General features: G+C 63.7%; 58 protein-coding genes, 1 tRNA gene and 4 pseudogenes (1 of these 63 running past the window's edge). 34 read left to right on the top strand and 29 right to left on the bottom strand.

What is annotated here, in order from left to right; translation table 11 throughout:
• A protein-coding gene (locus tag GJ630_RS03230) for a GNAT family N-acetyltransferase (protein ID WP_050037995.1) crosses the window boundary here: on the top strand, window positions 1-150 show its 3' portion. Its footprint begins 291 nt before the window's first position; 150 of the gene's 441 nt are visible here — the last part of the coding sequence; its start codon lies beyond the left edge, outside the window; the stop codon is at window positions 148-150.
• A 136-nt stretch (window positions 151-286) separates the two neighbouring features.
• Window positions 287-1,078 (top strand): YihY/virulence factor BrkB family protein, encoded by a 792-nt coding sequence (locus GJ630_RS03225; RefSeq protein ID WP_014040245.1) that lies wholly within the window; start codon window positions 287-289, stop codon window positions 1,076-1,078.
• A 313-nt stretch (window positions 1,079-1,391) separates the two neighbouring features.
• Here the strand turns inward: GJ630_RS03225 and GJ630_RS03220 are convergent.
• Window positions 1,392-1,465: transfer RNA gene (locus GJ630_RS03220), tRNA-Lys, on the bottom strand.
• Between the two features lie 255 nt (window positions 1,466-1,720).
• Between GJ630_RS03220 and GJ630_RS03215 the strand changes: the two genes are divergently transcribed.
• Window positions 1,721-3,184, top strand: a complete 1,464-nt coding sequence (locus tag GJ630_RS03215) for a DHH family phosphoesterase (protein ID WP_023843248.1) — start codon at window positions 1,721-1,723, stop codon at window positions 3,182-3,184.
• On the opposite strand, the gene GJ630_RS03210 is transcribed toward GJ630_RS03215, so the two are convergent.
• Window positions 3,181-3,480, bottom strand: a complete 300-nt coding sequence (locus tag GJ630_RS03210; protein ID WP_008309371.1) for a PRC-barrel domain-containing protein — start codon at window positions 3,478-3,480, stop codon at window positions 3,181-3,183. The two genes, GJ630_RS03215 and GJ630_RS03210, sit on opposite strands and share 4 nt — an antisense overlap.
• 285 nt (window positions 3,481-3,765) lie before the next feature.
• Here GJ630_RS03210 and GJ630_RS03205 point away from each other — a divergent pair, with 285 nt between their 5' ends.
• Window positions 3,766-4,221, top strand: coding sequence for a redoxin domain-containing protein (locus GJ630_RS03205; RefSeq protein WP_151103335.1), 456 nt, complete (start codon window positions 3,766-3,768; stop codon window positions 4,219-4,221).
• Here the strand turns inward: GJ630_RS03205 and GJ630_RS03200 are convergent, their stop codons facing one another.
• Together GJ630_RS03200 and GJ630_RS03195 are read right to left on the bottom strand one after the other, a co-directional pair.
• Complete coding sequence (locus GJ630_RS03200; protein ID WP_044951815.1) at window positions 4,222-4,761, bottom strand: GNAT family N-acetyltransferase; 540 nt, start codon at window positions 4,759-4,761, stop codon at window positions 4,222-4,224.
• 55 nt (window positions 4,762-4,816) lie between these two features.
• Entirely contained in the window at window positions 4,817-5,335 is a 519-nt protein-coding gene (locus GJ630_RS03195; protein WP_151103334.1) for a GNAT family N-acetyltransferase, read from the bottom strand.
• Between the two features lie 117 nt (window positions 5,336-5,452).
• On the opposite strand from GJ630_RS03195, the gene nth reads away from it, so the two are divergent.
• A complete protein-coding gene (nth, locus tag GJ630_RS03190) occupies window positions 5,453-6,136 on the top strand; it encodes an endonuclease III (protein WP_151103333.1) in 684 nt (227 codons plus the stop codon).
• Window positions 6,137-6,151: 15 nt separating this feature from the next.
• Here the strand turns inward: nth and GJ630_RS03185 are convergent, their stop codons facing one another.
• Together GJ630_RS03185 and GJ630_RS03180 are read right to left on the bottom strand one after the other, a co-directional pair.
• Window positions 6,152-6,658 (bottom strand): universal stress protein, encoded by a 507-nt coding sequence (locus tag GJ630_RS03185; RefSeq protein ID WP_014040238.1) that lies wholly within the window; start codon window positions 6,656-6,658, stop codon window positions 6,152-6,154.
• 90 nt (window positions 6,659-6,748) lie between these two features.
• Complete coding sequence (locus GJ630_RS03180) at window positions 6,749-7,231, bottom strand: hypothetical protein (RefSeq protein WP_064287997.1); 483 nt, start codon at window positions 7,229-7,231, stop codon at window positions 6,749-6,751.
• Between the two features lie 87 nt (window positions 7,232-7,318).
• On the opposite strand from GJ630_RS03180, the gene GJ630_RS03175 reads away from it, so the two are divergent.
• The 8 genes from GJ630_RS03175 (at window position 7,319) to GJ630_RS03140 (ending at window position 12,498) form a co-directional block, all read left to right on the top strand.
• Complete coding sequence (locus GJ630_RS03175; RefSeq protein ID WP_191449379.1) at window positions 7,319-8,224, top strand: hypothetical protein; 906 nt, start codon at window positions 7,319-7,321, stop codon at window positions 8,222-8,224.
• 64 nt (window positions 8,225-8,288) lie between these two features.
• Entirely contained in the window at window positions 8,289-8,945 is a 657-nt protein-coding gene (locus GJ630_RS03170) for a halocyanin domain-containing protein (RefSeq protein WP_014040236.1), read from the top strand.
• On the top strand, window positions 8,945-9,364 hold the full coding sequence (locus GJ630_RS03165) for a hypothetical protein (protein WP_050037991.1): 420 nt from the start codon (window positions 8,945-8,947) through the stop codon (window positions 9,362-9,364). Before GJ630_RS03170 ends, GJ630_RS03165 begins: the two co-directional genes overlap by 1 nt.
• A gap of 1 nt (window position 9,365) precedes the next feature.
• The gene (locus GJ630_RS03160; RefSeq protein ID WP_014040234.1) at window positions 9,366-10,232 is read left to right on the top strand and encodes a Rieske 2Fe-2S domain-containing protein; all 867 of its coding nucleotides are present in this window, start codon (window positions 9,366-9,368) and stop codon (window positions 10,230-10,232) included.
• Between the two features lie 3 nt (window positions 10,233-10,235).
• Window positions 10,236-11,039, top strand: a complete 804-nt coding sequence (locus tag GJ630_RS03155) for a cytochrome bc complex cytochrome b subunit (RefSeq protein WP_008309387.1) — start codon at window positions 10,236-10,238, stop codon at window positions 11,037-11,039.
• Window positions 11,040-11,043: 4 nt separating this feature from the next.
• Window positions 11,044-11,808 carry a cytochrome bc complex cytochrome b subunit gene (locus tag GJ630_RS03150; RefSeq protein ID WP_014040233.1) on the top strand — a complete coding sequence of 255 codons (765 nt, stop codon included), beginning with the start codon at window positions 11,044-11,046 and terminating at the stop codon, window positions 11,806-11,808.
• A gap of 110 nt (window positions 11,809-11,918) precedes the next feature.
• Window positions 11,919-12,218, top strand: coding sequence for a hypothetical protein (locus GJ630_RS03145; RefSeq protein WP_014040232.1), 300 nt, complete (start codon window positions 11,919-11,921; stop codon window positions 12,216-12,218).
• Between the two features lie 10 nt (window positions 12,219-12,228).
• A complete protein-coding gene (locus tag GJ630_RS03140; RefSeq protein WP_005534632.1) occupies window positions 12,229-12,498 on the top strand; it encodes a hypothetical protein in 270 nt (89 codons plus the stop codon).
• Window positions 12,499-12,537: 39 nt separating this feature from the next.
• On the opposite strand, the gene GJ630_RS03135 is transcribed toward GJ630_RS03140, so the two are convergent.
• The 4 genes and pseudogenes from GJ630_RS03135 to GJ630_RS03120 all read right to left on the bottom strand — a co-directional run bounded on the left by GJ630_RS03135 (window position 12,538) and on the right by GJ630_RS03120 (window position 15,454).
• On the bottom strand, window positions 12,538-12,714 hold the full coding sequence (locus tag GJ630_RS03135) for a UPF0175 family protein (RefSeq protein WP_023843247.1): 177 nt from the start codon (window positions 12,712-12,714) through the stop codon (window positions 12,538-12,540).
• 234 nt (window positions 12,715-12,948) lie between these two features.
• Window positions 12,949-13,409, bottom strand: a pseudogene (locus tag GJ630_RS03130) (hypothetical protein).
• 41 nt (window positions 13,410-13,450) lie between these two features.
• Window positions 13,451-14,164: an NAD(+)/NADH kinase gene (locus GJ630_RS03125; RefSeq protein ID WP_050037989.1), complete on the bottom strand. Its 714-nt coding sequence runs from the start codon at window positions 14,162-14,164 to the stop codon at window positions 13,451-13,453.
• A 54-nt stretch (window positions 14,165-14,218) separates the two neighbouring features.
• Window positions 14,219-15,454 carry a digeranylgeranylglycerophospholipid reductase gene (locus tag GJ630_RS03120; protein ID WP_014040230.1) on the bottom strand — a complete coding sequence of 412 codons (1,236 nt, stop codon included), beginning with the start codon at window positions 15,452-15,454 and terminating at the stop codon, window positions 14,219-14,221.
• Window positions 15,455-15,565: 111 nt separating this feature from the next.
• On the opposite strand from GJ630_RS03120, the pseudogene GJ630_RS03115 reads away from it, so the two are divergent.
• The 3 genes and pseudogenes from GJ630_RS03115 to GJ630_RS03105 form a co-directional block, all read left to right on the top strand.
• Window positions 15,566-16,726 (top strand): annotated as a pseudogene (locus GJ630_RS03115) (hypothetical protein); the annotation flags it as partial.
• A gap of 73 nt (window positions 16,727-16,799) precedes the next feature.
• A complete protein-coding gene (locus GJ630_RS03110) occupies window positions 16,800-17,348 on the top strand; it encodes a hypothetical protein (protein WP_146417284.1) in 549 nt (182 codons plus the stop codon).
• Entirely contained in the window at window positions 17,348-17,833 is a 486-nt protein-coding gene (locus tag GJ630_RS03105) for a metal-dependent hydrolase (RefSeq protein WP_014040227.1), read from the top strand. Before GJ630_RS03110 ends, GJ630_RS03105 begins: the two co-directional genes overlap by 1 nt.
• A gap of 22 nt (window positions 17,834-17,855) precedes the next feature.
• On the opposite strand, the gene GJ630_RS03100 is transcribed toward GJ630_RS03105, so the two are convergent.
• From GJ630_RS03100 to GJ630_RS03085, 4 genes and pseudogenes are all read right to left on the bottom strand, one after another.
• A complete protein-coding gene (locus GJ630_RS03100; RefSeq protein ID WP_191449401.1) occupies window positions 17,856-19,226 on the bottom strand; it encodes a deoxyribodipyrimidine photo-lyase in 1,371 nt (456 codons plus the stop codon).
• A gap of 99 nt (window positions 19,227-19,325) precedes the next feature.
• Window positions 19,326-20,110: pseudogene (locus tag GJ630_RS03095) on the bottom strand (methyltransferase domain-containing protein).
• Window positions 20,111-20,366: 256 nt separating this feature from the next.
• On the bottom strand, window positions 20,367-21,230 hold the full coding sequence (locus tag GJ630_RS03090; protein WP_014040224.1) for a 2-oxoacid:ferredoxin oxidoreductase subunit beta: 864 nt from the start codon (window positions 21,228-21,230) through the stop codon (window positions 20,367-20,369).
• A complete protein-coding gene (locus GJ630_RS03085; RefSeq protein WP_191449378.1) occupies window positions 21,227-22,987 on the bottom strand; it encodes a 2-oxoacid:acceptor oxidoreductase subunit alpha in 1,761 nt (586 codons plus the stop codon). Before GJ630_RS03085 ends, GJ630_RS03090 begins: the two co-directional genes overlap by 4 nt.
• 205 nt (window positions 22,988-23,192) lie before the next feature.
• Here GJ630_RS03085 and GJ630_RS03080 point away from each other — a divergent pair, with 205 nt between their 5' ends.
• Window positions 23,193-23,828: an FAD-dependent oxidoreductase gene (locus GJ630_RS03080; protein WP_191449377.1), complete on the top strand. Its 636-nt coding sequence runs from the start codon at window positions 23,193-23,195 to the stop codon at window positions 23,826-23,828.
• A gap of 62 nt (window positions 23,829-23,890) precedes the next feature.
• Here GJ630_RS03080 and GJ630_RS03075 read toward each other — a convergent pair whose 3' ends face one another.
• Entirely contained in the window at window positions 23,891-24,757 is an 867-nt protein-coding gene (locus GJ630_RS03075; RefSeq protein ID WP_191449376.1) for a universal stress protein, read from the bottom strand.
• 125 nt (window positions 24,758-24,882) lie between these two features.
• On the opposite strand from GJ630_RS03075, the gene GJ630_RS03070 reads away from it, so the two are divergent.
• Complete coding sequence (locus GJ630_RS03070; protein ID WP_004592932.1) at window positions 24,883-25,173, top strand: transcriptional regulator; 291 nt, start codon at window positions 24,883-24,885, stop codon at window positions 25,171-25,173.
• 36 nt (window positions 25,174-25,209) lie between these two features.
• On the opposite strand, the gene GJ630_RS03065 is transcribed toward GJ630_RS03070, so the two are convergent.
• Window positions 25,210-25,626 carry a Rieske 2Fe-2S domain-containing protein gene (locus tag GJ630_RS03065; protein ID WP_050037982.1) on the bottom strand — a complete coding sequence of 139 codons (417 nt, stop codon included), beginning with the start codon at window positions 25,624-25,626 and terminating at the stop codon, window positions 25,210-25,212.
• A 217-nt stretch (window positions 25,627-25,843) separates the two neighbouring features.
• On the opposite strand from GJ630_RS03065, the gene GJ630_RS03060 reads away from it, so the two are divergent.
• Together GJ630_RS03060 and GJ630_RS03055 are read left to right on the top strand one after the other, a co-directional pair.
• Entirely contained in the window at window positions 25,844-26,902 is a 1,059-nt protein-coding gene (locus GJ630_RS03060; protein WP_050037981.1) for a trans-acting enoyl reductase family protein, read from the top strand.
• Between the two features lie 259 nt (window positions 26,903-27,161).
• Window positions 27,162-28,463 (top strand): alpha-amylase domain-containing protein, encoded by a 1,302-nt coding sequence (locus GJ630_RS03055; RefSeq protein ID WP_064287987.1) that lies wholly within the window; start codon window positions 27,162-27,164, stop codon window positions 28,461-28,463.
• 76 nt (window positions 28,464-28,539) lie between these two features.
• Here the strand turns inward: GJ630_RS03055 and GJ630_RS03050 are convergent, their stop codons facing one another.
• From GJ630_RS03050 to GJ630_RS03030, 5 genes are all read right to left on the bottom strand, one after another.
• A complete protein-coding gene (locus tag GJ630_RS03050) occupies window positions 28,540-29,412 on the bottom strand; it encodes an aminotransferase class IV (protein WP_191449375.1) in 873 nt (290 codons plus the stop codon).
• Entirely contained in the window at window positions 29,397-30,146 is a 750-nt protein-coding gene (locus tag GJ630_RS03045) for an aminodeoxychorismate/anthranilate synthase component II (RefSeq protein WP_014040216.1), read from the bottom strand. The genes GJ630_RS03050 and GJ630_RS03045 overlap by 16 nt, the downstream gene beginning before the upstream one ends.
• Window positions 30,143-31,612: an aminodeoxychorismate synthase, component I gene (gene pabB / locus GJ630_RS03040; protein ID WP_064287984.1), complete on the bottom strand. Its 1,470-nt coding sequence runs from the start codon at window positions 31,610-31,612 to the stop codon at window positions 30,143-30,145. The genes GJ630_RS03045 and pabB overlap by 4 nt, the downstream gene beginning before the upstream one ends.
• Before the next feature lie 70 nt (window positions 31,613-31,682).
• Window positions 31,683-32,270 carry a helix-hairpin-helix domain-containing protein gene (locus GJ630_RS03035; RefSeq protein ID WP_191449374.1) on the bottom strand — a complete coding sequence of 196 codons (588 nt, stop codon included), beginning with the start codon at window positions 32,268-32,270 and terminating at the stop codon, window positions 31,683-31,685.
• 50 nt (window positions 32,271-32,320) lie between these two features.
• Window positions 32,321-33,118, bottom strand: coding sequence for a shikimate dehydrogenase (locus GJ630_RS03030; RefSeq protein ID WP_191449373.1), 798 nt, complete (start codon window positions 33,116-33,118; stop codon window positions 32,321-32,323).
• Between the two features lie 133 nt (window positions 33,119-33,251).
• Here GJ630_RS03030 and GJ630_RS03025 point away from each other — a divergent pair, with 133 nt between their 5' ends.
• From GJ630_RS03025 to GJ630_RS02995, 7 genes are all read left to right on the top strand, one after another.
• Entirely contained in the window at window positions 33,252-34,613 is a 1,362-nt protein-coding gene (locus GJ630_RS03025; RefSeq protein ID WP_191449372.1) for a sodium:calcium antiporter, read from the top strand.
• On the top strand, window positions 34,613-35,968 hold the full coding sequence (locus GJ630_RS03020) for a D-aminoacyl-tRNA deacylase (RefSeq protein WP_064287983.1): 1,356 nt from the start codon (window positions 34,613-34,615) through the stop codon (window positions 35,966-35,968). Before GJ630_RS03025 ends, GJ630_RS03020 begins: the two co-directional genes overlap by 1 nt.
• Window positions 35,969-36,071: 103 nt before the next feature.
• A complete protein-coding gene (gene ftsZ / locus GJ630_RS03015) occupies window positions 36,072-37,232 on the top strand; it encodes a cell division protein FtsZ (RefSeq protein WP_004592941.1) in 1,161 nt (386 codons plus the stop codon).
• 128 nt (window positions 37,233-37,360) lie between these two features.
• Window positions 37,361-38,599: an ABC transporter substrate-binding protein gene (locus GJ630_RS03010; protein WP_228841561.1), complete on the top strand. Its 1,239-nt coding sequence runs from the start codon at window positions 37,361-37,363 to the stop codon at window positions 38,597-38,599.
• Entirely contained in the window at window positions 38,596-41,049 is a 2,454-nt protein-coding gene (locus tag GJ630_RS03005; RefSeq protein ID WP_014040210.1) for a methyl-accepting chemotaxis protein, read from the top strand. The genes GJ630_RS03010 and GJ630_RS03005 overlap by 4 nt, the downstream gene beginning before the upstream one ends.
• Window positions 41,050-41,196: 147 nt before the next feature.
• Entirely contained in the window at window positions 41,197-41,376 is a 180-nt protein-coding gene (locus GJ630_RS03000; protein ID WP_004592944.1) for a protein translocase SEC61 complex subunit gamma, read from the top strand.
• A 4-nt stretch (window positions 41,377-41,380) separates the two neighbouring features.
• Window positions 41,381-41,818, top strand: coding sequence for a transcription elongation factor Spt5 (locus GJ630_RS02995; protein WP_004516836.1), 438 nt, complete (start codon window positions 41,381-41,383; stop codon window positions 41,816-41,818).
• Window positions 41,819-41,944: 126 nt separating this feature from the next.
• On the opposite strand, the gene GJ630_RS02990 is transcribed toward GJ630_RS02995, so the two are convergent.
• A complete protein-coding gene (locus GJ630_RS02990; protein ID WP_004516837.1) occupies window positions 41,945-42,244 on the bottom strand; it encodes a hypothetical protein in 300 nt (99 codons plus the stop codon).
• A gap of 115 nt (window positions 42,245-42,359) precedes the next feature.
• Between GJ630_RS02990 and GJ630_RS02985 the strand changes: the two genes are divergently transcribed.
• Window positions 42,360-43,121, top strand: a complete 762-nt coding sequence (locus GJ630_RS02985; protein ID WP_064287981.1) for a PHP-associated domain-containing protein — start codon at window positions 42,360-42,362, stop codon at window positions 43,119-43,121.
• Here the strand turns inward: GJ630_RS02985 and GJ630_RS02980 are convergent.
• Window positions 43,118-43,624: a metal-dependent hydrolase gene (locus tag GJ630_RS02980; protein WP_151103317.1), complete on the bottom strand. Its 507-nt coding sequence runs from the start codon at window positions 43,622-43,624 to the stop codon at window positions 43,118-43,120. The two genes, GJ630_RS02985 and GJ630_RS02980, sit on opposite strands and share 4 nt — an antisense overlap.
• Before the next feature lie 36 nt (window positions 43,625-43,660).
• Window positions 43,661-44,170 (bottom strand): CinA family protein, encoded by a 510-nt coding sequence (locus GJ630_RS02975; RefSeq protein WP_014040208.1) that lies wholly within the window; start codon window positions 44,168-44,170, stop codon window positions 43,661-43,663.
• A gap of 79 nt (window positions 44,171-44,249) precedes the next feature.
• Here GJ630_RS02975 and GJ630_RS19430 point away from each other — a divergent pair, with 79 nt between their 5' ends.
• Both GJ630_RS19430 and GJ630_RS02970 read left to right on the top strand, forming a co-directional pair.
• Window positions 44,250-44,393, top strand: a complete 144-nt coding sequence (locus tag GJ630_RS19430; protein ID WP_004961837.1) for a hypothetical protein — start codon at window positions 44,250-44,252, stop codon at window positions 44,391-44,393.
• A 38-nt stretch (window positions 44,394-44,431) separates the two neighbouring features.
• On the top strand, window positions 44,432-45,550 hold the full coding sequence (locus tag GJ630_RS02970) for a pyridoxal phosphate-dependent aminotransferase (RefSeq protein ID WP_191449370.1): 1,119 nt from the start codon (window positions 44,432-44,434) through the stop codon (window positions 45,548-45,550).
• A 15-nt stretch (window positions 45,551-45,565) separates the two neighbouring features.
• Here GJ630_RS02970 and citE read toward each other — a convergent pair whose 3' ends face one another.
• Genes citE through glmS form a run of 5 tightly spaced genes read right to left on the bottom strand, consistent with a single transcriptional unit; the run spans window position 45,566 to window position 50,836 of the window.
• Window positions 45,566-46,606 carry an L-malyl-CoA/beta-methylmalyl-CoA lyase gene (gene citE, locus GJ630_RS02965; protein WP_191449369.1) on the bottom strand — a complete coding sequence of 347 codons (1,041 nt, stop codon included), beginning with the start codon at window positions 46,604-46,606 and terminating at the stop codon, window positions 45,566-45,568.
• Window positions 46,603-47,679, bottom strand: coding sequence for a 2-methylfumaryl-CoA hydratase (gene mch, locus GJ630_RS02960; RefSeq protein WP_191449368.1), 1,077 nt, complete (start codon window positions 47,677-47,679; stop codon window positions 46,603-46,605). Before mch ends, citE begins: the two co-directional genes overlap by 4 nt.
• Window positions 47,672-48,940: a methylaspartate ammonia-lyase gene (locus GJ630_RS02955; RefSeq protein ID WP_191449367.1), complete on the bottom strand. Its 1,269-nt coding sequence runs from the start codon at window positions 48,938-48,940 to the stop codon at window positions 47,672-47,674. Before GJ630_RS02955 ends, mch begins: the two co-directional genes overlap by 8 nt.
• Window positions 48,930-50,393: a methylaspartate mutase subunit E gene (locus tag GJ630_RS02950; RefSeq protein ID WP_191449366.1), complete on the bottom strand. Its 1,464-nt coding sequence runs from the start codon at window positions 50,391-50,393 to the stop codon at window positions 48,930-48,932. The genes GJ630_RS02955 and GJ630_RS02950 overlap by 11 nt, the downstream gene beginning before the upstream one ends.
• Window positions 50,394-50,395: 2 nt before the next feature.
• Entirely contained in the window at window positions 50,396-50,836 is a 441-nt protein-coding gene (gene glmS / locus GJ630_RS02945) for a methylaspartate mutase subunit S (RefSeq protein ID WP_050037967.1), read from the bottom strand.
• A gap of 121 nt (window positions 50,837-50,957) precedes the next feature.
• Between glmS and mct the strand changes: the two genes are divergently transcribed.
• The 4 genes and pseudogenes from mct to GJ630_RS02925 form a co-directional block, all read left to right on the top strand.
• Window positions 50,958-52,148 carry a succinyl-CoA:mesaconate CoA-transferase gene (gene mct, locus GJ630_RS02940; protein ID WP_014040202.1) on the top strand — a complete coding sequence of 397 codons (1,191 nt, stop codon included), beginning with the start codon at window positions 50,958-50,960 and terminating at the stop codon, window positions 52,146-52,148.
• 70 nt (window positions 52,149-52,218) lie between these two features.
• Window positions 52,219-52,659, top strand: a complete 441-nt coding sequence (locus tag GJ630_RS02935) for a TRAM domain-containing protein (protein ID WP_014040201.1) — start codon at window positions 52,219-52,221, stop codon at window positions 52,657-52,659.
• A 203-nt stretch (window positions 52,660-52,862) separates the two neighbouring features.
• A complete protein-coding gene (locus GJ630_RS02930; protein WP_004516850.1) occupies window positions 52,863-53,423 on the top strand; it encodes a TATA-box-binding protein in 561 nt (186 codons plus the stop codon).
• Between the two features lie 146 nt (window positions 53,424-53,569).
• Window positions 53,570-54,134, top strand: a pseudogene (locus tag GJ630_RS02925) (DEAD/DEAH box helicase family protein); the annotation flags it as partial.

Genomic DNA, 54,134 nt, shown 5'->3' with positions numbered 1-54,134 from the left:
GCTCGCGACGACGGCGCGACTACGCTCACACTCCACGCACAGACCCACGTCGAGTCGTTTTACGGGCAACTCGGCTACGAAACGGTTAGCGACGAATTCGAGGAAGCCGGCATCCCACACGTCGAGATGCGAAAGCGATTGGACGGCTGAGCTAACCATACGTGGCCCTGCAGGCGCAGTACGTCGTGAGGGCTGAGGACGGTCTGCGGACGACCAGTCGTAGCTGTCCCTCGACCACAGTTATCTCAGCACAAACATGTTTCCCTGCTTCCACCCTTTTCGGGATATGGTGCGACGAGCCGAGTGGGTGGCAACTGCGAAGACAGTCGCCAGCATCGCGTACGAGAGCGACATCAGGTACATCGCGACGTCGCTGGCGTACTACGCGTTCATCTCGCTCATGCCGGTGCTGTTGCTCGTTTTCATCGTCTTCGGCCGGCAACTGGCCGGCGTGGTTTCAGTCACGGGCGCGCAGTTTCTTACCCCTGACACACAGCAACTACTGTACGAGGGATTGACGGCGGCGACGGGCCGGACAGCGGCGACTGTCCTCTCCGTGGTCGTGCTGGCGTGGAGCGGTGCCAACGTCGCCGTCGGCGTCCTGACCGTCGTCGAGCGTATCGAGGCGGTGACAGAGCAGCCACTCGCGCGGCAGGTGTGTGACGCCGCAACTGTCCTCGGGACGCTTACGGCCGCCGTTCTGGTGATACTTGTCCAGAGCGTGTTCTTGGCTCTCTTTGCTACCGGCCCGCTGAGCGTACTCGTCGGGTTCGCCGTCCTGTTCGTCGCGCTGACCGTCACGCTGCTGCCCCTGTATTTCGTCCCGTCACGCGTCGCGAGTTCGCCACAAGATGCCCTCCCCGGCGCGATGACGACCGCAATGGGCTGGACCGCTCTCCACGCGGCAATCCAGTTCTTTGCCGCCAACGCCGGACAGTACGCCATCTACGGCGTTCTCAGCGGGCTCATCCTCATCCTCACGAGCACGTACGTGGCCGCGATTGTCCTGATGGTCGGCGTCGTCGTCAACGCAGTGCTCGCCACCGACACTGACGACCTGTACGACGTGAGTGGCTGAGTCTGTAAACGTCGCCCCTTTCCGCCGCTCGTTCCATCGTCCACTCCGTCCGGTAGCTGCTTCGCTCCCACAGAGAGGGCGTCGCAAAAGCGGGCCGGAAGGGATTTGAACCACGGTCGGACGTGCTCGCTTCGCTGTGCACGCCCTCCTTACTTCAAATCCTTCTGGAGTTTTCACTTCTCACCGTCGTTCGCAGGAAAACGGGCCGGAATGGATTTGAACCACCGGAACTTCGCTCCCACAGGTCGCTCGCTCCATCGTTCAAAACCGCTTCGTAGCCGCTTTGCTCCTCACGAAGTGTTCGTCGCAAAAGCGGGCCGGAAGGGATTTGAACCCTCGACCGACGGCTTAAGAGGCCGTCGCTCTGCCAGACTGAGCTACCGGCCCAGTGCACTCATTGCTCTGGACGGCCCGGTAAAATAGGTTTTCATTCGGACGCCTCGTGTCGGTCGGTCTCACGTTTCTTGTACACACCAGTCAGCTAGCGGTGCTGAACTGAGAGACCAATCGCACAGGGTCCGACTATGCCCACACTAGACGCCCTTTGACGCCCTCTCGAACCGATCTTTCGGGGAGCCGTTCCCAGTTGTTGGAGAAATAGCTGGCATTAAAGAGGCTTGACGCCAAGCGATACAGACACTAATGAGTACAGCCAGCGGCATCACGATGGCCTCTATGTCGACCTACGCCATCCTCGGGTGTGGGAGTGTTGGCCACGCCGTGGCGGAAGAACTCGTCGAGGAGGGGAAAGACGTACTCATCCTCGACGCGGACGAGGGGCGAGTCGAGGCGCTCCGCGATCAGGACCTCAACGCACAGCAGGCAGACATCTGCGAGACTGACGTCGCCCAGACGGTCGCCGACCGCGACGTGGTGCTCATCATGTCCCCGGACGTGAACGCCAACGCCGAAGCAGTCCGGAACATCCGGGAGTCCGGCGGCGAGCAGTTCATCGTCGCCCGCGCCGACGACCCGGTGTCGGCCGACGACCTCACTGAGCTCGGTGCGGACGTGGTCATCAACCCCTCGGCGGTCATCGCCGATTCGGCGCTTCGAGCGCTGGAAACCGGGGAACTGGAGTACAAGGCCTCACAGCTCGGGGACGTCATCGACGGGACCGAGGAACGCATGGCGATACTTATCCACCGGTCGCCGGACCCGGACTCCATCGCTTCAGCGGCCGCGTTGCGGGCCATCGCTGCGAGCCGCGACGTCGAGGCCGACATCATCTACGAGGGCGAGATTGGCCACCAGGAGAACCGCGCGTTCGTCAATCTCCTCGGTATCGAACTGACCTCGAACGAGGACGTCGACCTCGACGAATACGACACGTTCGCGCTGGTGGACGTTGCCAAGGGCGGCGAACCGGCCATCGACTCGGTCGACATCGTCGTCGACCACTACGAGCACGAACACGAACTGGAACACGACGCCGCCTTCTCCGATATCCGGCCGAACATCTCGGCCACGTCGACGATTCTCACGAAATACATTCAGGAACTGGACCTCAATCTCGACCAGAGCGTCGCCACAGCGCTGCTGTACGGCATCCGCGCCGAGACGCTGGATTTCAAACGGGACACGACGCCGGCGGACCTGACCGCCGCGGCGTACCTGTATCCGTTCGCCGACCACGACACGCTCGAACAGGTCGAATCGCCGTCGATGAGTCCGGAAACGCTGGACGTGCTTGCCGAAGCGATTCGGAACCGCGAGGTGCAGGGAAGCCACCTCGTCTCCAACGCCGGGTTCATTCGGGACCGCGATGCGCTGGCACAGGCGGCCCAGCACCTCCTCAATCTGGAGGGCATCACGACCACAGCGGTGTTCGCTATCGCCGATGATACAATCTATCTCGCCGCGCGCTCGAAGGATATCCGGATGAACATCGGCAAAGTGCTGTCGGACGCGTTCGGCGGGATGGGCGAGACGGCGGGTCACTCCACGGACGCCAGCGTCGAGATACCGCTCGGCATCTTCACCGGTTTAGATACGAGCGACGACAACAGAGACACCCTGCTAGAACTCACTGAAGAAGCAGTCAAGCGGAAACTGTTCGAAGCGATGGGTGTCGACAGCAGTAGCGAGAGTTCGAACGGAAACTAGGCGGGGACTTCCTCTTCCTCGTCGCCGGCCTCGGGCTGGCGGAGCCGTTCGACGATATCGCTGACGATGACGACATCGCCGACAGCCTGGACCCACCGGTACGGAATGATGACGCCCCGGGCTGTGTTCACTTCTTCGTCGAACAGCTCCGTGTTGAGCTGGGTGAGTGCCAGCCCCGTCACTTCCTTGCGGTCGAGTTCCAGCCGAAGGTCTTCGACTTCGCCGACGAACACGCCGTTTTTCGAATACACCTCGCGACCCACGAGGGCTGTAATCTCCTGTGGTAGATTCTCCATTCCCATACGACGGTGGTTGGTCGGACGGCTTATAAAGCTTCTTTGCGACTGAAACGTCTCCGGCTCGGGGGAGCAAATGCTACGAGATGCCCCCGGACAACGACTGCTGGCCGCACTCTGATGCCGCTGCCAGCGTCCCTACACAGGGAGCAGTCGCCTGTCTATAGTAACAATTGAAACGAATTACACACTGATCGCACTGCCGTCGTGCGAGCAGGTGTGCACTGATTTTCAATGGCTACTATAGGTCGCGGGACTTTTGTCCCGTTTCCCCGTTCGCTCGGTATGCTCAGCCCTGGCGATCCGGCCCCGGACTTCGACCTGCAGGGGACCGCTGGCGGAGGTGTTGGTACCTATCGGCTGTCGGCCGCAACGAACCGCGCGCCGGCGGTCGTCGCCTTCGCTCCCGGCGACGCCTCCGATTCGCGGACCCTCCTCACCGAGTTAGCCGAGACAGACTGGGCAGGCGTCTCGGACGCTGTAGCAGTCTTTGGCGTTCTCCCGGCAGGGATCGATGACTGTCAGTCGCTCGCGGCGACGCTGTCGCTTCCCTACCCCCTGCTGGCCGACACCCACGGCGTCGCTGCGCAGTTCGGCGTCCGAAAACAGGACGGGAGCATGCAGCAAGCGGCGTTCGTCGTTGACAAGCGATGTCGCGTTCGGGCGGCGACAGTGTTCGACGACACCGACGGAACCGCACCGGACCTCGACACGGTTCTGCGTGGCCTCGCCGAGTTGTAGCTACTCACCGCGGTCCAGTTCGCCCTCTAGCAGCCCATAGAGATACACGTCCTCGTAGCGGCCGTCGCGGAACCAGTGGTCCCGCATCGTCCCCTCCCGCTTGAACCCCGCCTTTTCGAGCACGCGTTGGGACCCCTCGTTGCCGGCGAAGACCTTCGCGTACACCCGGTGGAACCGCCGCTCCTGAAAGGCGTACTCGGTGAGCGTCCGGACGGCGTCGGTCGCGTAGCCGTTGCCCCACGCGTCCGGCGTGAGCCAGTAGCCGACCTCGGCCATACCCATTCGGTCCGTGACGTCGTTCAGCCCGATGATACCGACCGCCTCGCCGTCAGCACAGACGAGCAGGTGGACGTCATCGGACTCGCCGCTGGCCACGGATTCGACCCACTCGCGTTCAGCCCGTTCGGAGATCGGCTCCGTGGCCGAGAGGCCGTGTCTGACATCCGGGTCGTTGATGGTCTCTTGCAGGAACGACACGTCTTCGTCTTCGACCGTTCGGAGCGTGATTGTCTCGCCCCGGAGGAATGTTGGTCCGGGCATACACAAGCCGACGAAGGGATGGTGAAAGAAGCTTCGGTAGGTGTGTGAGATATTTTCAAGGACACCACTCGTCAGCGAGCAGGCCATACTCCAGCAGGTCGACGTACTCGCCGTCGACGAAGGCGTGGTCGCGGCGTCGACCCTCCTGCTGGAACCCGACTTTTTCCAGCACACGCGCGGAAGCCGGGTTGGTGGCATAGCAGTCCGCTCCGAGTTTGTTCAATCGCAGTTCCTGAAACGCGTACTGTGCGAGGCAGTCGACAGCGTCAGTCGCGTAGCCGTTGCCCCAGCGGTCCGGACACATCGAGTACCCGAGCACACCAAACCCCCACGGGTGGTAGTCTTCGTGAAGCGAACACGCCCCCACCGGCTTGTCGTCTACACAGACGACGAAGTTCGTGTCGGCATCGCGGCTGTCGAGGTCTTCGGCGGCTGGCTCGGAGAGTGGCTCGGTGAACCCGATGTTTTGCCGGACCTGCGGCTCGTTTAATAGTCGCTGTAGCAGGTCGCTGTCGGTTGCTTGCTGTGGGTGGAGTGTCACCTGCTCGCCGTGGATGAACACTGGTCCTGGCACGTACAAGAGTACTCATAGTTGACACAAGGGTGTTGCCGTGGTATGTGTAATGGTACCATTTGTAGTCCAGACAGCGAAGAACGACACGCCAAAGGGAACCCAGCACTGCTCTGCGGTATGGGAACGCCGCTGGAGTCACGCGAAGAACAGGCAACAGAGGTCGTCGACCGACTGCACGAGGAATACCCCGATTCGGCTATCTCACTGAACTACAGCAGCCGTCTGGAACTGCTGATTGCCGTCGTCCTCTCCGCGCAGTGTACCGACGAGCGAGTCAACGAGGTCACGGCGGACCTGTTCGAGAAGTACCAGAGCGCCGAGGACTACGCCGAAGCCCCCGAGGAGCAACTGGCCGAGGACATCTACGGTATCACGTTCCACAACAACAAGGGCGGCTACCTCCAGGGCATCGGTGAGATTCTGGCCGAGGAACACGACGGCGAGGTGCCTGACACGATGTCGGCGCTGACCGACCTCCCGGGCGTGGGCCGGAAGACGGCGAACGTCGTCCTCCAGCACGGCCACGACATTGTCGAAGGCATCGTCGTCGATACGCACGTCCAGCGCCTGTCGCGGCGACTGGGCCTTACCGAAGAAGAGCGTCCGGAAGCCATCGAACAGGACCTGCTCGACGTGGTGCCCAGCGACGAGTGGCAACAGTTCACGCACCTTCTTATCGACCACGGGCGAGCGGTGTGTGGCGCGCGCTCCGCGGAGTGCGGAGCGTGCGTGCTCGCGGACATCTGTCCCTCCGAGAAAGGAGACAGCGACGTCGACCTCGCTAGCGGCGAGGCGTGGTAGCCCCGCGCGAGGGCTTCAGCTGTCGTCCTCTCCGAGGCGTACAGTGAGAACCGGCACATCGGACGTTCTGACGACTTTTTCGGCGACGCTACCGAGGAGATATCGCTCGACTCCTGTTCGACCGTGGGTCCCCATAACGATGAGGTCGATGTCGTTCTCGTCGACGTAGTCGAGGATCGCGCTGTGCGGTGGGCCGTGTTCGACGGCGGTGACGGTGTCGACTCCGTCGACCTCGTCTGCCGCCGCGTCGACGATGGCCTGTGACCGCTCCCGCAGCGACGATTCGATGTTGTGTTCTTCGTTGACCATCCCCGACTCCGACTCGTCGTGCTCCTCCGCAGTCATGCCGGTCGTTGCCCCTTCCGGGCCTGCGGCAGTCATCCCGATATGCGGCGACGACGTATCGAGGACGGTCATGATGTGTAACGTCGCGTTGTGCGTTTCGGCGAGAGTGCGTGCGTGTGCCAGCGCGGCTTCTGCTCCGGAACTACCGTCCGTCGGAAAGAGGATGTGTTCGTACATTGGAACCACAGCTAGCGATGGACATGCAATGCTAATGAAACATCTAGTCCGTTCGCAGATTCCGAGAATCAGATCCGCTATCGACGGCGCTCACGCCACGTAGCGGAGGGCGTACCGAGCGATACCGACCAGATACGCCAGCAGCCAGAAGATGACGTATCCGAACACGCCGATACGGAGCCGCGAGCGCCAGTGGCTGAACGTCTCGTCCCCGATTTCGTCCAGTAACAGGTCTTCGTCGTACTCGTTGTAGAGGTCGTGCTGCCGCTTTGCGCGGAAGATGCGAACGATTCCGGTTCCGCCGAAGGCAAGCAGCGCGTAGGCCTGCAGGCCGAGCATCGCGTGGACGGCGGACAAGCCACCGAGCTGGTCCGGCAGGCGTGGAATCATCCAGAACACCATCGGGACTGTGGTCAACACCAGCCCCGTCGTGACGAACTTCAGATGGTGCACGAGCACGTCCCAGGTGACCGGCTCCGTCTCGATGATGTAATACGCGCCGTACAGGAAACAGGGGAGGCTGAGGCTCACCGACAGTAACACGACTGTGGCCACGAGGCCGTCCGACACCATAGGCCGACCTAGGGACAGTGCTCGCTAAAGACTGCCGGATGCAGAAGGTCAGAACTTGTAAGCCGTCGCGGTTCGTACACCCGAGCAATGGCCGACCCGGACTCGACGTCTCCCACGGAGGACGAGCGCGGGAACACCCCTGCGGACGCGGTAACTGCCGAACCCGAGCCCGGCGAACCCGGGGCCGAGGATGACGGCGGCGAGACGGACGACGACGGCGAGTCAGGCGACGAACTCGATACGGAGGCGCTCCGGAAGCAGGTCGAAGAGAAGTACGACTTCGACAACTTCGGCCCGGCTGACATGGCGGAGATGACTGCAGAGGAGTGGGACGTCGCCTTCGACGAGGACTCCTGGATAACCGGTGACGAACTCCTCGACCGGGTCACGCGAGACCTCCGAAACCGCGTGGCAAACCGCGACGTGTTCGCCCGCATCGAACGTCATCGGGACCCGCCGCGAGTTCTCGCGTACTCCGATGAAGGCTATGCGGTTGTCTATCCGGACGGCAGCCTCGAAGGCGAGGGGACTGTCATGCGTGACGTGAAGCCCACGGTCGCGCTGTGTTCCATGGATTCCTACGACGTGCCAGAGAACGTCCCCGACAGGCCCCTTCCCGAACCGGAGTCAGTTCCCGAGGGTGGCGGCGAACTCGGTAACTGGATGTTACAGGCGATTGCCGGGGCGCAGCTCCTGGCCGGGATTGCCCTGCTCGGGGGCGCAGTGCTCGCGACCGCTGGCGTCATCGGCAACAGGGGAACCAGCATTGCGCTCCTGGTCGTGGCTGGCGCTGCCTTCATCGGTGTGTCGCTCGTCCTCTTTTTCACCGTCGCAAACGCGAGGCTCTCGGACACGTTCCGCGCCGAAGAGTACCGGGACAGACTCCGGGCTATCGGACTCGAGGACGGCGAACGACCGGAGTTCGTTCCGGAGCTCGACCCACAGAATTCGGGGTCTGAAGACGGGGCGACCGAGACTGACGAAGCCGGGTAATGACGGTTCCTGCGGGTGGTATTCGGTGGGTTTATACAAACTCAGTCCTGATTCCAGAGTGTATATGAACAGACGGGAGTTCGTCCGGACAGCAGGGGGGGCCGCCGGTGCTGCGGCGACCCTCAGTGCCACCGGCGCAGCCGCCGCACAGGAGGAAGGCGGTGACGGTGCGAAAACCGTCCCGGACTACGGCGGTTTCCTGGATTCGGTCGGGAACTTCGACGGGTCGACCGTCGACGCGACCGGGCAGGACACAGTAACTGTCGAGGTCGGCGTGCAGGCCAACGGCGGCGCGTACGGGTTCGGCCCGCCAGCCGTCCATGTGGACAACGGCGCGACCGTCCAGTTCGAATGGACGGGCAACGGCGGCGGCCACAACGTCGTCTCGGACGGCGACGGACCGCTGGACTCCGGCAGCACAGCCTCCAGTGCCGGCGTCAACTACGAGCACACCTTCGAGGAGGACGGCATCTACCCGTACCTCTGTGTCCCCCACGAGGGACTCAACATGAAGGGCGCTATCGTCGTCGGCGAGGAGTACCCGACGCAGACAATCGGTGGCGGCGGCCCGGTCGAAGTCGACCCGCACTACGCCGGCGTCCCGATTCAGCCACACTACGTCGGGTTCGGCGCTGGCCTCGCAGTCATCATCCCGCTGATATTCACGTTCTTCCAGCTGAAGTACGGCGAGTCGCCCCACACTAGCGGAGGGAACAACTAATGGCGTCCGAAGGCTCCACGTACGGTGATATCCACCGGTACGAACCGCCGCGCGAGAGCACAGCAGCGGCTGTCGGTATCGTACTTCTGACGGTGATTCAGGTCGGCCTCGTCGGCCTCTTCACCTACGGCATGATCGCCGGATGGGCGTCCGGCATCGGCACGGTGTTGACGGTCCGTCTCATCGAGGCCAACATGTTCATGGGCGGCGTGTTGACGGCGATCTTCATCGATCTGGCGTTCATCATGCTGCTGTACCGAAAGGAGTTCCTCCCCGACGTGATGATCGTCAAGAAGCGCCGTCGCAAGTGGGAAGACCTCTACATCCGTCAGGAAGACGTCGACGGCACGACGATGGCGGACGGCGACAAGCTTGCAGAGACATTCAAACGCGCAGTGTACCCATACTACAAGAAATAATATGCCACTTGATGAAGACAAATATCCGGCTGAAACAGGCCGTCGTCGCTTCGTAAAGGGCGTCGTCGGGAGTGCGGCACTCTCCAGCGTCGGCGTCGGTGGCGCCGCAGCCGTCGACGCGACGACGGATGCCGCCGGCGAAGGTGGCGGAACGACGCCGTTCGTCGCCGTCGAGAACACTGACGGACCGGCTCCGCGAGGAATGCCGATCATCCCCATCGAGATCAACGGCGGCGAAATCAGCGGTATCTGGCCGGAATACGACGAGAACGCCGGTGCGGCGGTCGCATCCGACTTCGGCGGGAGCGGTATCGACTACTCCTCGCAGTGGTTCCAGTACTGTGGTATCCAGAGTACTGCGGCTATCTACCCGCAATCCGAACGGAACAACACGTTCCTCAACAGTACTGGATCCTTCTCCTGGCAAGGGGAGTACGAGTCCGGCAAGCCGATGACGGTCGACATGTTCGACGACTACCAGGAGTGGGGCAACGGCATCGGCGACCCTGGCGTCGGGAAGCCCGCAAGCGTCGTCTGGCGGACCAACAGCGAGGGCAAGAACGGCGCCCCAGTGCAGATAATCCGGTCAGTCGAAGTCGAGAAGATGGCCAACGGCGAGGGCGAGTACGCGAACCTTCCCGGAAACGTCCAGTCGTTCGTCTCCGAGGCGACCGACCAGGGCTTCATCGCTTGGCTGAACAAATGTACACACTTCTGCTGTGTGCCCGGGTTCAAGACACAGGAGGGAAGCGCTAACTTCGCCGCAGCCAACGACATCTACTGTCAGTGCCACCAGTCCGTGTACGACCCGTTCAGTCCTGTGCAATCGACGTTCGTGGCGCTGCCACGCCCACCAAAAACGGAGTAATCAATGAGTCTCGAACGCAAAGACGAACACGACCACAAAGGCTGGATGGAATCGCGCGAGCTGACGCCGGTGGAATCGGTGTACTTGACCGTGCTCATCTGGCTCGACAGGCGACTGCGCGTCGTTGACTACCTAGAGATCCTCGAAGATCTCTACTACAAGGTCAACATGCAGATGCCAAAGAGCCACACGGAACAGTACAATCTCGACAACAAGTTCTGGTACTGGTACCCACTGTACGCACTCGGATCGTTCTCGACAGTTGCGTACGTCGTCGCCGCGATATCCGGCGCGCTGCTGGGCTTCTACTACGCACCGGCCGCCGCAGCTGCCGACGGGTCGCCGACGGTCGCGTACGATTCAGTGATGCTCATCATGGGCCAGCTCAACCTCGGCTACTTCCTGCGCTCGGTCCACCGCTGGGCCGCACAGATCATGGTCGCCGCCGTGTTCCTCCACATGCTCCGCGTGTACTTCACCGGAGCGTACAAGGAGCCGCGGGAGCTGAACTGGCTCATCGGCATCGTCCTGATTTCGCTGACGCTAGTGTTCGGGTACACCGGCTACCTGCTGCCGTGGAGCCAGCTCTCGTTCTGGGCCGGCCAGATCGGCGTCGAGATGTCCCTCTCCATCCCGCTTATCGGTGAGTGGGTCGCACAGCTGATGTTCGGCGGGTTCACGCTCTCGCAGGCCACGCTACAGCGGATGTACATCCTGCACGTGTTCTTCCTGCCGTTCATCACGACTGCCATCATCGCGGTCCACATCGGCATCGTCTGGATGCAGGGGATCGCTGAGCCACACTAATACTATGAGCGACAACGACACAGACGACGTTCGCACGGACGGTTCCGGCACCGGTATCGTCTCGCCGGACGACGAGACTCCCGCATGGTCCGAGCGAAAGGAGCGGACCCAGGGGCTCTCCCGGCTGACCTACGAGTACTTCGAGCGGGCGCGCCGCGAGGACCAGGACCTTCGCCAGCAGTCGGACTACGTCGAGCGTGACGTGCTCGCGTTCCCGGCCTGGCCCCACGAGATGATGCGCAACATCGCGCTGACGTCGTTCTTCGTGGGCATGATCCTGTTCGTCTCGGCGACGTTACCGCCAGAGATGCCGAACCCCGCTAACTCCGCTGTGACGCCGGCAATTATCCTGCCGGACTGGTATCTCTACTGGTCCTTTGGCCTGCTCAAGCTCGGCCCGCTGAACCCCGAGCTGAGCATCCTCGGCGGCTCGAAGCTCATGGCTGACCGAACCTACGGTGTGCTGGCAAACGTCGTGGTCGTCGGCTTCGTTGCCATCGTCCCCTTCCTGAACAAGGGGTCCGCGCGCCGTCCCGTCGAGCAGCCGTTCTGGGCTGCGGTCGGGATGTCCGGCGTCATCTTCAGCCTGACCATCGCCGCGCTGTCCATCAAGAACCTCGTCCCGATGGACTCGCACCTGCTGTTCGACCTGACGTTCCTCGTCCCTATCGTCAGCGCGACCATCACCTACGCGGTGCTCAAGACGATGCGCGAGGGCTACATGTTCGACCTCAACCGTCGGTACTACCGGCTGCGGCCGCCGAAGTAATCTGACCGGTCGATTTCTCCGTCGGTTTTTACATTCTCTGCTTACTACTACCGCGAGCGTTGCGACTGCATCTCGCCGCAGTAAAGTGGCTCCCGCCCGTACTAGCGACGATGACAGAGGACCAGTCAGCGGGGGCTGAGGACGGTTCGGAGCGGCGGGACGTTGTGGTGCCGCTGCGCGTGTACAAGGCCGTGACGGTGTTTTCGACGCTGTTTGCGGTCGTCAGCGTCGTCGCCGGATTCATCCTCGTCGACGTGGCGACACAGCGGGCCTCGGCGCCCGCCTCGGAGATCGACGTTCCGGTCGGCATCGCCGGGATCGCGTGCATCCTCGCTGGCACAGTCGTCTATGCGTTCTCGACGCGCTTCCGTACCGAGGAAATGGGAAAGTCTAAAGACGACGCTACCTAACGTTCGGATAATGGCTGACGAGTTCATGAAGGGGTTCGCGTGCCTCATGGTCGGCGGACTGGGCTGGATGACCATCAAGGGCTGGTACAACACGCCGAGTTTCGAGGGGGCACAGCTCACCGGCGAACTTACTATCGAGGAACCGACCACGTTCGATCAGATCGCCTTGTTCATGGGCGACGCGTTCTTCTGGTTCGCGGTGCTGGGCGCGCTGACCTTCTGGGTCGTGCTTCCGCTGATCAGTGAATTCCAGACGTATCTCAACGAGCGGTCGGCGTAACAGTACGCAGTAGCCTTTTCCGCGGGACCGACGCCGCTCTCAGTTCGGAGTCCGGTCGACTGGCGCGCCGTCTTCGTCACGCACCTGAATGCCGCGCGAGCGAAGCGCCGTAGCGAATTTTGTCGGTGATACCCCGCTGTACGTCGCCGCCTCTTCGAGTGTGAGTGTTTCCCCGCGATACAGTGTCAGCGCCGTTGTGAGGGACCTGTGTGACATCTTCGTCTACACCGATACAAATACAGTGCGAGTATTAAACTATTTCGCCTACTTCTAAGCCAATCGGCCAGACTATCTGGAGAAAAGTGAATATATGAGGCCAATAAAGGAAAGAATGTGTAAAAAGGTAAGATATTGAACCCAGAATTGCTTGCCGACCACACACGTAGGGCTATCAGTACGCGCGACTAGCGGATTATAGGCACTCGAAGACGACAGAACGAGAAACCGTGTTTAGATGATGGCGCTCCAGGGACCCTTGATGACCCAGAACAGGCTCTGGTAGCCGCGTACATGAACACTACGAGGGCAGCGACGATGGCCCCTTTCGGCCGTTCCAGCGGAATGTCACGGCGCGCCTCGACTTTCCGGGATTCGAACTCGAAGAAGTCAGTGATGACTGCGCCGAGGACGAGTACCGACAAGACCATCCCGCCGTGATGGTGGAGCGTCATGTAGAAAAACGACAGCACGACCAGTACAATGTTGGTGAACGTGTGTGCCGGGTGGCGGCTGACTGCGTCCGCGCCATCGTTTTCGTACTGTTTGACGTGGCTTCTGTGGGCGAGCTGCCGGGTCAGGAAGTTGACGATTACCACTCCGAAGATGACGTATTCGATGAGGAGCGCGCCGCCGACCGTGGGGCTCCCCAGAATGGTATCCAGTGGCCCAAAGAACGTTACGGATGGCTGCATATGCAAAGCTCTGTCCACCGTCCATTAGTGTCTTTCCAATCTCACTCGAACCTGGACTGGCTCTCGTCGACGACGGCGGTCCGAACGGGGGATCCGAGCGAGATCGTGATACTCTCCTGATAGCCCACGGGCTGCGATACGCGGTCATCGACGAGTAACTCGACGGTCGCCTCGTCGCGTTCCACCGAAGCACTGAGTCCGGCGACAGGCAACACCCAGTGATCCGGGTCGGTCGCAAACGGTGCGATCGGTGCCACCACTGCCTGGTCCGACGGCGCCAGAATCGGGCCGCCGACGCGGTGGGCGTAGCCCGGTGAGCCAGCGGCCGTTGCGATTACGACGCCGTCGGCCCGGAACTGCCCGATGCGGTCGGCCGTCGACGCGATAGTGAACTCGGAGATGCGGGCCGCGTCGGCGGTAACGAGAGTCACGTCCCAGAACGCCTGTTCGACCGTTCCGTCAGGCATCGCCACGCGGAGGACCGGATGCGTCTCAACCCGGGCGTCAGCAAGCCCTGACACAGCGGCGACGGCGTCGTCTCGCGGTACTGATCGGACGCCGCGACCAGCCGCGACCGGCAACACGAGCGGGTCACCGTCGACCCGCGCCGCTGCAGCGACGGCGTCCTCACCGACTGCCACGACCCGGTCGGTCTTCGGAACAGTGCCGTCACTACCCCGTTCAACAGCCACGCCAGCGTCTCGAAGTTCGTCTGCTATGGCGTCGTCACCGACCACACCAACGGGGGTTCCCATCATCTGAAACTCCGGGCCGGCGGAAAAAAACCTGCCGCACTCCGCGCGGTCACTTCAAATATCGAGGCGACGGCGCGCGTATTCGACGAGAATCGGCATATCCGAAAGGTGGGTCAGCTTCGCAATCGCCCGACGGTCACCGCCGTTGATCTGCCTGAGGGTGTCCTGTCCGGTGCTCCGGAGGTCGTCCATCAGCTGATCGTACCGCTCGTTAGGAGCGAGATACAGCAGCTCCGTCATCATCAGGCGGGCGTTGTGTTTCGGGGCTACCTCGCTGTGCCAGAGCTGATCGTAGACAGAGAGGTTCTCCGCGGAGGTGTCGGGTTCGTCGGGCTTGAGCGCCGAATCGGCTGTCGCGGCGGCGGCGCGGGCCGACTTCATCCCCTTGTGGATGCCCTCGCCCCACAGCGGGTCGACGGTCGGGACGGTGTCGCCGATAGCCATGAAGTTGTCCGTGCTCATCGAATCCGGGGGCTGGATGTGGGCCGACCCGCGGTGGGCTTGCGTACCCTCGATCTTTTCGGCGTCGTCGAATCTGGGGTCCGAGTCGAGCCAGTACTCCAGATAGTCGTCGATGCCCATCCCGTCTTTCGCGTACTTCTGGTGAGAGCCGTTCTGGATGTAACAGAGGCCGACCTTCGCTGTGTCTTCACCGGTGTGGAAAATCCAGGAGTAGCCGCCCGGGGCGAGGTCGTGATCCAGGCGGAGCATCATCGCGTCCCGGAGGTCGGCGTAGTCGTCGTGGTTGACTTCGACGCCCTCGAACTCGTACTCGACACCGATAGCCTGATGATCCCGCTTGAGGTTACACACGTCGAGTTTCTTCGCCAGTGGCGCGGCAGGGCCGGTGGCGTCGATGACGATGTCGGCGTACACCTCCTCGTCGCCGTCGTACCGGACGCCGACGATCTCCCCGTTCTCCATGATCGGTGCTGAGACACGGGCGTCGAAGCGGTAGGTCGCACCCTTGCTCCGACCCTCCGAGACGAGCCACTGTTTGAACTCCGCGAACTCCAGGACCGCTCCGGTCTGATTGCGGACGTAGTGGTCGTTGGGGGATTCGAGCACGACGTCGTCCGTGTAGTTCATCACCACGTCATCGGGAATCGCAAAGCCCGTCATCGCCGACATGAACGTCCCGGCGGTGGACTTGTTGCTCTGACGCGGGAACTCGTCTTCGGACTCGGTTTCGAGAACGAGCACCTCGTAGTTTCGCTCCGCTAGATCACGGGCACACTGCGCTCCAGCGGGCCCGGCTCCGGCTATCACCACGTCAAAGCGCTCGCGCATGGTTGTGGGTATTCCCTGTCGGTAATCAGTCTTTCCGAATACACCGAGGGCGGTCTCGAAAGGGTAAAGACGGCCCCACTACCATGACGGGAACACCCGGGGCGACATACAATGTTCAAGACAGGCGCGGGCGTGCTCGCGGACAGGCGGCGGCTTCCCACGGCCGTACGGGCGGTACTGGGATACTACGCGGACACCGGCGTGTTCGACGCCGGCAGCCTCTCGCTGAAATCCGAGATCGACGACCGCACCGAGGCGATGGTCGACGACGTGACCGACCGCATCGAGGACGCCCTCGAAGACGAGTTCGGCCGTCCGGTCGAATTCTCCTATGACACGAAGCTCATCCTGCCCGCGCAGCTAACGCTGGGCTACGTCTACCGCAACGCTCGTCAGCAAGCACCCGGCGACCCCGTTATCGACGCTATCGCCGACGGCGTGCCGACTGTCGACGAGACGGCACTGGAACAGGGGCCGGCACAGGACCTCGCCCCCCGCGAGATGGTCGTCCGCGCCGAGCAGATGACTCGCCTCTCCATCGAGGCGCTTATCGACGGCGACATGCGTGACGCGATCAACGACGACGAGTTCGAAGATTTCGAGGTCGACTTTGACGCGAGTGAAGCCGACCGCCGCCGCGTCGCCGAGGTCGCCCAATCCGCGCTCCAGTCCCACCTCGACGGCCTGTTGGAGGATATGCCGCCTGTTGTCGAGAACGCCTACCAGTGGGCCGTCGACTACAGCGAGGCCCATCAGGACCGCGACGGCTACTTCCGGGAACTGATGACCGCGGCTGAGGACGGTGACGAGGACTCTCTGACAGATATCCGCGAGGAGTACAAGTTCGCCGAGTACGACGAGGAGCCGGCGACACTCACCGAGACCGAAAAGGAACTCCCCTACAGCAAGACCCAGTACGCGCGCGTCGGCGTCCTCTACGACGGGATGCTAGACCTCTACCGACTCGCCGGCCTCGATATCGACGACGAGTTCGCGAAGGCCATCGTCCTCGCCATCATCGGCGCGCAGGTGTGGCTCGACGACGTGGACGACTACGGCGACGACCGCGCGGAGGGGCAACTGACGCCCGTCACCGCCGAGTACCTGCTCGCACCCGACGACGAGGCCGCCTATCGGCGCGTCGTCGACGTGACCGAACAGTATCTCGACCTCGCGAAGTCGTACGCGACGGCCGCCGACTCGCCGCTGACCGGCGTCGCTGTCGAGTACATCTACCGCTCCGGCGACCCGGACGTCCTACCCGGCAAGCCAAGTAGGCGCACGAACGACAGCGACTCGACCCAAGCGCCAGAGTTTATATCCCGCCGCCCGCACCGGGATTTGAATGCTTCACTCGTGGGTGGGCAGGGTCGTCGCTATCTGTGGACTGTTGGCCGTGCTGTTCGCGCTCATGGTCGGACTGGGGGCGGCCACGCCCGCTCCGGCGCTGGGTGACTACCCAGCCGAGGACGCACTGGCCGAGGACTACGACAGCCACGTCGGCGAGTACGTTCAGGTGACCGGCACGGTCAGTGGGACCAGCCCCGTCGAAATCGCCGTCGAGTACGAGTACGCTACTGGCGGCGAGCGCCACAGCGGGACGCTCACAGTCACGGTCCGGAACGTCGACACAGCCGTCGCCGAGGGCCAGTCACTGCAAGTGTATGGCACGCTCGGCCCGGACCGGACTATCACCGCGGAGAACAGTGTGAGCGTCCCGGCGATGAACTACGCTGCGATGTACCTCGTGTCCGCCCTCGCTGGCCTGTGGACCCTCGGGCGACTGATCTGTGGCTGGCGGCTTGACTGGCAAACGGGGGCACTGTGCCGGCGTGAAGAGCCGCTCAGGCCGATACGAGCGCTCCTTACGATGATGCGGGAGGTGCGTGCCTAATGCCGGATCTGCTCTCGCACGCTTTCATCGCGTTCACCATCTGTACCCTCCTGTCACTGCGGTACGACTGGCTCTCTGGAGAGTACGTCACCGTGGGGATGGCCGGCGCGTTCATCCCGGACATGGCGAAGATCAAGCTTCTCGTGGATGCTGCAACCGTCGAGGCAACACTGGATATCCCGTTCGACTGGCTGGGCGTCCATACGCTCGGCGGCGCTCTCGTCGCCGTCCTCGTTGGCGTGGTCGTCGTGAACCGCTCCGACCGACGGCGCGTGTTCGGTCTGCTGTCGCTTGGAGCCACCAGCCATCTGTTTGCCGATGCGCTCCTGTTGAAAGCCTCTGGGCGGTCCTACGAAGTGCTGTGGCCACTGACGCAGTACCACCCGCCGACGCCGGGGCTGTATCTGAGTACGGATATCTGGCTCACCGGCGTCACTGGGTCCGTTGCAGTGGCGGCCTATCTCTTTGTGCAGTACAGAGCGTAGCGCCACTTCCCTCGACCCTCCCTCAGCGTTTCCCCAGCGCTGTCTCGAACACGCGCTGGGCTCGCTCGTAGGCGGCGTTCCGGTCGACGATTGGATGTGGGTACTCCGGTGCCAGTTCCTCGCGTTCGCCGTTCGAGAGCGTCGGCCAGTCGACGATCATGTTCGCCGGAACGTCGCGAAGCTCTGGCACATACTCCGTGACGTAGTCCGCCCCGCTGTCGTACTTGCTCATCTGTGCGACCGGGTCGAAGATACGTACGTCCACGGAGTCGGTCCCGGTCGATGCTGTCCACTGCCAGTTCGCGGCGTTGCTGGCGGGATCGTGGTCAACGAGCTTCCGGCGGAAATGACGGGCCCCCTCGCGCCAGTCCACGAGGAGATGCTTCGTGAAGAAGGAAGCGACGTTCTGACGCGGTCGGTTGTGGATGTATCCCTCCCGTTCGAGCTGGCGCATCCCCGCGTCGACGAGCGGATACCCCGTCTCGCCGCGCTTCCAGGCCTCGAAGTCATCCGCGTCGTTTTCCCATTCGATGGGGTTCGGGAACGCCTTGTAGTTCTCCGACAGCAATGTGGGGTTGTAGTACAGTAGATGGTAGTTCTGCTCGCGCCAGGAGAGTTCGTAGCGGTACTTCTGGATGTTCCGCTGGGCGTCGCCGGTGGCTTCGGCGTGGCGGTCGGACGCGTCGCGCCACATCTCGCGGATGCCGATCATCCCCGCTGCGAGATACGGCGACATACACGAGACGGCGCTGGTGGGCCGCTCAACGGCGGCCCGCATGTCGTCGCGGGTGTCGTTGTAGGTCTCGATACCGCCGGTGAGGAAGTCGTCGTACCGCTGCCGTGCGCCCTCGTAGCCGGGCGTCGGCAGGTCGATATCCGTATCGATGGTCGGGGCCGTCGTCGGGTCCGACACATCGACGAGCGAGTCCGAGTCCGGACTCCCGACCGGCGGTAGCTTGTGGTGGGCCTGCCAGTCGTCGTAGAAGCGACTGTGGTTCTCGTACTCGCGGTCAAGTCCGGCCGGGTCGACCAGCGCGAGGTCGGTCAGCGATTTCGTCGAGAGCGCGTCGTCGACGCGGCGTTGGCGGTTGCGTCGCGCTGGACGGTAATGCTCGTTGTAGTACACGCGGTCAGCGTTGTACTCTTCGACGACGTCCGAAAGCACATCGACGGCGGCCCCCTTCCTGACGAGCAAGTCCCCACCGTGGTCCCGATAGGCCCGTTTCAGCGCTCGCACACCGGCCAGCAGGAACGCCCGCTGGCGCTTCCCGACGCTTGCCAGCAGGTCTGTGTCGATAACGTACACCGGCAACACTTCGTCGTCTGCGGCGGCGGCAGTCAACCCCCGGTTGTCCGGTATCCGGAGGTCACGCTGGTGCCAGAAGACGTGCATACCTTTCATTGGGGATACCTGCATATGGGTCCGAACCCGATTCTATTGTGTGTGGGAATCAAGGCCACAGCACAGTCTGTGGTCGGGATACTGAGACCGCTACGCGGGCTTGTGAACGAGGTAGCAGTACTGCGTGAAACTAAAAAAGGTCTCCCCGTGGGCCGCCTGTTCTCGGAGGTCATCGGCCCAGGCCTGTGCCGCTGTTGGCCCGATAGCTTCGTGGTCGGCCGCGTAGTCCTCGATGAACGTCATGAGGTGGGCCGCGAAGGTGTCGTCGAGGCTGGTGTTGACGATGGTGTTCGGTTCGACCCGGTCAATCGTCAGTCCGGCCCCGCGAAGATGCGGGGCAAGGTGGGAACCCAGCCGCGGGTGCGGGCAGTGGTCGTCGAAGGCATCGAGAACGCGCGCCATTCGCTCGGGATTGGGGCTGCGCCACACCAGCGAGGAAAAGTCGGCGTCACAGACGACAGCTGTCCCGCCGGGCCGCAGAACTCGGGCCAGTTCCGAAACAGCCGAAGCAACTGTTTCGAGGTACTCGAACACCTGCACCGCAACGGCCGCGTCAGCCGATTCGTCGGCCACTGGGAGGTCATCGGCGTTTCCCTGTGCTAGGGTCACCTGCGGTAGCGGGGCACAGCGCGCTCGGGAGAGTTCGAGCATCGCCTTGCTCCGGTCGATACCGTAAACGTGTCCCGCATTGCCGACCGCCCAGCCGATCTCCGCCGGCTCAAAGCCCGGCCCACAGCCGATAGAGAGAACCTTGTCGCCTGGTTCGGGCGCGAACAGGTCCCGTACTCGCTCCCGTCGCGCCACGGCCGCCGGCGTGCTGTATATCGCTTCCTCTTGCCGGGCTTCCGCTCGTCGTAGTCGAGTGTGCCGCCCATTTCCGTACACTGCCCATTCAGCTGTCATAAATAAAACCATTCGGTAGCGTTGCACTCGACTCAACTCGGCCCTGGGATTTACTACTGAGAAACCGTCACTGTTACCGGTTCAAATAGAACCACCAGCATACGGCGGCCGCAGGCCGCCGTTTCACGACTTCGCGGCGCGCCGCGAAGTCGCCTTTTTAGCGTAGATTTTTGGGCGGGGGTTGAGCGCTCGCCAGTGGCGAGCGCGAACCCCCCGTCGAAAAAGGTACTAGTAGAACTCGCGGACGAGATCCATCGCACCTTCAGGCGCGCCGTCGGGGATCTCGGCCATCGAGCCCTCGACGCCCTCGCGTTCCTCGAAGGGAACGGAGTCTTCGTCCTGATACAGGACGCCCATGTACTCCTTTTCGCTTTCGAGGATCTTGTCCTTGGCCTGGTCGCGGTCGGACGGGTCGTGGTCGGTCTCGTCGAGGTCGACGATGGCGTCGCGGAAGTAGTCGTAGGTGTCCACGTCGTTGAACGTCACACACGGTGAGTAGACGTTCACGAAGCCGAAGCCGTCGTGTTCGACGGCCTGCTTGACGATCTCGGCGTGTCGCTGTGCGTTCGAGGAGAACGACTGCGCGATGAACGTCGCACCGGAGGCCAGCGCCAGCGCCTTCGGGTTGACCGGCGGCTGGTTCGGCCCGTCGGGCGAGGTCGAGGTCTCGAAGTCCTCGCGGCTCGTCGGCGAGGCCTGCCCCTTGGTCAGCCCGTAGATGCGGTTGTCCATCACGACGTAGCTCATGTCGACGTTCCGGCGGACGGCGTGGATGAAGTGGCCGGCACCGATAGAGTACCCGTCACCGTCGCCGCCCGAGACCATCACTTCGAGGTCCGGGTTGGCCATCTTCACGCCGATGCCCACCGGCAGGGCGCGGCCGTGGACGCCGTGAAGGGCGTAGCTGTGCATATACGTCCCGATCTTACCGGAACAGCCGATACCGGCGACGATGAAGGTGTTGTCGGGGTCGTTGCCCGTCTCTGCCAGTGCCTTCATCATGCCGTTCATCGTCCCGAAGTCACCGCAGCCGGGACACCAGGTCGGTTGCTTGTCGGATTTGAAGTCTGTGAAGCGAACGTCGGAACTCATTGTGTTGCCTCCGGGGGTGTGTCAAGCGTTTGCTTGATCTCGGTTGCCAGTTCGTCTGCTTTGAACCGCACGCCGTTGTACTTGTTGATGCGCTGTACCCGTTCGAGGACGTCGTGCTCAATGACATCCGCAAACTGGCCAGTGGCGTTACACTCGACGACAATGACGTCCTCTGCGGCTTCGATCTCTTCGGAGAGGTCCGGCCGCGGGAAGATGTACGGCACCGAGAGGAATCGCACGTCGTAGCCGTCCTCCTCCAGCAGTGTCAGCCCCTCGCGCAGGGCTCCTTCGTTGGAGCCCCAGGAGATGACGAGCGTATCGGCGTCGGAGTCGCCGAACTCGCGGTAGTCGAAGTCCTCCTGCTCGCGGGCGGTCTCGACTTTCCGCTGGCGCTTGTCGACCTGCTCGATGCGCACGTCCGTGTCCTCGGTCCGCCGGCCGAGTTCGTCGTGTTCGAGGCCGGTCGTCATGTGTGCGCCGTCGGTCGTCCCGGGGAACGCACGCGGCGAGACCCCGTCGGCGGCCGCGAAGTGGGCCTGGAAGCGCCCCTTCTCGTCCAGCCAGGTGTCGATCTCGTCCTCGTCGACGACCTTCCCGCGGTCGATTTCGACTTCGTCCATGTCGAAGGTCTCGGGGGAGAAGGTCTGTTCCGTCACGGCCATTGCGAGGTCCGAGACGAGGAAGACCGGCGTCTGGTATTTTTCGGCGAGGTTGAACGCCTCGACGGTCTTCCAGAAGCACTCCGAGACGGTCGTCGGCGCGACGACGAAGCGCGGAATCTCGCCGTGGCCGCCGTACAGCGTCATGTTGAGGTCGCCCTGTTCCTGCTTGGTCGGCATCCCGGTCGAGGGACCGGAACGCATCACGTCACAGATGACCAGCGGCGTCTCGCTGGTGGCGACAAGCCCGAACGTCTCGGTCATCAAGTCGATACCCGGACCGGACGTAGCGGTCATGGCTCGGGCACCGGCGCGGGCCGCACCGAGGGCCATGTTGATGGCGGAGAGTTCGTCCTCGGCCTGGACGACCTTGCCGCCGAACTGGTCGACGCGGCCGGTCATGTACTCCATCACGTCCGTCGCCGGTGTGATGGGGTAGCCGGCGTAGAAGCGACAGCCGGCGGCGATAGCGCCCATGCCGATGGCCTCGTCGCCGTTGAGAAGCACGTAGTCCTCGTCGGTCGTCTCCATGTCGTAGTCGAACTCGCCGTACTCCTCCTGGACGTAGTGCTGTCCCTTCCGGGCGGCTTCCTTGTTGTTCTCGACGATGGCCTCGCCCTTGTCGCCGAAGCGTTTTTCGAGGCTTTCGTCGAGGTTCTCGATGGGGAAGCCGGTGACCTCACACGCCGCACCGAGGGCGACGACGTTGAGCATGATGGCCCCACCCGCGTCCTCGGCGAGTCGTTTCAGCGGTACTTCGAGCGCCGTCGCGTCGCCGGGCACTTCCACGTCCTGCATCGTCGAGCGCTCGCCGTCGTAGATGATGACGGAGTCCTCGTGGAGCTCGTCCTCGTTCTCGTGGATCGTGCGCTCGGTGAGTGCGATCAGGATGTCCAGGCGGTCGACGACACTCTCAACGCGGTCGACTGACGTCCGTACCTTGTAGGCAGTGTACCCGCCGCGGATGCGGGAGGCGAAGTCCTTTGAGGTGAAGACGTGTCGACCAGCCCGGGAGAGTGCCTGCGCGAAAATCTTCCCGGTGGAGTCGATTCCATCGCCGGCTTCGCCGCCGATGGCCCAGTTCAGGTCCTCTGGCATTATATCCCTCGGGTAGCCAGCGTGGCAGGAAAAGCCTTCCGTAACCGCCCGCGCGCGCACTACTCGGTTTCGAGTGAATTCCGCCGTAGTTTCGAGGGAATACCGGCATAATCCCCCGTATGTGGGAAAATACCGGAATCGTATGCCGGCTAACGTGAAACTCCGCGACCGTAACCCCCTTGCCCAGTCACGGTAACTCTCGGGTATGGATGAACGAGTCCTCGACGTGGTTGCCGTCCGAGACGTCGGACCAGACACCGTGGCGATTGACTTCGAGACGCCGGACGCCTTCGACGCACAGCCGGGCCAGTTCGTCAAGCTGACGCTGACCGTCGACGGGGAGGACATCTCGCGGTTCTACACCATCTCCTCGCCGACGGTCGACGGGGCGTTCGAGATCACCGTCGGCATTGACCCCGACGGCGAGCTGGCACCACAGCTCGGCGCACTCGAAGCGGGCGACGGCGTCCGCATCGCTGGGCCGTTCGGTTCGGATTACTACGAGGGCGAGAGCCGCGTCGTCGTGCTCGCCGGCGGTCCCGGGGTCGGCCCGGCGGTCGGGATCGCCGAGCGTGCGCTGGACGTCGGCAACGAGGCCGCAGTCGTGTACCAGGACGACGCGCCGGTCCACGAGGACCGACTGGACGCGCTCGCCAAGGCCGGGGCGCTCGTCTCGGTCATCGACGACGACGAGCCCCTGACTGAGCCGGTCGCCGAGGCCGTCGAGGACGGCGGTCAAGTGTTCATCTACGGCTTCGCGGACTTCCTCGATGCCGCCACGGAAGCGCTCGAAGACGCCGGCGTCAGTACCGACGACGCGAAGGTCGAGAACTTCGGATAGGTCGGTCAAGCGCCGTGTCACCGGTCGGTCCTGACTTCATCGATGGATAACCGGGAGCGATGTTAGCTTTCATCACCAGCGTCCGGCGCTCGAACAGTCATCACCGGCACCGGCGAGGTTCGGACCAGTTTTTCCGCGACGCTGCCCAGCAGGTAGCGGTCGATACCAGTGCGACCGTGAGTCCCGATGACCACGAGGTCGGCATCAGCCTCCTCGATGGCGTCGAGGATGGCCCGATACGGGACACCGTGCGTGATAGCTGTCTCGACAGTCTCGACTCCCATCCCGGAGAGTCGATCGGACGCATCTCCGACAGCATCCGTCGCGACAGACTCCAGTTCGTCGACGATAACGCTCGACCCGACATCGATGCCGAGTGATCGCGTATCCACGACCGAGACGAGATGGACAGTGGCATCGGTCGCGCTTGCGAGCGCGCCCGTCGGTTCGATAGCTGCCGCGGCACCGCTACTGCCGTCGGTCGGGAGCAGAATGTCGTCGAACGAGACGGTCCCCGGCTCCGCGTCGGCTTTGACCGAGAGGACTGGTACGTCGGCGAGGCGGACGACCTTCTCGGTAACGCTGCCGAGGAGGAACCGCCGGACACCAGTGCGGCCGTGAGTCCCCATGACGATGAGGTCGATCTCGTTCTCGTCGCCGTAGTCGAGAACCGCGTCGTGGACGACTCCCTCGCGGACCGCGGTGGTGACGGACAGGCCCTCGGTGTCGACGTGGTCGGCTTGGGACTCGATGAACGCTTCTGCTGGGGAGTCGCCGTCGTAGTCCCAGTCGTCCGTAGGCCCGTGTTCGTCGACGACCGAGAGAACGTGGACGGCTGCATCGTGAGTGCTGGCGAGCGTCGCGGCGACCTCGAACGCGCGCTCGGAACCGGGGCTTCCGTCGGTCGGAACGAGGATTCTGTCGAACATTGGGTGTCGCTATTCACCGCCGTCGGTGATAAAGTATCGTGGCTGGTACAGGAACGTGGGAGAGCGTCACTGCGACGCAGTGAGTCCGGAACAAAACCTATAACAATCGGATGCCAACATCCCCCATGCGCGAGGCAAGTCGGACGACGCGCCAGCGCATCGCTGACCAACTACGCGACGAAGCGATGGCCGCCGGGACAATCGCGAACGAGTTCGAAATACAGACCAGCGACGCGCTCACGCACGTAGAGCATATTTCGAAATCCCTGGAATCGACCGACGAACAGCTCCTCGTCGCGCCGCCGGAGTGCGAGGAGTGCGGCTTCACGGACTTCGACGACCTGACAAACCGACCAAGCCGGTGTCCGGAGTGTAAATGCGAAGCGGTCTCAGAGCCGGCGTACCGGATCAGCTAACCGGTACGGAGTCCCGGAGAAGCCGATTCCAGCCGCTCAGTTCCCGGAGAAGCCGATGCGACCGCGCGAAGAGAGGTCGTGGTCGCCGGACGGCCCCTGGTTTTCGAACTCGTAGCGCTCGTCGGTCAGGTAGACGACGTCGTCCTCGGTGGTAATCGAAACTTCCTCCAGAACCGCTCCTTCGCAAGGGCCGTAGTTACACAGCCCCGAATCGGATTCGAACGTCGCCCCGTGTTTCTCACACACCAGTTCCCCATTCCGAACAGTCGCCCCACTGCCTTTGTCGAGTCGGACGTCTGTCCAGTGTGGACAGTAGTTCTCGAACGCGACGACCGCGTCGGACAACTCGACGATAATCGCCTCCTTCGTGTCGAAGCCGTCGCGAACAGTGAACAGAAAGGTTCCGTCAGCGGGCACCTCGTCCAGCGCGACGATACGGCTGTCCTCGTCCATACTACGCATCCGTACGGACGTAACCCGTTTCAAACCGCCGATCCCGGCGAGTAACCGCGTGAAGCGCCACGGGCTATTCAGACGGAAACGGCACCGTGCAGTAAGAAGCGAGGCCAGAGCGCGGCCAAAGCTCTCGTGAAGTGAGCGGCCAGCGGTCACTGGCCAGGCTGTCGAGTCAGTGTCAACTGTTATCGGGGGACGCTGCGAACGCGACGCTATGGGAGATGTCGTCATTTACGGCTCGTACGGCTACACCGGCAACATCATCGCACAGGCGGCCATCGACCGGGGATTAGAGCCCGTACTGACCGGCCGGAACCGGGACGAACTCTCGACGCAGGCGATCAAACTCGGCTGTGAGTCCGAAGTCGTCGGGCTGGATGAACCCAAAGTGCTCGACGTGCTGCTCGACGACGCCGACGCCGTCGTCCACTGCGCCGGCCCGTTCAGCCGGACGTGGGAGCCGATGGTCGAGGCCTGCCTGCGAACCGGGACGCACTACCTGGACATCACCGGGGAGCTCGACGTGTTTGAGGCCATCCACGAGCGGGACAGCGAAGCACGGGAGGCCGGGATCATGCTCCTGCCTGGTGTCGGTTTCGACGTGGTCCCGACGGACTGCCTCGCTGCACACCTCGCCGACCGGCTGCCCGACGCCGACACGCTGGCGCTGGCGTTTCACGCGGAGATGGGCGTCTCGAAGGGAACCGCGAAGACGATGGTCGAACACATCGACGCAGGCGGGGCGGTGCGCCGCGACGGCCGCATAGAGCGAGTGACCGTCGGGAGCGAATCGCGCGAGATAGACTTCGGCTGGGGACACGATGGGATGAACACCGTCTCGATCCCGTGGGGCGACGTGTCGACGGCGTACCACACCACCGGCATACCGAACGTGACCGTGTACATGTCGATGCCGCCGTCGGCGGCCCGACAGCAGCGATTTGCGGGGCTGTTCGCGCCCGTACTCGGTCTCCCGCCGGTGAAAGCCACGCTCAAGTGGTTTATCGAGCAGACGACCGAGGGACCCGACGCTGAAGAGCGCGCAAGTGTGCCCAGTTTCGTCTGGGGCGAAGCCAGAACTGACGACGGCGACCGCGTCGAGTCCCGACTGCGAGGGCCACACACCTACGACCTCACGGCGGCGACGGCGGTCGAAATCACCCAGCGGGTCATCGACGGCGACGCGCCCGCCGGGTTCCAGACGCCCGCCGGCGCGTACGGTCCCGACCTCATTCTCGCTGTCGACGGTGTCGAGCGCGAAGACGTGGTGTGAACGGACTACTTCGAGGTTGGTGAGAAAGTCGGGTATATATCACAAATAAAATAGGAGCGTCGAAGTGTGTCTTCCGGGAGCCGGAAACGCGGTAGAGATAGTGGTTCAGTCCCCGTATCATCGCTATATTACTGTTCAGGTGTGATTGACTTCCGATATGTAAAAAATCATATATACCAACTATTTATTGTGATGTAGAATCTCATCATCTTTTGCGGAAAAGCATGGTAGATAACATGAGACATACCTCGGAGAGCAAATGAATCGACCCCGAATTACCGGCAGTAAGCAGGCGTCTCGGCGAACCGTTCTGAAAGGAATCGGAGCGCTCGGTGCCGCAGTATTCGGCACCGCCGCCTCAGTCGGCAGTAGCGCGGCTGTCGGCGATAGCGCGGTGTACCAGTACTACCACACAGACTGGACAGAGATCACAGCGACGCTGGAAACAGTCGCACAACAGGGCTACGACGCGATTCAGGTCCCACCGGCCCAGCGGAGCCGCCTCGACCGGAGCCATCAGAACGGCGTCACCGACCCACCGCTTGGCTATCAGCCCGTCGACCTGACGGATTTCAACAGCGTGTTCGGCACAGAGGACGAGTACGAGGCGATGGTGCAGGAGGCCCACAATCAGGACCTCGACGTCGTCGCCGACGCGGTCATCAACCACATGGCCGCAAACGACGACTTCCGGGACGCGCCGGGCATTACCTTCGCGGACCTCCCCCGGTTCAGCGAACGCGACTTCCACCCGAAAGACGACATTAACTACGACAACCCGGAATCGGTCGAGGACGACTGGCTCGTCGGGCTGAAGGACCTGAAACAGGAGTCCGCGTACGTCCGCGGCGAGTTGCAGGCCTACGTCCAGAAGTACGCGGACCTCGGCGTCGACGGTATTCGCTGGGACGCCGCCAAACACGTCCCCGAGTCGTTTTTCGCCGACTACGCGAACCAGTGGGCCGACGACCTCGATCTCTGGACAGTGGGTGAGGTGCTCGACGGCGATATCGGCGTCTGCCAAGGGTACGCCGACACGGGGATGTCCGTCACCGACTACCCGCTCTATTACACGATGAAAGAGGAGGCGTTCCACAGCGACGGCAACATGCAGGCGCTCGACGGCGCCGGCATGGTGAATCAGTCGCCGTTCCAGGCGTTTACGTTCGTTTCAAACCACGACAGCGGGCCGCCGGACTACGAGAAACTCGCGTACGCCTACATCCTCACGTACGAGGGGTATCCACGCGTGTACAGCAACCGTATCAGCGTCGACGACGACGATATCCGGAACCTCCTCTGGATCCGGAACAACCTCGCGAGCGGCGGCTCACAGACCCGCCACGTCGACCAGGACCTGTACGTCTACGAGCGAGAGGGGAACCTCCTCGTCGGCCTGAACCGTGCGAGCGGCCAGCGGAGCAAGTGGGTCCCCACGAGCTGGACGAACCAGACACTCAATGATTACAGCGGCAACGCGGGCAATATCTCGACCAACGGCGATAGTTGGGTCCAGATCACCGTTCCCGCGACAAGTTGGGTCTGCTACGCACCCGAGTAGGCAGCCGGACGCGGACACCAGTCAGCTGGCACGCCAGCGACCCGCGCTGGCTCGCTTTCCACTACCTTCAGCGCGATCAGTAGTGCCGCTCCTCGATTCGCTCGTCGAACAACCGCTGAAGGAGCTTCGTCATCGGCCCGCTCCCCACGGAGATACCGTCGACGGTCGAAACGGGGCGGATCTCCCACGTCGAGTTGGTGAGAAACGCCTCGTCGGCGTCACGCAGGGCATCGAGCGAGTAGTGGCCGGTCTCGACGGGGAACTCCTCGCCGCGGGCGATGTCCATTACCACGTCGCGGGTGACCCCCGGCAGTAGGTCCAGATCCGTACTCGGCGTCCGGAGGCCGTTGTCCGTGACGAAAAAGAGGTTGCTCGTCGCTCCCTCGGCCAGATTACCGTCCATGTCTCGGATGAGACATTCGTCGGCGGGCTCGCCGCCAGCGGCGGTCTTTCGGAGTTCGAGCCGGCCGAGAATCCCGTTGAGGTAGTTGTGCGTCTTCGCGTCCGCCGGGACGGCCTCGCTCGGAATCCGCCGGGTCCGGACCGTCTGGACCGACGCCGGCTCGTCCCAGACGCACTCGCCGTTGAGCCCGCCCCTCGGGAGCCCCTTGCAGATGACGACGACCGTCGGGTCGACATCGCCCCCCGGCGTGAGCTTCCCAGGCTGGACGCCCCGCGTGACCGACAGCCGGACGTACGCCTCGTCGAGGTCGTTGGCCGCGAGCGTCTCGTCGACGCGCTCCCGGAGGTCACCAGGCACGGCGTCGGCAAACCCCAGCGTCTCGGCCGTCCGCTGGAGGCGGTCGCGATGGGCATCCCACCGGAACGGCTCGCCGCCGTAGGCCCGGAGCGTTTCGAACGCCGCGTCGCCGTACATGAACCCGCGGTCGCGCACTGACACCGTCGCCTCGTCTTCGGGGACGAGGTCGCCGTCTACGTGGTATTGCATAGCAGGCAGAAGTTCTCGATCATGGTCTTGCCGTGGTCGGTCAGAATGCTTTCGGGATGGAACTGGACGCCGATGTGCGGGCGGTCGCTGTGGCGGACGCCCATGACGACCTGGGACTCGTCCGTGCCGTCGGCGGTGGCAGGTTCGGACGAGTCTGGCGTCTCTGTGGCTCCGTCGGCATCGTCGTGGCCAACAGTGTACGCCGTCTCAGTCAGCACGTCGGGAAGGTCCTCGCGGTCGACCGCGAGCGAGTGGTACCGACCCACCTCGACGGGGTCCGGCAGGTCTTCGAACACGCCTGTTCCGTCGTGGGTAACCGACGACGATTTGCCGTGGACGACCGCCTCGGCGTGGCCGACTGGCGCGCCGTTGGCCGCACACAGCGCCTGATGACCGAGACAGACGCCCAGCGTCGGGTAGTCCAGCTCCTCGAAGATCGGCATCGAGACGCCCGCCTCTTCGGGCGTCCCTGGCCCCGGCGAGACGACGATGCCGTCGGGGTCCAGTTCGCGGATACCCTCGATGTCGATGGCGTCGTTGCGCCGGACGATGACGTCGTCCTCAGTCCCGCCGAGTCGGAGGACCACCTCGCCGACGTACTGGACGAGGTTGTACGCGAACGAGTCGTAGTTGTCGACGACCAGCACGGTCGGAGCCAGCGAGTCCGCCGTCGGGCCACCCGCGGCGTTGGTGTCGCTATCGTCGCTGCCGTCGCTACCACGGGAGCCGCTCATTGCTGGTCCTCCATCGCCAGGTCGACGCGTCTCCCCAGCGCTTCGTCGACGGCGTTGACCAGCGCACGGCCCTTGTCAAGCGTCTCCTGATACTCGCTGTCCGGGTCCGAATCGTGAACGATGCCCGCGCCGACGCGGAGGTGGTACTCCTCGGCGTACCGGACCAGGGTCCTGATGACGATGTTCAGCGTCGCCCGGCCGTCGAAGCCGAACAGGCCGATGGAGCCGGTGTACGGTCCTCGTCGCGTGGCCTCGACCTCGTCGATAATCTCCATCGTCCGGGGTTTCGGCGCGCCGGTGATGGTGCCGCCGGGGAACACCGCGGCGATGGCGTCCTGCAGGGACGCGCCGTCACGGAGTCGGCCCTCGACGACCGAGACGAGGTGCATTACCTCGGAGTAGCGGTCGACGCGGCGGTAGTCAGACACTTCCACGCTCCCGAATTTGCTCACTTTCCCCAGGTCGTTGCGCTCCAGATCGACGAGCATCGCGTGTTCGGCCCGCTCCTTCCCGTCGTCGAGCAGGTCCGCTTCCAGTCGGTCGTCAGCGTCGGGCGTCTCGCCCCGCGGGCGGGTGCCAGCGATGGGTTCGGTCTCGATACGGTCGCCGTCGCGGTGCAAGAGGAGTTCCGGGCTGGCGCTGACGAGGTCAACGCCAGGGAACTCAAGGAGGGCAGAGTACGGTGCGGGGTTCACAGTTCGAAGCGCGTCGAACGCCTCGACGGGATGGACTGCGGCGGGTGCGCGGAGACGCTGTGAGACGTTCGCCTGAAACGTGTCGCCGTCGCGGATGTACTGCTTGACCGTTTGGACTCGGTCAGCAAATGACTCGCGCGTGCAGTCACTCTCGAAGGTTGCTTCATCGGTCTCGACCGGCGGATCCTCGACACTGGGGTCGCCCTGTGCCGCTGCCCGCGCCAAGTCCAGCGCGTGCTGCTTGCCGAACTCGTAGGCCAGTTCGGGCGTCTCAAAGTCGTCGACCCGCGGGCAGGCTGTCACGCGCAGCGTCACCGACTCACCGCGGGGTTCCTCCCAAGCGGCGAAGCGGTCGTAGCGGGCCACCTGCAGGTTTGGGAGCGCGCGGTCGGCATCGGCGCTGTCGGGCAGTGACTCCAGTTCCCGCGCCACGTCGTAGGAGAGCCATCCAACGGCTCCGCAGGGATACGGCACGTCGCAGTCACCACGGACCAGCCGCTCGCCGTCGAGAAACTCAGTCAGTGCGGCGAGGGTCCCGCCAGCTCGGGGGTCGACCTCGCGGAAGTCCGCCGGAGCGGTCCCGAAGTAACCCCACCCCGACTGGCCGCCGGTCGTCGCCAGATACACGCCGCCAGTTTCGTCGCGCGCCCGACGATAGGCGAGAAACGGGTCATCGACGTCCACTCGAACCTCGACAGGGACGCGCGCCGCTGGATGCGCGTCGGCCGCAAGGTCGGTGAACGTGGTCCGGTCGGTTTCGACCGATTGCATTACCGAACGAAAACAGTGCGGCGACTAATTCCCTTGCGGTTCGGCGCAAAAAGACGGAACGTCAACGGTTTCAGAAGTCTTCGGCCCGCTCGATCCAGCCCGAAACGCGGCTCTCTGAGAGGTCGGTGTCTGCGGCGATGTCCGCTGCATCCGCAGCGGCCAGTTCGCCCACCGTCTCGATACCGATATCGGCGAGTCGGTCGGCGTAGGCGGGACCGATACCCTTTATTTCCGTGACTGGGGCAGTACTTTCCTCGTCCTCAGTCTCGGCATCAGCCTCGGCCGGTTCTTCGTCAGCGGTGGCCTCCGAGTCGCTGGCTTCGTCGTCGACCACTGGTTCTTGCTCGGACCCTGCTGGAGAAGCATCGGTCGCAGATGTCGATTCGTCGTCGGTCGCAGTCGGTGACGCCGCAGTCTCCGACTCGGCCGACTGATCGGGCGTCGCACTCCCATCCCCTGATGCAGTACCGGCCCCGTCCGCGGTATCGGATGTGTGGGTCTCGGTAGTCGTCGCGGTGTTCGTCCCCTTCACAGCGTCTTCGTCTTCAGTAGAAGGCTCTCGCTCGACGGTCACGTCCACGTCGCGATTGGTTCCCGACGTGGATGACCCAGTCCCGTCAAGCCCGAGGGCAGATTTCAATTTCTGAAGCAGACCCATACATGAACGTATTTATCCCCAACACAAATCTCTTGCTGGTGACCGCTCCGTTACAAGTGTTCGCGCAATCGGCCGTTCATCCTGTCTACAGGTGCGTCCTCGCCAGTCCAGCGTTCAAACGCTTCAACCCCCTGATACAGGAGCATCCACGCGCCGTCAACTGTCGTCGCGCCAGCGGCTGCCGCGTCCTGTAGCAGACGAGTCTCTATCGGCGTGTACACCGCATCGAGCACCGCGAGGTCGCCGTGCAGCGCGTCAGCGGGGACCGGCGTCTCGTCTTCCTCCATGCCGACGCTGGTGCAGTTGACGAGGATGTCGGCGTCTGCGAGCAGGTCGGAGAGCGAATCGAGCCCGTGGCCGGAGGCGTCCGGGACTTCATCGGCGAGCGCGTCGGCTTTAGACTCGGTCCGGTTCGCGATCCGCACCGACAGCCCCTCGTCGGCGAGACCGAACGCGACCGCTCGCCCCGCACCGCCGGCCCCAACGACGACCGCCGTACCCGACAGCGACACGTCGTGGTGGTCCAGCGCTCGGACCGCACCGACCGCGTCGGTGTTGTAGCCCGTCGGCGTCCCACCGGTGAAATCGACGGTGTTGACCGCGCCGATGCGCTCGGCGAGCGGTGCGGGGTCAACGGCGTCTAGCACGTCCTGCTTGAACGGGATTGTGACGTTGAGGCCGTCGACGCCGAGCGTCTCCGCCGCTTCGATGGCTTCGGCACCAGCATCCGCTGGTGGTTCAAACGTGACGTAGCGTGCATCAAGTCCCAGTGCCTCGTAGCCCGCCTCGTGCATCGGCGGCGACAGCGAGTGCCCGACCGGGTTCCCGATGAGTCCGTAAACGTCCATACCAACGCCAGCGCGCCCCGGTCGTATGAACGCCACGCTCTGTGGGAAGCACGGTCTGCAGCCGACACTTTCGCAAGCTTTTCAGCCAGACCCAGCCACACTTCCGACAGTGAGTCGTTTTCGCCATCCACTGATGCAAGTCGCAGTCGCGCTGGCCCTGACTGTCGGCTGGATTTACCTATTTATCTCCGGCATTGAGGTCGGGAACGTGACCACCGTCGCGGTCAGTGGGCTCGCCGTCCTCGGGGCGTCGTTCCTCTTGGCCTGGGGCGCTGAAACCGCCGAGAAAGACGTACCGAGGGCGTTCGCTATCGCCGTCCTCGCCATTCTCGCCGTGGCTCCCGAGTACGCCGTTGACGCGCTGTACGCCTGGAACGCCGGGGCTGGTGGGGCGACGACGGAGGCCTGTCGCCAGTTCACGGCGGCAGAAATCGAGTCCGCAAGCGGGGGGCTCGCTCGCGCCTGTCACGACGCGAACCTCGCGATTGCGAACATGACCGGCGCGAACCGCATCCTCATCGGTATCGGCTGGGCGGGTATCGCCGTGTTCACCGTCTGGCGCGCCGCAAAGACACGGGACCCCGCAGTCACGAAACGCGACGGCTTCCTGAAAGACGCCGTCCAGCTGGACACCGACATCGCAACCGAGATCTCCTTCCTCTTTCTGGCGACGCTGTGGGCGTTTCTTGTCCCTCTCGGCGGCGGTATCGGTATCTTCGATACGCTGTTTCTGGTCGGCCTCTACGTCGCGTACATCGGCCTCGTGCTCAAGTCCGATATCGAACACAGCGAGCACACCGTCGGCGTCCCAAAGTACTTCCAGGAGTGGTCGCTGCCGTGGCGGCCACTCGTCGTCTTGGCGTTGTTTGGCTACTCCGGCGCAATGATTTTCACCGCGGTTGAGCCGTTCGCCCACGGCCTCGAAGAGATCGGCGTCGCGAACGGCATCCCCGAGTTCTTCATGATCCAGTGGGTCGCCCCGCTGGCCAGTGAGTCACCTGAGCTCATTGTCGTCGCCGTGCTGGTCAACAAGGCCCGCTCGACGGCGGGGTTCAACGCCCTCATTTCCTCGAAACTCAATCAGTGGACGCTGCTCATCGGGACCATCGCAGTGGTGTACTCCATCGCACTCGGCGGGTACGGCGTCCTGCCGTTCGACGCCAGACAGGGCGCGGAGATCTGGATTACGGCGGCCCAGTCCTTCTTTGCGCTCGCCATTCTGGTCAACTTCGAGATCAGTATCCGGGAAGCAATCGGGCTGTTCGCGCTGTTCATCTCGCAGGTGGTTCTGGAGTTCGCCATCATCAGGGACCTTCTCGCTCTGCCGATATCGAGTCACGACCTTCTGCTGGCGTATACATGGCTGTACGTCCTCCTCGGGGTCGGACTGTTCGTCCAGCGCCGCGAAGCGCTGAAACACCTGCTTGGGCTGGCCGGTGACGCCGTCCGGTCCGCGGTGGGTCGTGAACCGGTCCATCTGGAGAACGCCGATTGATGCTCGGAATCGTTGTCTCACACGCCGACGCGGCATCGATGCACATCGGAGAGCACCTGCGCTCATTGCGGGACTGGGAAACGAGCGGCGACGAAACGCGGCCCGACGACGAAGGCGGCGGTACGGTGTACCAGATTGACAGCGTGGAACTCCGCGAGTTCGAGGCGTTACATCTGGACATCGAAAACGTCGCGGCAGCGTTCGACGATCCGGACCTGCTGGTGTTCGCCTCAAAACACGCCGGCGAGACGGACGAGCTCCTGACGGCCCACCATACCGGAAACTTCGGTGTCGCGGAGTACGGCGGCGAAGACGGGCAGTTCGCCCGCGCCTGTCCCGGGGCTCACAAGGCCGTGGTGTCGGCACTCCAGCGCCACGCTCCGCCGGACTACGAAGTCGGGATGGAGTGTACGCACCACGGCCCGACAGCAGTCGGTGTCCCGTCGATGTTTGTCGAGGTCGGCAGTGCGGAGCCACAGTGGGAGGACCCCGACGCCGCCGAAGCCGCCGCCAGGGCGATACTGGACCTCGCCGACGAGCCGGCCGACAAGCCGCGGGAAAACGGGACGCGCCGCCACCTCCTCGGCGTCGGCGGCGGCCACTACGCCCCGCGGTTCGAGCGGGTCGTCCGCGAGACGGACTGGGCGGTCGGCCACATCGCCGCCAACTGGTCGTTGGACGCGCTGGCGGAGTGGGCCGTCAGCGACGCGGAGCGCGACACAGTGCTCGACCGCGCCTTCCGGGCCAGCGCGGCCGACTACGCTCTCATGGAGGGCGACCGGCCGGACCTCACGGCCGCCATCGAGTCGCTGGGCTACCGCGTCGTCAGTGAGACGTTCGTTCGGGAGACGACCGGTGTCGACCTGGGCCTCGTCGAGACGCTGGAAGACGCTGTCCGGCCGGTCGACGATGGTCTCAGGTTCGGAGAGCTTGCGTCCGGGTACGACGGGGAATGGACCGTAATCGACCTCCCGAACGAGCTTATTTCCGACGTGCGCGGCGTCGATAGCGAGGCACTGCGTGAGACTATCGAACGCCAGTCCATCGCGTACGCGACCGAGCAAAACGGGACTGTCCTCACCGGACCGATTGTCTGTCCGGCGGCGACAGAAATAGAAGCGGTCGTCGAACCGCTGGTCGAAATCCTCGAACGGCGCTTCGACAGCGTCGACTGGACCGCGGACGAACTGGTCGCCCGGGAGACGGCGTTCGACCCGGACCTCGCACGAACGGCCGGTATCCCCGAAGGGCCCAAGTTCGGGAAACTCGCCTCGGGCCAATCCGTCGAAATCGACGGCGAAGAGATTGACCCGGAGCGGTTCCAGCGCGAGCGTATACGTCGATATACGCTGTGAACACTGGCGCGTCAGCCGGTAAAACTATGACTCAACACGTCAGACGTGCGTCAGACGTAGGGGGAAAACTAATAACTGTTCGTCTGCAAGGGGGTTTTAAATTATGGATTCGATAATTGACGACGCTATCGACGAGGCAGAACAAGACGGGGAGGACGCGGCTGGCGGAACTGTCGACGAAACGACATCGACGCCGTCTCAAGACATGTCCACGTCCGGGACGATGTCCGACGAGGAACTGGCAAGCGTCGTCAAGGACCTGGAAACGAAGATCACGGTCGTCGGCTGTGGCGGTGCTGGCGGGAACACGGTCACCCGGATGATGGAGGAGGGCATCCACGGGGCCAAACTCGTCGCCGCAAACACCGACGCACAGCACCTCGCCGACGAGGTGGCCGCCGACACCAAGATTCTCATCGGCCGCAAGCGCACCGGCGGCCGCGGCGCGGGTTCGGTCCCGAAAATCGGCGAGGAGGCCGCCCAGGAGGACATCGAGGACATCCAGCAGTCTATCGACGGCTCAGACATGGTGTTCGTCACCGCAGGTCTCGGCGGCGGCACCGGCACCGGCGCGGCCCCGGTCGTCGCACAGGCCGCGCAGGAAGCCGGCGCACTCACCATTTCTATCGTCACGATTCCGTTTACCGCGGAGGGTGAACGCCGCCGTGCCAACGCCGACGCTGGCCTCGAACGACTCCGTTCGGTCTCCGATACGGTCATCGTCGTGCCGAACGACCGCCTGCTGGACTATGCGCCGTCGATGCCGCTGCAGGACGCGTTCAAGATTTGCGACCGTGTGCTGATGCGCTCGGTCAAGGGCATGACCGAACTGATCACCAAGCCCGGCCTCGTCAACGTGGACTTCGCCGACGTTCGGACCATCATGGAGAACGGCGGTGTCGCGATGATCGGCCTCGGCGAATCCGACTCCGAGAACAAGGCACAGGACTCCATCCGCTCGGCGCTCCGCTCGCCGCTACTTGACGTGGAGTTCGACGGTGCGAACTCCGCGCTCGTCAACGTCGTCGGCGGCCCCGACATGAGCATCGAGGAAGCCGAGGGCGTCGTCGAGGAGATCTACGACCGCATCGACCCCGACGCTCGCATCATCTGGGGCGCGTCGGTCAACAACGAGTTCGAGGGCAAGATGGAGACGATGATCGTCGTCACCGGCGTCGAGAGCCCGCAGATATACGGCCAGAGCGAGGCCGAACAGGAGAAGGCCGCCCAGCAACTCGGTGAAGACATCGACTACGTCGACTGAACTGCCTCGTTGTCTCAGTTTTCTGACTCTCCCTAGCTGCCAGTAAATGAATTTATCTCCACACGTTTGCTATCATAAATGATACTCTCGCCGAAAAGCGTTTATCCGGAAATTCTAACTCTCTTCGCATGTACTCAGATTCGAGGCGTAATGTTCTCAAAAAGTGTCTGGCCGTTGGGAGCTTGGGACTCTCATCCGGTTGTCTCGGTTCTCTGAGCGGAGGCAGTGACACTGTTCAGTTTGGTGCACTCCTCCCACTCAGTGGTGCGCTCGCCCCACTCGGACAACACGGCAAGCGCATGGTCGAGCAGGCAGCAAGCGACGTCAACGCCGCCGGTGGTATCGGCGGTAACGACGTCGAAGTGACCATTCTTGATACCGAGGCGAACGCCGAAACCGCGGTAGAGCAGTACGGATCACTCGTCGACCGTGGTGTCATCGGCTTCGTCGGCGGCCTCGTCAGTGATGCGTCGCTCGCTCTCGCTCCGGAAGCAGCCAGCGACGAAATCATGGAGGTCAGCCCCGCCAGTACTGCCCCGCAGCTATCGACTGCCGGCCGGGCCAACGGCCGGAAATACTTCGGCCGAACAGTGCCGAGCGACGGGACGCAAGCGGTGGTAATGGCGAAGGCCGTCGACGACCCGCTGTACATCGATGCGGACTCCGTCGCGTTACTGAGCATCGACAACTCCTTCGGTGCCGGACTGGCGGACGCACAGCGTGAGGCACTGAACGCCGATATCGTCGCCGATATCCGATATGACCCGTCGTCGGAATCGTTCGACGACACGCTCGCAGACGTGTTCCAGAACGACCCTGATGCCGTCAGCTTCACCAGCGTCTCCGGCCAGGAGCGCGGTATCCTTGATGCGTACAACCAGTCGGAGTACGACGTTCCATGGGTGCTGTCTGCGGGGATGTTCGGCGGTGACCTCCCGTCGTACTACGACGGGTTCTACAGCGCGTCGCTGTCCTCTGCGCGAACGCAGGCGTACTTCGAACTGGTCCGCCGGCTCCCGGATATCGATGATCCCCGAGCGTACTCGGTCAACGCGTACGACGCGCTGTTTTTGATGGCGTGTGCCGCCGAACAGGCCGGCGAAAGCAGCGGTCCGGCAATCGCCGAGACCATTCAGTCAGTCTCCGGCGGGTCTGGACACACTGTCTCTGTCGGCGACTTCGGTCGTGTTCGGTCACTCACTGAAGCAGGCCGGGCAGTGAATTACCAGGGTGCGTCCGGAAGCGTCGACCTGACGGCTGACCTCGAACCGCTGAGTTCGTACCTGATCGAGCGGGTCACTAACGGGTCAGTCGAGTCGCTGGAGCTATTGCAACCACAGTTCTTCAAATCGGGAGGGTCCCGATGAGTTCGCTCCCGAGCCGGCTGGTTCAGGCAACGGAGCGTGCGCTCCCTGACGTCATTCGGCGTCGGTACGCGGCGAAGTTCGGCGTCCTGTTGCTCGGCGTGGTCGTCTTGCTCGCACTCGGTGGGGCAGCCATCAACCTCGAAACGGGGGCGCTAGTTGAGTCACAGACAGAGGATCAAATCCGCGGTGTCGCGGAGTCCCAATCGAGTTCCGTCTCAACTTGGGTCTCGAACAAGCAGTCGACGGCGTCGTTTCTCGCGGCGTCTATCGGTGATCGGTCCGAGTCCACCTCTGACAGAGAACACCAGCGGTGGCTCGAACAGAAGCTCATTGGGTTACCGGGAGACGTCCGGGCGCTTCATTACGTCGACGCCGCTGACGGTACAGTCACCGCCAGCACCGACGACGAACTGAACGGCGTCGCACTGAGCAACGTCGACGATCCGTGGACCGACGCGAGTGGTGCAGTCGTCTCGTCGGGTCCGACGGGCACGTCCGAAGCGTACAAGAGCAGTAACGAATCGGTTATTGCGTTCGTCCAGCCTGTCTCCGGCAGCGACGAATACGTCGTGCTGACGGCGTCGCTCGAAGCGCGCTCCCACGAGTTCACGTCACCGTTTGCGACCGGCGACGTGAAGGTCGTCGGGTCGAACGGACAGATCATTCTCGACAACCGGAAGAGTTCTATTCTCGAAGAGTACGCAGCGACCGGGGACGCGACCGACACGAGCGTCGAAGCAGCACTGAACGGCGAAACCGGCTACAAGTCCGTCTCCGCCAGAACGGGCATGGAAGACGGCCAGTACGTGATGGCGTACACGCCGGTCACCGGCACTGAGTGGGCGTTGCTGTATCACGTCCCGCAGGACCGCGCGTTCGCCCTGCAGTCGGCTGTCTCCGAGAACATCGCGCTCCTGCTGGCGCTTGCCGTGGGGGCACTGTTCGTCGTCGGCGTGACAATCGGGCGCGGAACCGCGAACGCGCTCTCCCGCGTGGCCGAAAGCGCCGAGGACATCGCCGCCGGTGAGATCAACAGCACCCTCCCCGAGACCACGCGCGTCGACGAGATGGGGCAACTGTACGACTCATTCGCGTCGATGCAGGCGTACCTGACGACCGCTGCGAATCAGGCCGACGCGCTCGCTGACAAGCGGTTCGACGACCCGGCGCTCGACGAGAGCATCCCCGGTGAGTTCGGCGCGGCGCTGGAGGAGATGGGCGAGGACATCCAGACGTTGATTACCGACGTCGAAGCCGCCAGAGACGAGGCGGAGGCGGCGAAGGAAGACGCCGAGGCGATGGCGTCCGCCCTCGAAGCGAAGGCGGCCGAGTTCAGCGACGTGATGGACAAGTCGGCGGCCGGGGACCTCACCCAGCGGATGGCCACCGACAGCGACTACGACGCGATGGTCGACATCGCAGAGAGCTTCAACGAGATGATCACGGAGCTCGAACGGACGGTCAACCGCATCGAAGGGTTCGCCGGAACCGTCGACAGTTCGACGGAAACGATCTCCGCGAGCGCACAGGAAGTGCGGTCGGCTAGCGAGTCGGTGAGCGAGTCGGTGCAACAGATCGCCGAAGGCGCTGACGAGCAAAACCGGAACATCCAGCAGGTGAGCGACGAGATGACCGACCTGTCGGCGACTGTCGAGGAAATCACCTCGTCGACCGACGAAGTCGCGTCGAAGTCCCAGCAGGCCGTCAACGACGGCGAGTCCGGCCGCGAATACGCCGAGCAGGCCGCCGCCGAAATCGAGGCGCTCGAACGGAAGTCCACCGAAGCTATCGAACAGGTGGAGTCCCTCGCAGAGGAGATGGAGCGCATTGGCGAAGTCACGACGCTCATCGACGAAATCGCGGAGCAGACGAACATGCTCGCGCTCAACGCGAACATCGAAGCCGCTCGGGCCGGTGAGGCGGGCGAAGGGTTCGCCGTCGTGGCCCGCGAGATCAAGACGCTCGCCGAGGAAACCCAGGAAGCGACGACCGATATCGAGTCGATGATCGACGACATTCGGTCCCGGACCGACACCACTGTCGAGGACATGCAGGAGATGGGTGAGAGCGTCGACACCGGGAAGAAAACGGTCGAAAACGCGACCGACTCGCTGACCAGTATCGTCCAGCAGGTCAACGAGGCAAACGACGGCGTGCAGGCTATCAGCGACGCGACCGACGAGCAGGCGGCCTCGATGGAAGAGGTCGTCTCGATGGCCGAGGAAGTCGGCTCGATCAGCGAGGAGACATCCGCAGAGGCCGAGAACGTCGCCGCGTCCGCCGAGGAACAGACGGCGTCGATCACGGAGGTCACCGAGAAGATACAGTCGCTCTCCAGTCAGGCGACCGACCTCAAGGACCTCATCGACCAGTTCGAAACCGGCGATGCCGGTGACGGTAGCGACCTGGGGACACACGGATCGGACGGGACTGCGTTGACCGACGACTAACCGAACGTTCGGGAACGCTCGTCCCGGTTATCGCCCCGTTCTGTCGGCTACTTTTTTCTGTGACGCTGTACAGCTCGCTCTGTGACGGGTTCGGACTCGTCGCCGCGCACCACAATATAGAAAAGCCACCAGTGGGTACGACCCGCTATGGACGTTCCATACGATCTCACCTCCTACATCCGCGTACTCAAATTGGCGAGTACGCCGTCGTGGGAGGAGTTCTCCCAGATCGCGAAAATCGCCGGCGCGGGCATCGCGCTGGTCGGACTGCTCGGGTTCATCATCTTCGCCGTGATGACCTTCATCCCTGGCAGCAAGCCGGTGTAAACCGATGGGAATCTACGCAGTCAAAACCACGGCCAGCCAGGAACGCACCGTCGCAGACATGATCATCTCCCGCGAGGAAGACGAGATCCACGCCGCGCTCGCGCCAGATTCGCTCACGAGCTACGTGATGGTCGAAGCGGACGATCACAACGTCTTCGACCGCATCCTCGACGAGATCCCCCACGCCAACGGCGTCGTGCAGGGGGAGTCCTCGATGGCGGAAGTCGAGCACTTCCTCTCGCCGAAACCGGACGTAGAAGGCATTGCGGAGGGCGACATCGTCGAACTCATCGCCGGCCCGTTCAAGGGCGAGAAGGCGCAGGTCCAGCGCATCGACGAGGGCAAGGACCAGGTCACCGTCGAACTGTACGAGGCAACGGTCCCGATTCCGGTCACCGTGCGTGGCGACCAGATTCGCGTTCTCGACTCCGAAGAGCGGTAGGCGAACGGGTCTCGTGCAATTCGAACGGATGCGTAGCGACCCGCAAGGGAGCAATCAAGCGTTTTCAGACTAGTTGGCAATCATTGTCGAGCAAAGTCAGGCACCGTCGTAAAACAGCGGTAGTTGCTACGCTTCGCCGCCTTCCAATCGGTCGATGACCTCGCTCATGTTGGCGGCGGCCTCAACGGATTCTTTTATCTGTTCACGACGGCGGACCTCGGCGGCGGAGGCGTCGTAGGCGCGAACGTACTCCGCGCGGGAGTGTTCGTCGAAGGCGTGCTTGATAGCGAAGTAGCCGTCGGGGACGACGGCACCGCAGACCTTGCACTCGATGCGGTCATGCTCAACCGACTGGTGGATGATAAGCTCCTCGACGCGGTCGAACTGTCTGTCGTCCCCTTCGATGTCGCACTCCCAGCGTGGCATTTGCTCAGTGGCAGGCGACGCGGGGTTAAAAACGTTGGCTGCCACCTGTCAGAAGTCTGTCTCTCAGACTGCCAAAACGGAAACCCCTAATGGCAGTACGGAGTTAGCGTTCACCGTGCAACCCGAGGGGTACGCCGTTGATCTCCACGTGAAAGTGCTCGACGACGGGGTCGTCGAGCGCGCGAAGGCATGTGGCCTCGACGCGCTGGTGTACGCGCCGCATTTCACGCGGCTACCGGAGATACGGCGGCAAGCAGAGGCGTTTTCCGACGAAGAGCTGACTGTGTTTCCAGCCAGAGAGATATTTACTGGCACCTGGCAACAGCGCCGGCACGTACTGGGTATTGGACTCGAAGAGCCGATCCCGGATTTCATTACCTTCGACGGCGCGATGCGAGAGCTGGACCGTCAGGACGCAGCCGTGCTCGTCCCCCATCCCGGATTTCTCAACGTGAGCCTCGGACTCGACGACATCGAAGCGTACGACGACAGCATCGACGCGCTGGAAGTGTACAACCCCAAGCAGTTGTCCCACCACCGAGACCGCGCGCAGTCGTTCACGTCGGAGACCGGCCACGAGCCGTTCGTCTCGTCGTATGCCCACGTCCGTGGTACCGTCGGCGAGGCGTACGTGACCTTTACCGAGGCGTTCGAGGACGTGGCGGCGCTCAGTGCGGCGCTGAAAGACGACGTGGAGCGGTCGCTGTTCCATCGCGACGGCATCTCACACGACATCCGCCGGGCAGTCGAGTGGGCGCATCTGGGGCTGGAAAACACCTGGGGAAAGTTCGACCGGCTGATGCTGCAGGGGACCGAGCCGACTCATCCGGACCACGTCGCGTACAGCGGTCGGTTCGACGACGTGAAAGTGTACTAAACCAGAAACGCGCTGTTCTCGACGACGAAGGTACGGACCGACGGCGGCAGGTACTGTGGGAGCACATGTATCAACAGCCCGACCGCGGCCAGTTCGAAGATGGTAATCGCGACGGTGACAACCTCCGCATACTCACTGGAAGTCGTCACACCCGTCGGTGACCCGTACTCTTTGTCCGAGATGGGGTAAAACAGCGCGATGCCCCGGCGGGAACCGAAGTAGTCCAGCACGTAGTGGGTGAGGACGCCGAGCCACACCCACTGGAGATTGCCGCCGTGATACAGCGGATGGGCCAGGAAGACCACGAGGACAGGGATGTTGTGCAGCGTCTTGCGGTGCTTGCCGAAGGCGGTGTCGACATCGGGGAACAGTGCGCCCAGAACGACGGGAAGGAACACTTCCGTGATTGTCGCGAATGTCGTCACGTCGCCCGAGGGGTCAAGGACGTATCCCAGTCCGATGCTCAGGAGGACGGCGTTCAGGACGTGCCCACGTTTGTTCATCTACCGGACCGTCTGTGTCCCAACTGAAAGAGCTTACTACTCCTGTAGGGCGGTTTCCAGGTCCCGGAGCGCCTGTGTCGCGATGGCCGCTTTGACCTCGCGACGGGTGCCATCGAACTCGTAGCGGGACACTGTCACGCCGGACTCGTTGGTCCCCCACGGGGCGGCCTCGGCGACGGCGATGTACACCGTCCCGACGGGCGTTTCCGACGAGCCGCCGCTCGGCCCGGCCACGCCAGTCGTGGCGACGCCCCAGTCTGTCCTGGCGGTATCACGAGCGCCCTGAGCCATTTCGACAGCGACCGGTTCTGAGACTGCGCCGTGGGCGTCCAGCGATTCCCGCGAGACGGCGAGCAGCTCTCGCTTGGCCTCGTAGGAGTAGGTAACCAGCGAGCGGTCGAAGTAGTCGCTCGAACCGGGTATGTCCGTTATTTTCGACCCGACAAGGCCGCCGGTACAGGACTCCGCGGTAGCGACTGTGGCATCAGCTTCTCGGAGACGCTTGCCGACGCGCTTCTCGACTGGGTCCGCTGTATCGTCTGTCATTAGCGGTAGTTGTCGCGATGGGCGAATAAGCGTTCAGGGCGGGCCGGAATACTTTCAGTTCGGAGACACAACTGCGTGTATGAGCTATCAGACGACGCTTGGCTGGTCACTTGTTACCTCGGGTCTCGTGACGCTATTCCTCTGGGTCCTGCCGGGGTCGGACCTCCTGTGGGGGATGCTGTTGCTGGTCCTCGGCGGACTGACGCTGTACATCCGCCAGTAGACAGAAAAGCAAACGGGGCCGGCAGCCCGAGACCGGGTATGGACTACACGGAACCCCAGTTCTTCCGGGTCATGCAGTATGCGGCCCGGGCCGACCGGGACGTGGTGGACATGGTGTCGGGCAACCCCGACTGGGACCCGCCCGAGGGGCTTCGGGACGGGCTCAGAGACTACGCCGAGGCTCCGGCCGACGACTACCAGTATCCGCCCAGCGTCGGGCTGACGCCCCTCCGCGATGAAATCGCCGCTCGGCGTGGGGTGGACCGGAACCGAGTCCTCATCACGAACGGCGCGGGTGAGGCAAACCACCTCGCGATGACCGGCGGACTCCACCACTTCGACGGAAACGAGATTCTCCTGACGGACCCGGTCTACCCCTACTACGCCGGCCGGGCAAACTTCGTCGGCACGGACATCTCCTTCGTCCCAGTCGACGAGCGCAACCGACTGGACCCCGCGGACGTTCGGGCAGCCGCGAGCGACGAGACGGCCGTCATCGTCGTCAATTCGCCGAACAACCCCACCGGCGCGGTGTACGACGCCGACGCGATGGCCGAGTTCGCAGCCATCGCCGAGGAGTACGACGCGCTGCTGCTCAGCGACGAGGTGTACGACCACTTCGACTACGCGGGTCGGTTCAGTTCGGCGCTGCACGCCGACTCCGACCACGTCGTCGCCACCAACTCCCTCTCGAAAACGATGGCGATCACCGGCTTCCGGGTCGGCTATGCAATCTTCCCGCCGGAGGACGGCCCGACCGGCGCACTTCTGGAACGCGCTCGCACCCAGCACATGCTCACGAACGTTACCGGGAGCCGGCCGGCGCAGTACGCCGTCCTGCGGGCGCTGAAGACCACGAGTCCCGACTACTACGCCGCGTGCCGACGGCGACTCGAAGACCGCGTCGACGATTTTTGCGCTGCGCTGGCGGAAGTCGGGGCCGAGTACAACCGCCCCGATGGCGGCTTCTACGTGATGGCGCGGTTCCCCGGCTTCCCCGGGTCGTTCGAGAACGTGTACGAACTCATCGACGAGGCCGGCGTCGCCGGGATGCCCGGCGAGGCCTTCGGCGAGTCTCGGCGTGACTGGATACGATTCGCACTCGTGACGCCTCGGGTGGACGAGGCAGCCCAACGGCTGGCGAACTATTTCGAGTAAAAAGCGACTGCCGGCTTAGCCGAAGATCAGTTCGACGTCTTTCGCCCGCGCCAGCAGGTCGTCGTCGTAGTACTCCTCGGTCTGGGCGGGATGGGTTTCGTCGATAGCCCGGACGGTTTTGACGGTGTTGGCGAAGTTCTTGTAGGTCGCTTCGTCGACCATCTGGCCGTCGACGACGACTGCGCCGGTCCCCTCGCGCTTGGCCTCGTTGAACGACTCGATCTTGTGGAGGTCTCGCTCCAGTTCCTCCACCGTCGGCATGTGGATGCGATTCGCCTGCTCGGTCTGCTTGGGGTGCAGCGACCACGAGCCGTCGATGCCGATGGTCGCCTCGTGTTCCACCTGGTCGGCGTACCCCTCGGCGTTGTAGTAGGTAACGCCGGCGCGCTCGTGGAACAACTGGTCGAAGGGGCCGCCGATGGCGACGATGTCAGCGGCGCTCGTCTCGTTCGAGAGGGCTTCGAGCAGGCCGTCCCAGCGGGGCCGCTCGCCGTCGAGCGTGCGACCGCCGAGTTCCGCTGTGTAGTCCACCGGCCCGAACACGAGCCCGGAGAGCCGGGTGTCTGTGGCGTACTGGCAGATCTCGCGAAGGTCCGAGCGGCCGGGGGCCGTCTCCAGAATAATCGCCATCTCCAGCGTTCCTTCGGGGAGCCCGGCATCGCGCTCCGCGTCGGCGACGACGCCCGCAGCGTCGCGCACGTCGTCGAGGCGGCCGGTTTTCGGGAAGACGAAGCCGTCCAGTTCCTCGCCGACCTCAGCTGCGAGGCGGGTCACCTGCTCGATGCCGCGCTCGCGGGCGTCGGCGTCGTCGTAAGCCCATTCGACACGGGGGAGGATGTCCCCGGCGAAGTCGTCGGCGTGGTCCGGGACGTGCTCGACGATGTTGTCGACGGCCTCGTCTTTCATCGACGGGGCGGTGCCGTCCTCAATGTCGGGAACGAGCCAGTCGGGGGCCTGAAATCCCTCGCTGGTGAGTCCCGAGACGAGGAACTTCGCGCTGTTGTCGTTCGGTATCGCGGCCGGTGCGGTCTGGAATGTGCGGCAGAGTCGTGTCATTGGTGTCGCTGAATGAGTGCGGTTCGCCGGCCCGAGTAGACCGGGGTCTGCTCCTGGTTGAACGCGACGTGCTCGAACGTGACCGCGCCGGCTCGTTCCGGCCCGGCGTCTGGGTCGCAGTCGAGGACGCGGGTGAAGCCGTAGACGGTGTCGCCCAGCGTGACGAAATCGTGGAACCGCTCGTCAGCAAACCGCTGTTCGCGGTAAGTCGCCTCGTCCGAGCGGGCGTGGGCCAGCGCAATCGAGCGGGTCACGTCGCCGTAGGCGACGATGTCGCCCGACGGCGAGTCGGCCATCTCGTCGCGGTTGTGGTGCTGGCGAGCGGTGTTGAGCGTCGAAAGCGGCAGGCCGGCGACCAGCTGGTCGTCCATCGTCCGCCCGCGTTCGTGGCGGTAGGCGACGGCGGCGTTCTCCTCGCGGGCGGTGTCGAGTGCCGCTTGGAAATCCCCGAAACGTTCGCCGTCGGGCGAGAGGAGAGTGTCAGGCATTGCCGGTCCGCCCTCGTCCTGTTCGCCGACAGCGCCGCCGTCGGTCGCCGCAGGCTCGCGGCGCGGAATCATATTCGTTCGCCGGTAGGAGACCAGCGTCTCGCCAGTCTCGCGGTCCCGACCCTCCGTCTCCCAGGTGACGATGCCGTACTTCGGCCGGGAGGAGGACGTTCGGGTGTCGACGACGGTCGAGGTGACCGACAGCGGCGTCCCGGCCGTCGCGGGCTGGTGGAACTCCACGTCGTCTCGGCCGAGGAAGTAGCCGCCCTTCTCCGAGAGGTCCTCGACGGTGATGCCCATCACGCACGCCAGCAGGTAGTCCGGGTGAACCGGGCGCTCCTCGAAGCCGCGCTCGCGGGCGGTGTCTGCCCGCCAGTACGCCGGGTCGTGGTTGAGCGTCTGGCCCATCCACTGCTCGCTGCCGTGGTGGGAGAGTCGGAGACCGGGGTCGTGAGCGAGTTCGTCGCCCTCCGCGAAGAACTCGAAGAAGTGGCCCTTCTCCCTGGTATCGGCCCGGCCAAGCAGCGAGTCGAAGATCTCAGCGTTCGATAGGTCCAGCGCGTCGGGATCGGTCCAGTCAGTCATCGGCTGGCACCTCCCGGGCGGCGTCTCGCCTGGCAAGCGCCCGCCGCATTTCGTTCGTGACGACCATGAACCCCTCGTCGAAGCCCATCCCCGGTTTCGCCAGCACCTGCGCGGCATCGGTCGCCAGTGCGACGTGGGCACAGGCCCGCGCGGAAGTCACGGTCTCGTTGCACGTCCCGCCGACGTAGGCCCGGGTGTCCGTGCCATCGCAGTACAGCACCGCTTCGGCCGAGCGCTGGATGCCGCCGAGGTCCGGCGTCTTAATCTGGACCAAGTCGGCCGCTTCCGCGTCGACGAACGCCTGCACGTCCTCGAAGGTGTTGCACCACTCGTCGGCGACGATATCCACGTCGACGCCGGCGTCGGCCAGTCCCTCGCGGAGTTCGGCCATCGCGGTTATCTGTGCCTGCCGGCCGCCGGCGTCCATCGGCCCCTCGACCTGGAGGGGGTACGGCGCGGCGGCCTCCCGCAACGTCTCGAAGTAGTCGGTCACCTCGGTCCGGTCGTACGGCGGGCCGAACACCTTCCCTAGAATACCGTACACGTCGACGTGGAAGCGCGGCGAGTACGGCTCCGGCCCGAGGGCCGTCGCCCGGTCCGAGAGCCACGCGAGGTAGTCACGCAGCCCCTCGCCGTTCTCGCCGACCTTCTCGACGCTGTTGAACAGGCCGTGGGGCAACACCGGGACGCCCTTGATGAGCATCTTTTCGGCGTTGGTGCGGCGCTCGTCACCCGACTGGCCGAACACCGGAATCGGTGACGTGGCCGGTTCGGTGTCGTAGGTGTCGGCGAGCACGTCCGTCGGCGTCACCCCGCGTGCTTGTGCGGCGGCGTTCAGCAGCGCCTGTGAGACGCCGTAGCGGACCGCGGTGTGGAGCTGGTCACCGCCCGAACGCTGTGCGTTCATCTCCTCCAGCATCGTCGCGTTGGCACCGAACTGTGTCGCATCTTGGCCCCGGAGCGCATCGGCAACGGGACCCTCGACGACGGGACGGTAGTTCTCGGCCCGGAACAGCGGGTCGCGGCCGCCGGCCCCCGAGTACTGGACCGCAGCACAGTCGCCCGTCGCGATGGAGCCGTCGGCGAGTTCGATTTCCACGATGAGGGCCTCGCCGGCCTCGCGGATGCGGTCGAACCCCTCCGTGACCGGCTGGCCGTCGTAGGCGAACCCGCTCTGGGTCGCCCCGTCCTTGATTGCCTGCTGGTCGTCGAAGAAGAACCCCGACAAGCCGGGAACCGTCCGAACGTCCTCAATCCGCATCGCTCGCACCTCCCGCGGGGCTGTTGTCACCGGTCGGCCGCCCGATGAGCTTCCCGTCGCTGATGGCGTCCACGTCGTCGGCGACCATCCGGAAGGACTGGTCGCGCCCCTCGGTCTCGGCCCGTTCGCCCAACCGCGCGGCGTGGATCTCCTTGATGTCGTCCGGGAGCGCGAGGTCCGCGAACTCGAAGATGCGGACCCGGCCGTCGTCGTCTCTGGCCGGTAGCACCGCGCCCTCAGCGGCGTCGCTCGGCGCGAACGGCACGTCCAGCGCGCCGCTGTCGAAGGCGTTGATGACCCCCCGTGCCACGTCGCCGTCGCCGGCGTCGTAGATCGCGTCCATCAGCGCCCGTGTCTCCCGCTCGATGAGCGCCTGTTCCTCGTCGATACCCCCGAGGTCGATGTCCTGTTCGATCATCATATCGATAAGCTGTCTCGTCGTCCGCAACCCGGCCGCGTTGGCCTCCTTCGTCGGCACGCCCTGGAACTCCTGGGCGGACTTCGTGATGACTTTGTCCGGCTGGGCGACGGCTGCCGTCGCGCCGCCGAGACTGATGACGCCGTTAGCGCGGGCCTCGTCCGGCGGGAAGCCGCCCATCCACTCGTGGAAGACGGTCGTGACGGTCACCTCGTCGCGGAGGTACTCGTTACCGAGCTTCCGCAGGGCGCGCAGCGCCGCCACGTCCTGCACGAGGTTTCCGACCTGCCCGTAGCCCAGCGTGAGCGACCGGACGCCCTGTGTCGCAGCAAGCTCGCCTTCGACGAGCATCACCGCGATGGCGATGCTCGGTGGGACGAGCGTGCCCGTCAGCGGGCCGAACGGTTCGCGGTTGATTGTCACGCCACGCTCGGTGTAGGCCCCACAGAGCCGGTCGACGAACTGCCAGTGCTCGATAGTCGTCGCGAGGTCGTGCCGCTTCGTGTACGGAATGTTGTATGAAATCGGCCCGCCCTCGAAGCTCTGGAAGCCGCCGGCAAGCGTGACCATCGCCAGTAGCCGGGCGTCAGGCGTGCCGTGCCGGACCTCGACCGGTGCGTCGAGCGCCCGGATGAGCCGCCGGCAGTCTTCGACGCCGTGGTTCACCGCGGGGAAGCCGTTCAGTTCGTTCTCGTCGCTGCCGCGGGAGGCGGCCAGTCCCTCCTCAGCCTTCTCGTACTCGTTGTCGCGCGTGTACGAGTCGATGGTCGTCGGCAGGAGGTCCGCGCCGCCCTCGTCCTGCAGGTACCGCAGCAGGTCGATCTGCTCTTCGAGGCAGGGAACGCCCGCCCGCGGCTGGAGGAGCGGCTGGTCGGCCGACTCCAGCACTGTGGCGAACTGCTTTGAGGCAGGCAGCGACTCGTGGAAGGCGATAGCCTCCTCGAAGTCGACTTCCCGACCCGTGTGCCAGTTGTCCCTGAGTTCGTTTGCGATGCGCTGTAGCTGGTCGTCGCTGAGTCGCTCGTCAGTTGGCATAGTCACCCGTCAACCCTGATCTGCTCCGCCTCTGTTGTGGATAGCTGCAGGTCTTCGCGGAGCATCTCGATTGCCTCCTCCGGGTCCGTCTCCGCGTCGAAGACGCGGTCGAAACCCATCTGTCGGAAGGTCGCCTGCGTCTCCTCGAAGTCGGACTGTCCGACAGCAAGGTTCCCACCGACGTACGTGAGTACGTCGAGCCCGGCGTCGTCGAGCTCGTCGTGAAGCCCCTCACAGTCCTGACGGGCGTGCCCGTACAGGGAGGATACCAGTACTGCCTCGGCGTCGTGAGATTTCGCGGCGGAGACGAACTCGTCCTGTGACGTCTGGACGCCGAGGTTGATGACCTCGAAGCCAGCGGCCGAGAGCGCCTGCTCTAGAATCGTGATGCCGACGACGTGCGCGTCGGAGCCAATCACGCCGAGGATAACGGTCCGGGGCATGTACTACCCCGTCATCGGCGGGTAGTGATAAACCTAATGGTCTTTCATGATAATATGGCCTTAAGGAATTTATAACGGACATTCAAGAAGGTTTATGCGGCCGCCCCGTCGTGGTTTTCCCATGGGTGCGCTTGACGACTTGCGTGTGCTCGACCTGACACAGGTCCTCGCCGGACCGTACTGTACGATGTTGCTCGCAGACATGGGCGCGGACGTGGTAAAGGTCGAACGCCCCGGCGGCGACCTCATCAGGTCGAACCCGCCGTTCGTGAGCGACGGTGACGAAGAAGCCTACGGCGGCTACTTCCAGAGCGTCAACCGCGGGAAACGCTCGCTCGAACTCGATCTGGGGACCGATGAAGATCGCGAGGCGTTCCTTTCGCTCGTTGAGCGCGCAGACGTGGTGGTCGAGAACTTCAAGGCTGGCACGATGGAGAAGTTCGACTGCGGCTACGAGACGCTGCGGGAACACAACCCGGACCTCATCTACTCCTCCATCCGGGGCTTTGGCGACCCGCGGACGGGCGAAACCCACCGGCAGGGCCAGCCCTCGTTCGACCTCATCGCGCAGGCGCTGGGCGGGGTCATGGAAATCACGGGGCAGTCGGACGGCCCGCCGACGAAGGTCGGCCCCGGCGTCGGCGACCTCTTCACTGCCGTGCTGAACGCCGTCGGTATCCTCGCGGCCGTGCATCACCGCGAACGCACTGGCGAGGGGCAGTACGTCGATACGGCGATGTACGACTCGATGGTGTCGCTGTGTGAGCGAACGGTGTACCAGTACTCCTGTGACGGCGAGTCGCCGACCCGGCAGGGGAACTCTCACCCGACGCTGTTCCCGTACGACTCCTTCGAGGCCGCCGACGGCCACGTCGTCATCGCGGCGTTTGCCGACGGCCACTGGGAGACGCTGTGCGAGGCGATGGAGCGTCCAGACCTCGCCGCGGACTACCCCGACGCCGGCAGTCGGATCGCGAACCGCGAGTCCCTGCGCCGCGAAATCGCCGACTGGACGGCTACCATCGACTCGGAGACGCTCCTCGACCTGCTCGAAGGGCGCGTGCCGGCCGCGCCGGTCCAGAACACCGCCGACATCTTCGACGACCCCCACATCCACGACCGGGAGATGCTCACCGATGTCGACCAGCCCGGCGCCGACGAACAGATAACCATCGCCGGCAGTCCGATAAAGATGACCGAAACCATGCCCTCGCCCGGTGGTCGCGCGCCGCTGCTAGACGAGCACAGGGCGGAACTGCTTGACGAGGCCGGGGTCGGTACGGGCACCAATCGCGTCGAAAGCGACGACTGATCGCCAACTGCCGGCAATTTTCACCACATCAGGGCAGGACCATTATCTATCATGAGCCGTAGAATAGGCTATGGTCGAAGTTCCAGATGCACTCAGTACATTGTTCAGTGCGCGAGTAGAGACTGACGGGGACCGATATATTGTCGAGATTCCGAAAAGCGAAGTGTCCCACGGCGCGATTTCGCCGGGCGAGACTTACCGCGTCGGTCTGCTATCACAGGTCGATGCCGGTTCGTCGGCGCCAGCCCAGCCACAGACGCCCACACAGGATACCGACCCGGAGCGAGCCGACACCGGCGTCCCGCAACCACCGGTCGACGAGGGCGAGATCCGAAACGTCACCATCGAATCGCTGGGCGACCAGGGCGACGGCATCGCCAAGGTCGAGCGGGGCTACGTCGTCATCGTCCCCGACGGCGAACCGGGCGACTCGCCGACCGTCGAGATCGAGACCGTACAGGAGAACGTGGCGTTTGCGAGCGTCGTCGACAACGACGGACGGACCGTATAGCGGAACAGTTCCGTTTTCAGCGGCCCAGTGACCGCCGGTCTGGCAGTCCTTACAGGGCCGGAACAAACAGTCACAGCGGGTCGCTCGGCCGACGTGCCCCTACTTGAATGGAATCTGTCGGACGCGGTAGAGGTCGAAGAACGACTAGTAATCACAGCATCACAAACGTTTATATGATTTAAATCCGGTATTTAAAACACTATATGGTCGACCCAAAAGAGAGCATTGACATCGAAAATGTCGTTGCTTCGACCGGTATCGGACAAGAACTCGACCTTGAGAGCGTCGCGATGGACCTGGAGGGGGCCGACTACGACCCCGAGCAGTTCCCGGGCCTCGTCTATCGGACACAGGACCCCAAATCCGCCGCGCTCATCTTCCGGTCGGGCAAGATCGTCTGCACGGGTGCGAAATCCACGGACGACGTCCACCAGAGCCTGCGTATCGTCTTCGACAAACTCCGCGACCTGAACATCCAGGTCGACGACGACCCCGAAATCGTCGTCCAGAACATCGTCAGTTCCGCGGACCTCGGGAGTTCGCTCAACCTCAACGCCATCGCAATCGGCCTCGGCCTCGAGAACATCGAGTACGAGCCGGAGCAGTTCCCGGGCCTCGTCTACCGACTGGACGAGCCCGACGTGGTCGCGCTGCTGTTCGGTTCGGGGAAGCTCGTCGTCACCGGCGGGAAGCGAAAGGAGGACGCGGAGGAAGCCGTCGACACTATCGTCGAGCGACTCAGCGATCTCGGCCTGCTGGACTAACGGCTCGGTGCTAGTGACTGGGCGGCGGTCAGTCACTGCCCGTTTTTCCGTTCATTGCGGTCTCGACACTGTTCACACAGAGCGGGAGCGACGGCGATGGACTCGAACCCCGCGGTTCAAATACCGGGACGACTAATCCCGGCCCAATGGCAGACCCCGCCTCGACGGGTACGGAGTCCTGGCGCACGTACTTCGGCTTCGACGAGCCATACGAGAACCAGGCTGACGCCGTCGAACGAGCCATCGAGGCGGGCAAGCGCGCGGCTTTCTCGCGATGGAGGGGCCCTGCGGGACCGGCAAGACGATGGCCGCGCTCACCGCCGGCGCGACGCTGGTCCGCGATACGGATTTGTACGAACGGATGGTCGTCGTCACCCCGGTCAAACAGCAGCTCCAGCAGTTCGTCGACGACCTTCGGACGCTCAACGCTGGAATAGAGGAGCCCTTCGACGGTATCTCGCTGGTCGGCAAGCGCGACCTCTGCCCGTACGGTCGTGAAGGGCAGTTCCCCGACGACGTGAGCACGCACGACCGCTGTGAGGACCTCAGGGAGGCGACGGCGCGGCTGGTCGAGGACGGCGGGCGCTCGGACGGCGCAGCCGTCGCGGACGCCGCAATCGCCGGTGAGGCCGACGACGACCAGTGGTGGGACCCGCGGAAGGGCCAGGACCTCGCCGCGGTCGCGCGTCCCGACGCCGCCGACCAGGCGAC

It is taken from the genome of Haloarcula sp. CBA1122, assembly GCF_009741785.1.
Lineage (GTDB): Archaea > Halobacteriota > Halobacteria > Halobacteriales > Haloarculaceae > Haloarcula > Haloarcula hispanica.
The sequence above is the reverse complement of the archived record's forward strand: the minus strand, read 5'-3'. Positions and strand labels throughout refer to the sequence as shown.

Excerpts from the sequence above, each read along its gene's own strand:
- GJ630_RS03225 (WP_014040245.1), top strand. The coding sequence starts at position 287 with ATGGTGCGACGAGCCGAGTGGGTGGCAACTGCGAAGACAGTCGCCAGC.
- GJ630_RS03215 (WP_023843248.1), top strand. The coding sequence starts at position 1,721 with ATGAGTACAGCCAGCGGCATCACGATGGCCTCTATGTCGACCTACGCC.
- GJ630_RS03210 (WP_008309371.1), bottom strand. The coding sequence starts at position 3,480 with ATGGAGAATCTACCACAGGAGATTACAGCCCTCGTGGGTCGCGAGGTG.
- GJ630_RS03205 (WP_151103335.1), top strand. The coding sequence starts at position 3,766 with ATGCTCAGCCCTGGCGATCCGGCCCCGGACTTCGACCTGCAGGGGACC.
- GJ630_RS03200 (WP_044951815.1), bottom strand. The coding sequence starts at position 4,761 with ATGCCCGGACCAACATTCCTCCGGGGCGAGACAATCACGCTCCGAACG.
- nth (WP_151103333.1), top strand. The coding sequence starts at position 5,453 with ATGGGAACGCCGCTGGAGTCACGCGAAGAACAGGCAACAGAGGTCGTC.
- GJ630_RS03185 (WP_014040238.1), bottom strand. The coding sequence starts at position 6,658 with ATGTACGAACACATCCTCTTTCCGACGGACGGTAGTTCCGGAGCAGAA.
- GJ630_RS03180 (WP_064287997.1), bottom strand. The coding sequence starts at position 7,231 with ATGGTGTCGGACGGCCTCGTGGCCACAGTCGTGTTACTGTCGGTGAGC.
- GJ630_RS03175 (WP_191449379.1), top strand. The coding sequence starts at position 7,319 with ATGGCCGACCCGGACTCGACGTCTCCCACGGAGGACGAGCGCGGGAAC.
- GJ630_RS03170 (WP_014040236.1), top strand. The coding sequence starts at position 8,289 with ATGAACAGACGGGAGTTCGTCCGGACAGCAGGGGGGGCCGCCGGTGCT.
- GJ630_RS03165 (WP_050037991.1), top strand. The coding sequence starts at position 8,945 with ATGGCGTCCGAAGGCTCCACGTACGGTGATATCCACCGGTACGAACCG.
- GJ630_RS03160 (WP_014040234.1), top strand. The coding sequence starts at position 9,366 with ATGCCACTTGATGAAGACAAATATCCGGCTGAAACAGGCCGTCGTCGC.
- GJ630_RS03155 (WP_008309387.1), top strand. The coding sequence starts at position 10,236 with ATGAGTCTCGAACGCAAAGACGAACACGACCACAAAGGCTGGATGGAA.
- GJ630_RS03150 (WP_014040233.1), top strand. The coding sequence starts at position 11,044 with ATGAGCGACAACGACACAGACGACGTTCGCACGGACGGTTCCGGCACC.
- GJ630_RS03145 (WP_014040232.1), top strand. The coding sequence starts at position 11,919 with ATGACAGAGGACCAGTCAGCGGGGGCTGAGGACGGTTCGGAGCGGCGG.
- GJ630_RS03140 (WP_005534632.1), top strand. The coding sequence starts at position 12,229 with ATGGCTGACGAGTTCATGAAGGGGTTCGCGTGCCTCATGGTCGGCGGA.
- GJ630_RS03135 (WP_023843247.1), bottom strand. The coding sequence starts at position 12,714 with ATGTCACACAGGTCCCTCACAACGGCGCTGACACTGTATCGCGGGGAA.
- GJ630_RS03125 (WP_050037989.1), bottom strand. The coding sequence starts at position 14,164 with ATGGGAACCCCCGTTGGTGTGGTCGGTGACGACGCCATAGCAGACGAA.
- GJ630_RS03120 (WP_014040230.1), bottom strand. The coding sequence starts at position 15,454 with ATGCGCGAGCGCTTTGACGTGGTGATAGCCGGAGCCGGGCCCGCTGGA.
- GJ630_RS03110 (WP_146417284.1), top strand. The coding sequence starts at position 16,800 with ATGCTTCACTCGTGGGTGGGCAGGGTCGTCGCTATCTGTGGACTGTTG.
- GJ630_RS03105 (WP_014040227.1), top strand. The coding sequence starts at position 17,348 with ATGCCGGATCTGCTCTCGCACGCTTTCATCGCGTTCACCATCTGTACC.
- GJ630_RS03100 (WP_191449401.1), bottom strand. The coding sequence starts at position 19,226 with ATGCACGTCTTCTGGCACCAGCGTGACCTCCGGATACCGGACAACCGG.
- GJ630_RS03090 (WP_014040224.1), bottom strand. The coding sequence starts at position 21,230 with ATGAGTTCCGACGTTCGCTTCACAGACTTCAAATCCGACAAGCAACCG.
- GJ630_RS03085 (WP_191449378.1), bottom strand. The coding sequence starts at position 22,987 with ATGCCAGAGGACCTGAACTGGGCCATCGGCGGCGAAGCCGGCGATGGA.
- GJ630_RS03080 (WP_191449377.1), top strand. The coding sequence starts at position 23,193 with ATGGATGAACGAGTCCTCGACGTGGTTGCCGTCCGAGACGTCGGACCA.
- GJ630_RS03075 (WP_191449376.1), bottom strand. The coding sequence starts at position 24,757 with ATGTTCGACAGAATCCTCGTTCCGACCGACGGAAGCCCCGGTTCCGAG.
- GJ630_RS03070 (WP_004592932.1), top strand. The coding sequence starts at position 24,883 with ATGCGCGAGGCAAGTCGGACGACGCGCCAGCGCATCGCTGACCAACTA.
- GJ630_RS03065 (WP_050037982.1), bottom strand. The coding sequence starts at position 25,626 with ATGGACGAGGACAGCCGTATCGTCGCGCTGGACGAGGTGCCCGCTGAC.
- GJ630_RS03060 (WP_050037981.1), top strand. The coding sequence starts at position 25,844 with ATGGGAGATGTCGTCATTTACGGCTCGTACGGCTACACCGGCAACATC.
- GJ630_RS03055 (WP_064287987.1), top strand. The coding sequence starts at position 27,162 with ATGAATCGACCCCGAATTACCGGCAGTAAGCAGGCGTCTCGGCGAACC.
- GJ630_RS03050 (WP_191449375.1), bottom strand. The coding sequence starts at position 29,412 with ATGCAATACCACGTAGACGGCGACCTCGTCCCCGAAGACGAGGCGACG.
- GJ630_RS03045 (WP_014040216.1), bottom strand. The coding sequence starts at position 30,146 with ATGAGCGGCTCCCGTGGTAGCGACGGCAGCGACGATAGCGACACCAAC.
- pabB (WP_064287984.1), bottom strand. The coding sequence starts at position 31,612 with ATGCAATCGGTCGAAACCGACCGGACCACGTTCACCGACCTTGCGGCC.
- GJ630_RS03035 (WP_191449374.1), bottom strand. The coding sequence starts at position 32,270 with ATGGGTCTGCTTCAGAAATTGAAATCTGCCCTCGGGCTTGACGGGACT.
- GJ630_RS03030 (WP_191449373.1), bottom strand. The coding sequence starts at position 33,118 with ATGGACGTTTACGGACTCATCGGGAACCCGGTCGGGCACTCGCTGTCG.
- GJ630_RS03025 (WP_191449372.1), top strand. The coding sequence starts at position 33,252 with ATGCAAGTCGCAGTCGCGCTGGCCCTGACTGTCGGCTGGATTTACCTA.
- GJ630_RS03020 (WP_064287983.1), top strand. The coding sequence starts at position 34,613 with ATGCTCGGAATCGTTGTCTCACACGCCGACGCGGCATCGATGCACATC.
- ftsZ (WP_004592941.1), top strand. The coding sequence starts at position 36,072 with ATGGATTCGATAATTGACGACGCTATCGACGAGGCAGAACAAGACGGG.
- GJ630_RS03010 (WP_228841561.1), top strand. The coding sequence starts at position 37,361 with ATGTACTCAGATTCGAGGCGTAATGTTCTCAAAAAGTGTCTGGCCGTT.
- GJ630_RS03005 (WP_014040210.1), top strand. The coding sequence starts at position 38,596 with ATGAGTTCGCTCCCGAGCCGGCTGGTTCAGGCAACGGAGCGTGCGCTC.
- GJ630_RS03000 (WP_004592944.1), top strand. The coding sequence starts at position 41,197 with ATGGACGTTCCATACGATCTCACCTCCTACATCCGCGTACTCAAATTG.
- GJ630_RS02995 (WP_004516836.1), top strand. The coding sequence starts at position 41,381 with ATGGGAATCTACGCAGTCAAAACCACGGCCAGCCAGGAACGCACCGTC.
- GJ630_RS02990 (WP_004516837.1), bottom strand. The coding sequence starts at position 42,244 with ATGCCACGCTGGGAGTGCGACATCGAAGGGGACGACAGACAGTTCGAC.
- GJ630_RS02980 (WP_151103317.1), bottom strand. The coding sequence starts at position 43,624 with ATGAACAAACGTGGGCACGTCCTGAACGCCGTCCTCCTGAGCATCGGA.
- GJ630_RS02975 (WP_014040208.1), bottom strand. The coding sequence starts at position 44,170 with ATGACAGACGATACAGCGGACCCAGTCGAGAAGCGCGTCGGCAAGCGT.
- GJ630_RS19430 (WP_004961837.1), top strand. The coding sequence starts at position 44,250 with ATGAGCTATCAGACGACGCTTGGCTGGTCACTTGTTACCTCGGGTCTC.
- GJ630_RS02970 (WP_191449370.1), top strand. The coding sequence starts at position 44,432 with ATGGACTACACGGAACCCCAGTTCTTCCGGGTCATGCAGTATGCGGCC.
- citE (WP_191449369.1), bottom strand. The coding sequence starts at position 46,606 with ATGACACGACTCTGCCGCACATTCCAGACCGCACCGGCCGCGATACCG.
- mch (WP_191449368.1), bottom strand. The coding sequence starts at position 47,679 with ATGACTGACTGGACCGATCCCGACGCGCTGGACCTATCGAACGCTGAG.
- GJ630_RS02955 (WP_191449367.1), bottom strand. The coding sequence starts at position 48,940 with ATGCGGATTGAGGACGTTCGGACGGTTCCCGGCTTGTCGGGGTTCTTC.
- GJ630_RS02950 (WP_191449366.1), bottom strand. The coding sequence starts at position 50,393 with ATGCCAACTGACGAGCGACTCAGCGACGACCAGCTACAGCGCATCGCA.
- glmS (WP_050037967.1), bottom strand. The coding sequence starts at position 50,836 with ATGCCCCGGACCGTTATCCTCGGCGTGATTGGCTCCGACGCGCACGTC.
- mct (WP_014040202.1), top strand. The coding sequence starts at position 50,958 with ATGGGTGCGCTTGACGACTTGCGTGTGCTCGACCTGACACAGGTCCTC.
- GJ630_RS02935 (WP_014040201.1), top strand. The coding sequence starts at position 52,219 with ATGGTCGAAGTTCCAGATGCACTCAGTACATTGTTCAGTGCGCGAGTA.
- GJ630_RS02930 (WP_004516850.1), top strand. The coding sequence starts at position 52,863 with ATGGTCGACCCAAAAGAGAGCATTGACATCGAAAATGTCGTTGCTTCG.